Source organism: Neobacillus citreus, assembly GCF_018343545.2.
GTDB classification, from domain to species: Bacteria; Bacillota; Bacilli; order Bacillales; family Cytobacillaceae; genus Neobacillus; species Neobacillus citreus.
Genome location: NZ_JAGYPE020000022.1, coordinates 1 through 44,843, shown reverse-complemented (window position 1 = coordinate 44,843; position 44,843 = coordinate 1). Strand labels below are relative to the sequence as shown.

Genomic DNA, 44,843 nt, shown 5'->3' with positions numbered 1-44,843 from the left:
AGAGGATGAAGAAGAACGGGAATTCTATGAAGTGGTTCATGCCATCTGGTTTTCCCTTTTTGAAGAATTGGATGACGGAAAAAAGGTTATTGAGAAATTTATTGCGGCCGAGGCTGGAAAAATTAAGCGGCCGAAGCTGAAGCAAATTTTTCAAACATGGACGAATGGTCGAACGATTGCCGGGAAAGTCTTAAAAGTTGAAAACAACAAGCTGACAGTGGAGGATGGCTTTACGGGGGAACTGCTTGAGACAATTATTACTGGTACGCCGGCTGACTTTGAGGAAGGCACTCTATTTTTGGGTATGTTGGTACCATTTGGCCAAAACTTTGCGTTTTTCCCAGCGCCATTTGATTTGCCGGATTTAAAACCTGAGGTTGCTTTTTCTTATATCGAGGATAGCAGTATCGCCGCCGACTACCCGTCCCCACAACAGTATTTGGATGATTTTTTTATTGAAGTTTTGAGTGAACTGCCGATGGTTGGCGGCCTAATCGAAACGGATGACATCGAATGGCCCGCCCCGGTTTACAAGGAAGTTGCCGACCTTTTTAAAGCACAAGCAGAAGCTTTCGACACGCCTGCGCCAGTTGTGGACGCAGGGATTGTGCTTTGGTTTAGTTATTGCCAGAAGCGAAAAAAGCGGATTCAGAACCCGAATCTATATGCCGCCGGGCTGCATTATTTAATGCAAAAAATGATGCCGATGCTGGAAAAAGTATTTACACAAAAGGAGCTTGGGCAGATATACAGCGTGTCCGCTAGGTCCATTTCCACCATCTCATCGGACATGGAAAATGTCCTAAGCCAAGAAATAAGCGAAATGATGAATATTGTGTACGGGGGTGACGAGGAACCAAAGTTTGAAGAGGCGGAGGTCATTGAGTTTCCGAAAGGAAAAGATGAAAAGGTGCGTAGAGGAAACCCAAGTAAAGCTTCCACCTTTACGATAAATATTCCTGACAAATTGCCCAAGAAGGTTTCAAGACGAAATGAAGACCGTGCTCAGGAATTAGTTTTTGAGGCCTTACGTGCAGATGGGGTTAAAGTTCTCCACCTCATTCAAGAAGCAATCAATATCAATCCTTATTGTGTTGATGCGTTTGTTTTACTTGGTGATATCGCACAAAAACCGGAAGAATCCGCAGGATTGTATTGGCATGGCATACAGGTTGGCGAAAAACATCTCGGCAAAGAGTTTTTTAAAGAAAACGAAGGTTACTTTTGGGGGCTGATTGAAACAAGACCGTACATGCGGGCAAAGTTCAATTATGCCGAGACAATCTTTCTGCTAGGAAAAACTGATGAGGCGATAGAGCATTATGAGGAACTCCTCAAGTTGAACCCTATGGATAATCAGGGTGTTCGTACTTCCTTGTTTATGGCTTACATGGAAAAAGAAGAATTTGAAAAGGCCGAGGAACTGTTGGGAAAATTTGATGAGGAAACAACAGAAACTATCTACAATAGGCTTTTGCTAGAGCTGCTTGTAAACGGCTATACCGTAAAAGCAAAAACATTAGTGAAACAGGCCAAAAAAAGTAATAGATTTGTGTTATATTACCTAACCGGCAAAAAGAAGCTGCCAAATCAAACGCCTGAATATTACGGTTTCGGGGATGAGAACGAAGCAATTGTGTATGCCGCGATGCATTTGCATTTGTGGGGGAAGGTTGACGGGCTGAAGGAATGGTTAAAGGGTAAATAGAGTTTAAATTTTTAAAGCCCTTCGCAGGCTCAAATTATTGAGTTGGCGAAGGGCTTTCTGTTTGCGTTAAGCTATGAGTTTTGGTTGGGTCTATTTGGGGCGCATGTGCTGCTTCCAAAAAGGAATTACTTTCTCCACCATGACAATCTGAGCATTTTTCCATCAGTGAATGTCCAGGTGATTGAAGAGGGTCCAGTGCTTTTACTCCATAAATTGAGGTTTTGCCGTTGTGACATTTCATACAAAATACTCGTTCATTATTTTCGTCCCAATTACCAGTTGTAAATGAAAATGCTTCACTATCCTGATTCTCATGACCTAGTGTAGATTTCAAAAGCTTTAGATTGGTAGATGCATGTGTTTCGTGACACACAGAACATGGAATGTTTCCACGTAACTTGCTACCATTGATCGCGATAATACTATGTCCGGATTCAATTACACCATTTTGATCTTCATAGTATTGTTTTATATCCGATGCCTTAACACCATTATGACAACGCAGACATAATGAGTAATTGCCACTTTGACCATCAGCCGTTGTGTCTTTTTTGTACGAAAGAACCTCTCTAACTGAATTGTCATGATAATCGGGAACTTCACTTACAGCATTGTCTTTATGACAGGTATCACAGTTAACTTCTAGGCTATCTATTTTAGAGCCATTATCCTTTGTATAAACAAAATGGTCCTTTAAAAGAGTCGGATTATCCTCACTCCAGGTTATATGCGGGTTATGGCATGTTATACATGAACCTGCACTTGATGAATGTTCCGGGGTATCTATAGCATCATGTTTAGATTTAATGTCGCCATTATTCGTATCAAGATTTTCCGGCATTGGAGCTGCAAGCGTTCCATCATGACAAGCCATACAATAACTATTTTCTTTTGCTTTATCCATATAGTCAGATTTCGGTGTATCCAAACTTGGACTATCTCCATTATGCGTACTATGACAGTTTGAACAAGTACTAACATTATTCGAATAAAAGCCATGAGGCTGATTTGGTATTTCCGCCATCGTTTCATCAATGGCAGTAGATTTTACAGTTTCACTTACTGTTGTAAATTTTTTAATCACCGGAAAAAAAGCATTGCCATTATCATCAACAAATATCCCCGAATTATCTTTGTATTTTTCTGAAATTAAACTTGGATTGAACATTAAGTAATATGTTGTACTTGGTTTAAGGTTATGGAAATTTAGCATTAATTGATTATTCGATTTTGTTGGAGTTACACTATCTACCATTCCACTTTTATCAAATAAATAAATTAGGTTATTTATATTTGCTGGTACTCCATCGCTAAAATCAATTGCTATTGTTGGATCTAGCACTACTCTAGTCATTTCATTCTTATAAATGAGATCCATTTCCATAGTTTCATCTCTATCTTTGCTTATGCCATTCTCAATTATTTTATGTCTATAATTTAATACCGTTACCTTTATAGAAGTAACATATGGACGTTGAACAAATATTGTTGTGTTATTTGGCTCTTCATTTTCAATACTAGATTTATCTGTTGCCACTAGAAAATATCTGTTAAGTTTATCTGGAAAGGTTCTAGTAATCGACCATGAACCATTAGAATCTGGAGTTATTTGTCCTAAATCATTTTCGTGACGATCTGCATCGAGATACACTAATTTCATTTCTATATTCTCAGCAGTTGTCAGGTTATCCGATACTTCCCCATTTATAGTGGTAGTACCATCAGCATTTTTTTTAATATCCTTTACAATGATAGTTGGAGGAGTAGGAACGGGTATTTTTTCTTCATTAGAATCTCCATCTGTTGCTATTATAAAATATTTATTAAAGTTTTCAGTAAAGGTTGTATTTATCGACCATAAACCAGTGGAGTCTGGAGTAATTGACCCTAAATCATTCTCGAGTTGATTTGCATCCAGATACACTAATTTCATTTTAATACTTTCGGGAATTGTCAGGTTATCCGATACTAATCCTTTGATAGTTACTGTTCCATCAGCATTTACATTAATATTTTTCACAATAATGTTTGGGGGAATTGTACTTGGGTCCGGTTCAGCGGCTACGACATTAAGGGAAGTTAGGGTTGTAAGATTAAAAAGCAGCAATATAAAAAAAATTAAATATTTATGCTTACTTATTTTTAATGAGTTCATAATCAGCCATTCCTTTTTATGTAAGCTTTATAAATAAATTAAACAATGGTTGTTAAGTTTTTAAATATAGCAATAATTAAATCTTAATATCTACATTCTTATTATACTTTTAAAAGGAATGTTAATTGAATAGCGAAACTGTGAATAAAGCTTGACAAATTGGTGAAATGTATTGTTGACAAGTTTGTGAACATTTGTTTAAATAAAAATAAGATAACAGCCTACCGTAGTAAACTGTTATCCTTCAGTTTAAATATTCCATTCCGAGCTAACAAATAGTGGGGCTATTTGTTGGCTTTTTATTTTGCAGGTTTACCGTTAAAGTCTCCGCCAGTTACTGGAGCAGTAACTACATCTTTAGCGTGACAAGCTACACATACAGCATTATTGGTGTATTTCTTAAGTGCTGAGTCAGCCACGGTTCCACCATTAATACGAGTTACGTTTTCCATATATGCTTCAGCTTTTGCTTGATCCCAGCCTTTTCCACCTTGGTCTACTGGCTTCATATAATCAGCAATTGTATAACCAGCAGAGTCTTTCATTGTAGTAATATCCGTACCATGTGAGTAGTGACAAGATGCACAGTTTCTACCAGCAGAGCCGCTGTTGGTAGTATGTGAGTATCCATGGCCGTCAAGTTTTGCAGTAGCTCTACTAGTTAAATAAGCATCGTGGCAAGTAGCACAGAAATTAGAAAAGTTTGTAATTTCCGTACTTGTAGTAGCACCTTTTGCTTTTGTGATTTTAATTCCATTTGTTCCGGTGGTGGCGTTGAAAGCAGTATAAGCAGGGTCTTCAACTAAGTTAAGACCAATTTGTTTACCGCCCCCAAGATCTGTCAATGTTACATTTGTTGATCCAGTTGGAATTGCAACAGTTAATAAACGGTCGTTTGCGGAACCGTGCGGGTTATGACAGCTGGAACATTCTAATTCACTGGTCGAAACATTTTTAAAAGCACCAGGTGCTGCACTGACTGCAACACTATCGTCTACATTATGCAAAGAAGAACTTTTGTGCGATCCATCGAAGTCGAAAATACCTGCTGAGCTTGCTACTTCAACGTTATAAAAGCCCATTGTTCCGTCATGACAAGACATACACATGCTTAATTCTGTGTTTTTGTATTTTAATAAGTAAGTGTCTTCGCCGTTGTGTGCACTATGGCAGTTTGCACAAGAGGCAGTGTTGTTTTGGAAATTTCCGTGTGTGCGATGTGTCATTGCAGTACCATCGTTACCAATAGTAGCAGTTTCTGGTCGGACCATTGTAGCGGAAATGTCACTGACCACTTCTACAGTGCCTCTATAATGTTGTGAATCACCATAAGTATTTGTTGCCCAGATTTCATAGTAGTGTTTCCCAAGTGCTGGTTTTACCACTGTGTATGAAAGTATAGTAGGGTCTAATGTTTCTACATTTCCATTATCCCATTTAATAAAGTAATTTGTAACAGCGTTGCTTCCTCCTTTAGTCCATGTAAGTGTATAATCTTGACCATCTAAAACGGAATTACTAGAAGTAACAACTGGAATACCAGCGTTTGGTGATGGTGCTGCAGATGCTACGATGCTAAATAGACCAACTAAAACTAGCATCATGATGGTAGATAAACCAACCCGTAGCTTTCTCATTTCTAAAAACCTCCCATTTTTACCTCTCTCTTTTTTTATACAGCTTTTAAGTAAAACGATACAATTAACCTTTCTTTGATGCACCACCTCCTTAAAGGTAAAGAGATTATTAATTAAACTCTGAAATCCGTTGATTTACTGTATCAGTAACAAATAAAGTACCTCTATTGTCAATAAATAGCCCATTTGGGAGATAAAGCTTATCTTTATCTGATCCCATTCCACCTAGTTCAAATTCTTGCTTCCCATTTTTGTCAAATGCGTAGATATTATGAGATAGACTATTTACAATATAAATAGTTCCTTGTGAATCGACAGCAACTCCCCTCGGATTCAATAAGATAGTATCTCCTTTTCCGTCTTTTGAACCATTTATTATCCGTATAAATTTCCCCTTTTTATCAAATACTTGCAACCTATTGTTCCCAGAATCTGTAACATAAATATGATTGTCCTTATCAATCGTCACAGCATTTGGAGCGATGAACTGGCCTTCTTTACTTCCTGGTCCACCAATTTCCATTAATTTTTCACCTTTTAAATTAAAGATGTACACTTTATTTTGTTTGATATCGGTTACGTATAACTTGTCTTTAAAAATACGTAATCCACCAGGCGATGTGATGACTTTATGTTCTTCATCCTTTTCCTTGAAGTAACTAATGAACTTTCCTTTTGTATCAAATATGGAGATGTTGCCATTATAAAGATCGGCTACATAAATATTCCCCTTACTATCGCCAGCTATCCCGTATGGAAAGTTAAACTGTCCTTCTTTGTTTCCTGCGTTCCCAAACTTAAAGACAGGTGTACCGCCTTGGTCAAACACTTGGATTTTTTTCCCGGTTGAATCACTAACATATATATAGTCATTAACTTTTGCTACATCCATAGGTTTAATAAGAGGTGCATCAAAATCACCATAAAAAGATTGAGTAAATTCTGGAGGTCCACCCGTGTCCACTGATGCAACGTATGGTTTTAGTTTGTTTTGTAAATTTAAAAAATAGATGGCTCCAAAAAAGGCAACAGAAAGCAGGACAATAGTGCACATAGATAGAATTAAAGTCTTCGTTTTCAAGTTAAAGTCACCCCCTTCTATTTGTTGTCCTTTGTTTTATTTTTTGCAGCGAGCTTCTTTAAACCTTCCGATGCCGGTTTATAAAGTGGATCATAACTTAGCGCCTCTTTATAAAGTTTTTCTGCTTCATCGTATTTACCCTGATCTTCTGATAACTTTGCAATTTCATTAATGATATCTGTGTTGGTTGGGCTCAGTGTAAGAGCCTGTTGCAGGGATTTGAGAGACTCATCATACATTTTTAGTTTACGAAATACCATTCCTTCTAATAAATTGCTTTTATAATTTTTGGGAGCTAGTTCAACTGTCTTTTGAGCCTGTATTAGAGCATCGTTATTACGGTTTTCATCAAGATACACAAGACCAAGGTTAAAGTAAGCCCCAAAATAGTTCTTATCAAGGTCGATTGCTGTTTTTAATTGTTTAATAGCTTCTTTATTGTCACCTGTTAGATAATACGTATAGCCCAAGTTAACCCGATTTTCTGGATCATTAGGTTTGGTATCTACTGATTTTTTGTAATAATTCAATTGATCAATTAACCGCTGCTCATCGGCATTTGGCCATAAATACTTATCGCTAATATAATAGCCCCCAACTAAGCAAGCAATTAAGGTTGCAAATAATATTAGAAAAACTTGAAGTTTAGTGAAGCGTCCCGTTTTTTTATTAGATTTTTCAGTGCGTGATTGGTGTTCATTGGTGATTGGTAGCTCCTGTGCTTCCATAAAAATATCCTCCTAATTCTTTTGAAATCCTTGAAAGATACCAAAGATTCCTATTTTGCAGAATGATAAGCATTTAAATGAATTCTTAATTCTTATGACAGCTTGTACATCTATCTTTTACGTGACAAGTGTAGCAATAATCAGAAGGCTTTTGATCTGGAGCAATAGGAATTTTATGATTTCCCCGCCATCTTGGATTATTTTTACTATGTGAACTTTGATGACATGAAGAACAATTCACTTTATTTTTATTTGGTGTAGAAGTTTGCTGAATGTTGTGACATGCCTTACATATATTTTGGTTTTTATTCGCCAATTCCCCGTGCTGGCTAATAAATCCACTTTCATGGCTTGCTGGACGTTTGCTGTGACAGTCGGAACAAAATGTATTTTCTTTCGCATAGTCATATTGGTTCTTTTGGGTTGATTGACTATTTGTTGAAAGATATTTATTGAGTACCGAGACTTCTTCAAAACCTTCTAATTTGTCTTTTGACATATACTTGTGGCACTGATTACATTTATTTAATTCCTTACTTGCAAGGACCCCGTGTGTTTTTATTGCAAATTCATCATTTTTATGACTTTTAGGTACCATTCCAGTTGAATGGCATGTTTTACATTCAGTTGATATTTTCCTTGCTTTATGGCATTCCATACAGGTATCCATATCAGGGCGAATAAATTTCATTTCTGACATGGCCACTTTTCCGGTTTCTTGAGCCCATTTTTCCAAATCTGTCTGGTAGGTCATTTTTCGATCAGCAATTTTCCCATGGGCAATTCCGCTATGACACTGAGTACATTCAATTTCCTTTTCCATATGCTTATCATGAGGAATGATTATATCCCCTGAAGCAGTTACTTGACGTTTGCTCATATCATGGCATGCTTTACAAGCACTATCTGGAACTTCTTTTGGCATTCTAATTGGCGTTGCAGATGTTCCAGAGGAATGATTTTTTAGCTGCTCGACCAAATCTTTAGACTTATCCTTCGCCAGTTTCTTAAACACAGGATCAGTATGGCAGTTAGTGCAATCCACCTCACTGTGCGTGGAGGCTTGCCACGTATAAACCTCAGGCTTCATCTCATGGCAGGAAGCACAAAACTTTGAAGACGATGTTGCCTTCAGCCCCGTAAAGCCGAGTCCAAGGAAGACGGCCAGAAACAACACCGTTAACGTTGCATATTTGAATAGCTTATAGCGAAACTTGGGAGGGGCCGGCAGCTCATTACGCTCCTCTTCCATAATCAAGTCCCTCCTATTTTAGGGTTTTCTAGTTTTTCACATCGTCTTTAAAGCCGGTTCTGTGGCAGTATTGGCAATAGACATCTGTTGGCGCTTTTACTGTTGTTGAACCTTCTACTGGCTTTTCACGGTCGTGGCAGACAAAGCATTCGGCTTTTTGGTCTGCTGTTTTGGCTTTGCTTGCGTGTGCTGTTAACCATTGATCGCTTTCTATGTGTCCTGCAGGACGCTTGCCGTGACAAGCACTGCAGAAATTATTAACCCGAGACTGGTCTTTTACGACAGTTAGGTTTGCCGTATATTTATGGCTGCTATTTTCAGCACTTTTCATTTTTAGCAAGGAAATGATGTCTTCTTTAGGAATTTCTCTAATCCATTTGGAATCCTGGTGACAGTTCACGCATTTGTCGAGTTCTTGAATAGCAGTACCTCCGTGTGCCTGATTCCATCCTTCCTCTTTGTGGCTCTTAGGAACCTTAACTTTTCTATGACACGTTTCACATGCCATGGAAATCTTAACGTCCTTTTGCTGCTTTCCAATGGCTTGTAAAATGAGATCCTGAGTCTTTTCTTCATGTACCTTAGCTAAGTCTTCAGCTGTGCCACTTCCGGCTGTTCCTTCTACAGCTGATTCCGTTTTTGTTTCGGTTGCTACAGGCTCGCTGACTCCTTCTTTTTTGCTTTCATCAATCTTTTTCTCCACTTCCTCCGGGTTTGGCGGAACTAGATAAGCGACGTCCTTCCAAGGCTTTTCGCCATTGTTCACTTTGTCATGGCAATCGATACAGGTACCCATGTTCGGGCGCAAGTATTTCTTTTCCATGATTTTTTCAGCTGTTTCTTTCGTATACTCACCGCGAACTTCTTCAGTATTAATACCGCGGGCTGCCATCTTGGCGTGAACGACACCGGCATGGCAGGAGATACATGGAATACCTTCTTCAATATGCCCTTTGTGATTAACCTTTAGGTCACCAGATGCGGTGACAAGGCGGTTTTTGGAGTGACACTGCATACAGTTCTCGTTCGAAACAACCTCATCTTCTGTTTGGACAATCTGTTCCGGCACCCCGGTAACGTGATAGTAAACTTCTTTCAACGACTTAACTTTGTGAGTCAGCATGTTGATGGTGCCCGGCTTGATATGGCACTGGACACACGTGATGTTATTGTGAGCACTGGCCGTAAAGGTTGAGTATTCTGGTGCCATTTCGTGACAGCTCGAGCAGAACGCCGGCGAGTTGGTGATGGCCAGTGCACCATAGCTGCCGCCTCCAATTACAATCAAGCCTATTAGTGAAATGAACATGACTTTCCATCTTGTGACCGGATCCTTCCAATCTATGTTTCTGACTTTTTGCCAAAGTCTGCGAAATAGGCCCACCTTTTTTCTATCTTCTCTTGCATCGGGATCGGTTTCTTTTTTCTTTTTCCCCCAAAAGGCCATTTTCCTCACCCTTCCCATATTTGATTGGTTCTCTATTTATTTTCCATTGCTACCTCTCTAAAGGTAGTATCTTACATTAAAAAGGAGAATCCAATGTACAATTTGTGAATATTTTTACATTCACAGAATTGATACATTTCGCTAAATAAACAACATACAAACGTTGTAATTTAGGCGTTTTATTTACAATACAAGCAGAGTGAAAAACTGTATTAAAACTAATTTTTATACAAAAATATTTAAAAATATGCAAATAGCCATAAACTCTTAAAGGCAACTCATAAGTTCTATACATTTTTCACAGATTTGCCATAATTGAAGTGGATAATAGGACGTATGTCTGGGAATTTTAGCTGAGTTTCTCCCAATGTTGTCACCTGCATAGTGGAAATGGTAAGATTAAATAGGAAAATTAGAGATTTTTATTGGATTCATTTTTTCAAAAAATGCTTTTGAGTCTCAGATAAAAGGAGCGTTTCATCAAATATGGGGATTTTAAATAAAGTGTTTGACCTAAATAAACGTGAGCTGAAACGGCTGGACAAGCTGGCTGCAAAAATTGATGCGATTGCCTCAGAAACAGAACGTTTAACAGACGAGCAGCTGCGTGAAAAAACGGAAGAGTTCAAGGCCCGCTACCAAAAGGGCGAAACGCTGGATGACCTATTGGTTGAGGCGTTTGCGGTTGTCCGTGAGGGTGCCCGCCGCGTGCTTGGCCTTTATCCATACCATGTTCAGCTGATGGGGGGTATTTCTCTCCACGAGGGTAATATTTCCGAGATGAAGACCGGTGAAGGTAAAACATTAACGGCGACAATGCCCGTTTACTTGAATGCTTTGTCCGGAAAAGGCGTTCATGTTGTCACGGTCAACGAATACCTGGCAAGCCGTGACGCAACCGAGATGGGTCAGTTATATGAATTTTTAGGACTGACAGTCGGATTGAACTTAAACAGCATGGATAAGGATGAAAAACAAGCTGCTTACGCCTGCGATATTACGTATGGTACGAACAACGAGTTCGGCTTCGATTACCTGCGTGATAACATGGTCCTTTACAAAGAGCAAAAGGTTCAGCGCCCGCTTTATTTTGCCGTCATCGACGAGGTTGACTCGATCTTGATTGACGAAGCAAGAACACCGCTGATTATCTCAGGCTCTGCCCAGAAGTCGACGGTACTTTATATGCAGGCGAATGCGTTTGTACGGACTTTGACGAAGGACGTTGATTATACGTACGATGAAAAAACAAAAGCTGTCATGCTCACCGAAGAGGGTATCAGCAAATCAGAGAAGGCATTTGGCATTGAAAACTTGTTTGATATTTCTCATGTGACCTTGAACCATCACATTAACCAAGCGCTAAAGGCGATTGTAACGATGCACCTTGATGTCGATTACGTCGTCCAAGACGGTGAGATTGTGATTGTCGACCAGTTCACCGGCCGTTTGATGAAGGGCCGCCGTTATAGCGAAGGCTTGCACCAGGCGATTGAAGCCAAGGAAGGCGTCGAGATCCAAAACGAAAGCATGACGATGGCAACCATTACGTTCCAGAACTATTTCCGGATGTATGAAAAACTATCCGGTATGACTGGTACAGCGAAAACAGAAGAAGAAGAATTCCGCAACATTTATAATATGAACGTTATCGTCATTCCGACAAACCGTCCGATTACCCGTGATGACCGTGCGGATTTAATTTATGCTTCAATGGAAGGCAAGTTCCGTGCCGTTGTCGAAGATATTGCCGAGCGCCATCAAAAAGGACAGCCTGTCCTTGTGGGTACAGTCGCAATTGAGACGTCTGAACTGATTTCCCGGCTGCTTTTGAAAAAGGGTGTTCGCCACAATGTCTTGAACGCGAAAAACCATGCACGTGAAGCGGAAATTATCTTGGAAGCAGGTCAGGCTGGAGCAGTCACGATTGCGACAAACATGGCCGGCCGTGGTACTGATATTAAACTCGGAGAAGGCGTTAAAGAGCTGGGCGGACTTGCGGTTATTGGTACTGAGCGTCATGAGAGCCGACGTATTGATAACCAGCTGCGCGGACGTTCCGGACGTCAAGGGGACCCTGGTATTACTCAGTTCTACTTGTCCATGGAAGATGAATTGATGCGCCGATTCGGTTCTGACAATATGAAAGCAATGATGCAAAAGCTTGGAATGGATGATACCCAGCCAATTCAAAGTAAAATGGTATCCCGTGCTGTGGAAAGTGCGCAGAAACGCGTGGAGGGCAACAACTTTGACGCCCGTAAACAGCTATTGCAATATGACGATGTGCTTCGTCAGCAGCGCGAGATTATTTATACGCAGCGTGATGAGGTACTCGAATCCGAGAATTTACGTGAAATTGTCCAGAATATGATTTTGCGCTCCATTCAGCGCCATGTAGATGTCAATGCGCCTGGACAAGCAGATGAGGAAGAATGGAATCTTAAAGGAATTGTGGACTTTGCCCATGCAAACCTGCTTGGGGAAGGCGACGTGACGGTTGATGACCTTCGAGGCAAGGATCAGGAAGAGATAGTCGAGTTCATTTTTGCTAAATGTAAAGAGCATTATGAGGAAAAGGAACAGATTCTGTCCTCTGAGCAAATGCGTGAGTTCGAAAAGGTTGTAACGTTGCGTGCAGTCGATTCAAAATGGATTGACCACATCGATGCGATGGATCAGCTTCGCCAAGGGATTCATTTGCGCGCTTACGGACAAACGGATCCTTTACGTGAGTACCAGCATGAAGGTCTTGCAATGTTCGAGGCAATGGTTGAGTCGATTGAGGATGAAGCGGCCATGTACATCATGAAGGCGGAAATTCGCAATAACCTTGAGCGCCAAGAGGTCGCCCAGGGCCATGCCGTAAACCCGAAGGAAGACGGCGAGGCTGTTAAGAAGAAGCCGAAGGTCAATAAGGAGAATGTTGGGCGAAATGACCCATGCCCTTGTGGAAGCGGGAAAAAGTATAAGAATTGCCATGGGGCAGGGAAATAATATTTGTATTTAAGATGGAGTCGGCAATTGGATTGCCGGCTCTTTTTTTTGTTTTGTAGCAGTCGAATTAGTCCTCACTACATAAATTAAGACTTTTACGACATCGTTTCGGAAGCTCACGACATCATTTTAGACCTTCACGACAAAAACACGTGGTCTCACGACGTAAAATTACATAATTTGGATTATATTGCATTTTCCTATCTTTACTAAACAAAATCTTCTGGTCTAACAACATAATTTAATGACAAAAAGAGCCAGGGCTCCCCCTGGCTCAGTGTTTATGACCCCGGTTTAACCGAAATCATGCTTATAATCAAGATTTATTAGGTTTAATTCTTTCCGTTCCCATGTGCTTGTTCAGCTTTATTAGCGGCCGCACCATGCTTTTGGGCTGCTTGGGCTTGTTTTTCTTGAGCTCTTTGTGCTGCTGCAGCTTGTTTTTCGGCAGCTTTTGCAGCGGCTTGAGCTTGCTTTTCAGCGGCTTTTGCTTGAGCTGCAGCTTGTTGCTCTGTCCCTTTATTAGCGGATTCAGTTTGAACTGCAGTATCCTCGCCTTGGCTGCTTTCTTCTGTTACAGTTGCTGCTTCGTCTGTAGTTTGAGTAGTTTCTTCAACTGCTGTTTCGGTCTCTTGTTTCTTTTGCTTTCCTAGCGCTTTACCATGTTTTTTCACGGTTGCTGTTTGATCGTCGGAAACTTTTTCTTCAATCTGCTGCACTTGTTCAGCAAAATCAGCATCTTTCTCTTCAAGCTTGGCAAACTTCTTGTCAAGTTTTGCAAATGATTTTTGAATATTTTTCATTAAAGCTTGTTGGGCAGTAGGATTTTCCACATGGCTAAGGGCACCCAGCAGCGCATCGATGTTGTTGGCTAACTTGCCTTCAACAGTGCCTTCAGCAGTGGTTTGTGTATCGTCAGTTTTTTCAACATCAGCAGTTTGAGTGTCGTCTGCTTTTTCCATATCAGTGGCTTCTGTGTCAGTGACTTCTTCAGAAGCTGTAAGCTGCTCTGCTGCCTTCTCTTGTGTTGCCAGAGCGTCCTTCAGCAGCTGCTCTGCTTCGTCAGTTTTACCATCTGCAATCAAAGCGTTTGCTTCAGCAATACGTTCTGCAGCAAATTGAGCTAATAGCTGTGCTTCTTTATAATCGTCAAAAGTAAATGCAAGACGGATTTTTTCAGTGATGGTTTTTACAAAATAAAAGAAATCACCAGGAACCAATGATGGCGCTTCTGCTTTTTCAACATCTTCTGTTTGTGCTTGTTCCTCTGTAGTTGCTTCATCATCGGCCGCCACAGTTTCATCAGCATCAGTGTCTTCTACTGTTGCTTCGTCTGATGGAGTTTCAGCTTCTTCGGAAGTTGTTGTTTCTGCTGCATTACTTTCTTGTTCAGTAGTGGTTTCATCAGTTGCGTTTTCAGTAGTTGTTGCTGTTTGATCTGTAACCTGTTCTGTAGTCGTACCTGTTACTGCAGAATCCTCCGCTGTGTCATTACCAGTAGCAAAGGCCGCCCCTGCTCCTACTGAAAAAATAAGTGATGATGCCAACACACCGCTTGTAACCAGATTTGTCAGTTTCTTGTTTTTCATGTCTTGTTTTGCCTCCTTGTGAAGTTCTACTAAACTTTACGTCGGGCTTTTTTCTTTTTTGTAGGTGTTTTTTTTAAAATTGTTAAAAGGTTACATTTACCTACGTCAACACGAAAAAACGACTATCAAATAAATGATAGCCGTCTAAGAAAGTCCTATTAAACTGAAAATTTATTACCAGATTGCACGTTTGTACTTTTTCCTACATGTTTGAAAAGGTTAATTGTGAAACAAATAACACATACAACCACAACAATGGAGCCAATCACCGCAACCGGCAGAGCCGCCATACTTCCAGTTAAAACCTGTGTTGCAATTCCGACCATCATCACCGGCAAACCGATATTATGGAACCAAAAATGTGTTTTTACCAGCTTCGTGTTGGCTGCTTGCGGAAAAAATGATAAATAAGTCCGAATATCGCCATCGACACCCATCCAAGCATGTTAATGTGAGCATGTACTGATGCCAGACGGAAGTCATGGATAATTGCCATCGTGATTCCCGCCAAAACCCCAATTGTAAAATAAATAGATGCAACCTTTAAAAACGCTTTGCCCATCCTCTTTGTTCCTCCAAAAGACCTAATATTGTATACTTTTCCAATTTAATAGATTTTGAGAAAAAACACTGTGATGATAGTGAAAATTAACTAGATGGTCTGTGTAAACGAAAAACGGTCCCAATAAAAGAACCCTCCAGTTGAGTGGAGGGCTGTTTATTTCTTATTCTTCATAAATTCAAGAACTTCTACGTCAATCCAGCCTGTCTTCTGTTCCCGCATTTCGAAGTTTTCCGTATGAATAAAAGTGGTGAGGGCCTGATAGATATCATCGTCGCTGGTGTCAGCGCCCTGAAGGTACCCTAAACGTTTTAAATGTTGCGTTACATTTGTTTTAATTCCCCCTTCAACTGCTGCTATTTTTTCTGGCTTCGAAAACGAAAAATAGAGCTGCTGAAGCTGGTAGATTCTGATTAACTCCTTGATTGGATCAGGATGGTCGTCCACGCGAAGGTCGATGTACCGGTCGTTATAGCCGCCGTAGCCGCCTTTTTCTTTCACGACATAAAGGGCGGCAGACTGTTTTCCGCGGCTGTCACCGCCCGCTTCCTGCCCGGCATCTAAGGAAGCAAGAAGCCTTTCAGCCAATGTTCCCTCCGCTTTTTGAAAAATATCAGCCATTGCTTGGACCGTTTTTTCATCAACTAAAATGTTTCCCTGTGCAGCAAAGTGTGGTCCTGTGACGCCACCGGCCCAGTTATAGCAGGCGCTCCCGGTAAATGTTGCGGCGTTGCCACTTGCATCAATAATTCCAACCTGGCGCATTTCTTTATCAGGATCATCAGCAAGGATGGCTTCAAGTGTTTCTTGTGCTGACTTTCCTTGAGCCATCAGTTCAAGAGCCCTTGGACCGTAAGCCGTATTGGCATAGGATTGGGTTGCAACCGCCCCGATTCCCGCTTTGGCCCATGGAACTACCGCTCCTACGCCTAAAAATTTAGATTGAACGGCAATGCCCCATTCTTTTTCCACTGGGTCATAACCGACGATTGAAAATGTCATTTGATTTGCCTCTCCTTTTGAAGTAATCCGCTGATTTAGAGCGGATATCCGCCGAGTATGCTGTTTTATCCGCCGAACCTCGGAAATATCCGCCAAATTTGAATTGTTATCCGCCGAATTTTAAGGTTTATCCGCCGAAAGGAGTTTTTTAAATCCGCCGTCCTTGAATCACCAAGCCGCAACGGCCCCGTCTGTCCGTGGTTCAGTGCCGCCCATCAAAACGCCAGTATCCGGGTCACGCCAGATGATCTGTCCACGACCAAACGAGCCTGTGTCAAGGGCAACCTCAATTTGATGTCCTTTCCGGGCCAAGGCCTGAGCAATGTGGTTCGGGAAATGCGGCTCGACTTGAATTTTCTTACCCTCAATCCATTGCCACCTAGGAGCGTCCAGCGCAGCCTGAGGGTTCAAACCAAAATCAATCGTATTCATGATGACCTGCATATGGCCCTGTGGCTGCATATAGCCGCCCATGACGCCAAACGGCCCAACTGGCTGATCTCCTTTAGTCAAGAAACCTGGGATTATGGTGTGGTACGTTTTGGAGCCCGGTCTTAGTGCATTGGCATGCGAAGGGTCCAGTGAAAAATCATGACCGCGGTTCTGCAGCGATACCCCGGTGCCTGGCACAACGATGCCTGAGCCGAAGCCCATATAGTTGCTCTGAATGTATGACACCATGTTCCCTTCACCATCGGCGGCGGCGAGGTAGACTGTTCCTCCACGCGGCAGCTCATACGGAAGCGGCTGAAGCGCTTCGTCAGTGATTTCCCGACTTCTCGTATCACCATACTCGTCGCAAAGAACATCAGCTATCTTCATTTTCATAAAAGAAGGGTCAGTGATATAAGCCTTACCATCGGTGTAGGCGAGCTTCATAGCCTCGATTTGCTTGTGATATGTATCGATGGTTTCCTTTTCAGTAAGTTCAAAGCCCTTGACGATATTCAATGCGAGCAGCGCCACTAGCCCCTGTCCGTTCGGAGGAATCTCCCACACGTCGTAGCCGCGGTAGTTCAGCTTAATCGGCTCAACCCACTCGGCCCTGTACGCTTCCAAGTCCTTTTTTGAAATAAATCCATTGTAGCGCTCGGAAAAGGCTGCTATTTGGTCGGCGATTTCCCCACGATAAAAGCTTTCAGCATTCGTATTCGCGATGGAGCGCAACGTTTCTGCGTGGTCCGGAGAACGCCAGATTTCGCCTGCTTTTGGTGCGTACCCATTAGGGGCAAATGTTTCAAACCAAGGGTGGAATTCTTCGCTGGTGAGCGTTTGTTTGTAATGCTGGTAGGCGCGTCCCCAGTTTTTCGCAAGAACAGGCGTCAATGGATAGCCGTTTTCGGCATAGTCAATGGCAGGCTGGAGTACCTCTTTTAGCGGGAGGCGGCCAAATTTTTGGGAGAGCTCTGCCCATGCTGAAGGTGCGCCTGGAACTGTTACAGGGATAAGACCATGTGCCGGCATTTTATCATAGCCGCGCGCCTTAACTGCATCAATAGTCAGCGATTTTGGGGCCGGGCCGCTGGCATTCAGTCCGTGAAGCTTGCCCTTCGTCCAAACGAGTGCAAAGGCGTCACTGCCGATGCCGTTAGAGGTTGGTTCCAGAACCGTTAATGCCGCTGCCGTTGCAATCGCGGCGTCGATGGCGTTACCGCCTTTTTTGAGGATTTCAAGACCTACTTGAGTAGCAAGCGGCTGGGAAGTGGCAACCATTCCCCGCCGTGCAAACACGGTCGTTCGGTGGGATGGATACGGATTGTACTGATAATCAAAATTCATTTGAGAACCCCTCTTTCATTTGTATATTACTTCCATTATAAAGAAGATTCTGAATTTAGGGTACCGTAATATTTTCATAGTGATGCAAAAGAACCGTCCCCGTGCATCACCCATTAAAAAACGCTGCCAGGGGATAGGCGCCCCAGCAGCGTTTTGATAGTTTATTAATGTGCTTCGATTAAACCGTAACGGCCGTCTTTACGCTTGTATACAACGTTTGTACGATTAGTTTCGGAATTTGTGAACACGTAGAAGTTATGGCCTAACATATTCATCTGCAGGATTGCTTCTTCGCTGTCCATTGGCTTAAGGTCGAAGCGTTTTGTACGAACTAATTCCAACTCCTCATCGTCATGGACATCTGCAGTATTCGTAGTTGTGAATTGGAAATCAACATTTCCTTTTTCACGGAACTTGCGGTTCACCTTTGTTTTGTGCTTTCTGATTTGACGCTCTAGCTTGTCAGTGATCAGGTCAATCCCAGCATACATATCCTGGTTTGTTTCTTCGGCACGCAGTACTAAATTTGGAAGTGGAATTGTTACCTCGACCTTGGAAGTTTTATCTGGATTGAATCTAAGATTCACGTTAACTTTTGCATCAGGTGCTTCTGTAAAATAACGCTCCAATTTTGAGATTTTCTTTTCTACATACTCTCTGATTGCTGGAGTTACCTCAATGTTTTCACCACGTACGTTATAGTTCATGTGTGGAGTCCTCCTTTATTTTAAGGCTATGTATTACATTTCTATTTTACCCTATGATTATCCTGCTGAATCAATATAAATTGTTTGTCGATTTATTGACAAAAACAATGGGAAAATAGTGACAATGTATTAAACAGCCTTTGACTTATGTGGGGAAATTTACTATTATGAATGGTTGTTCATCTTTATTTTAATATTTATTGGGACAATTTGCCACTAATAAGTTTAGGGAATATGGGAAATTGATTTGAAACGATCGAGGATTGCCCCTAATTCTTCGCCCGAGATGGACAGTGCCACGTGCGGTGCCTGACACCATTACTCCTATCTTGCAATTGTTATGGACCAAACGGTCGCCGCGCCTGCTTGTTTGAGGAGTTTTGCAGCGTGCCTTAGGGTAGAGCCGGTGGTGTAGATGTCGTCGATAAGGATGACCTTTTTTCCATAGAGGTTAGTTTGGGCATCGATTTGAAATACTTGGGGGAGATGGATTCGCTCCGACCTGGATTTTTTGGACTGCTTTTCGGTGTGGACCCGCGAAAGTATATCAGTTGGCATTATTCCCGATTCTGTCAAAATTGCCGCTGCCTGATTGAAGCCCCGCTCGTAAAGCCGTTCATCGCTTAACGGGATCGGCACAAATAAATCGGCTTCCCAGCCTTTCGTAACCTCCTTGAAGTAATCCGCAAACACCTTGGCTAGTGCATAATCCCCGCGAAATTTATATTTGGCCATTACCTCTTTTAAAAAATCATTATAAAGGAAAATTGAAGTATTCTTTTGAAGGAACCCTTGCCAGTCTGGATCCTCTTCCCAGCGCGTACAATCATGGCATAATTCGCCGTCGCGAAATTGCTCGTCCAACAGCCGGAACGGTCTGCTGCACATCCGGCAGATATCTCCTTCTATTTTTTCAAACTTCGCATCACACTCCGCGCATACACGGTGCTCTTTTTCTTTTGAAAAAATTGCTGTCCACCCTATATCCGGATATATTATTTCCTGGCAGATAAGACATCGATTTTGACTGAGAAAATTCATTGTTTTTATCCCTTTCTTTGAAAATTCGATTACACGTCAATCAATCCCCGCTTCACCCCCTCCCGGTTCATCGTGACAATCTGCTTTCTAGCCTTCAGCATCTCCTCTGTTTTTCCATAATGAAAAAAAGTCACCACTCCATCTGGGTAATCCTTGCTTCGGCCAGCTCTGCCGGCGATTTGCACAAGGGCACTTTCGGTAAAAATCAAATCCTCGGCACCCACAACGGCAACATCAATATTGGGAAAAGTAACGCCCCGCTCAAGGATGGTGGTCGTTAGCAGCAGTGGGATTTCTTTGGCCCGCATCCTTTGCACCTTTTCCTTACGTTCAGGGTCTTCCGCGTGAACGGCCTCGATTCTGGAATCGAGCTTGCGCAGTAATGGGAGTGCTTTTTCCATTAATTTTATATGTGGGAAGAAAACAAGTGCCTGTTTGCCGCTCTCGAGCCTGTCTTTAATCCACCGAAGGACATTGGTGGGAAGCCTGCCTTTTTGGAGCTGCTTTTGCCAGTTGCCGCACCATGCAAATTCAGGAACAGGCAGAGGCTTACGATGGAACCGGGCCGGAATGGTAATAAACGACCGTTTGCCAGTGCGGCATTCTCTTTGCCATTTTTGATTGGGGGTAGCAGTTAGGTAAATCATCGCGGAAGACGGCTTCCGTACCTGAATTGCCGCATGCTGGAGCGATTCCTCAACAGTGTAAGGGAAGGCGTCAACCTCGTCCAATATCAGTGCATCAAACGCTTGATAAAAGCGGAGAAGCTGGTGTGTAGTGGCGATGGTTAAAGGGGCATAAAGATGGCGGTCCTTGCTGCCGCCGTACAGTGAAGCAACTGTAATTTCGGGAAACGCCGCCTTTAGCCGGGGTGTCAGTTCAAGAACTACGTCTGTTCTCGGCGTGGCGATGCAGATTCTTTTATTGTCGGCCAGTGCGGCTTCGATCCCGGCAAACAGCACCTCTGTTTTCCCGGCCCCGCAAACGGCCCAAACAAGCCACTCCTTTTTTTGCCGGATAGCCTCAACTACCTTGTCAGAAGCCACCCGCTGCCCTTCAGAAAGAATACCATTCCAGGCCATAATTTTTTGCGGAATGGCGGTGTCAGGCGCAGGACCATTCCAGCCTATTAATGGGGTGCATTCACTTATTCTTCCCATCATGATACAGTGGCGGCAATAAAGGCAGTTTTCACCGCACCGAGAGCAAGAGAAGCTGGCGAACATCCGTTGATCCTTGTTACCGCATCGCATACACACGGGCTTTTTACCGATATAGTCAATGCCTTTACGATATGTAACATAGCCATTCTCATAGTGCGATTGAATTTCATTTATCGGGTGCGGGATATCGTCAAGGAGGAGCTGCTTGCCGGTGAGGAGCTGTTGAAGTTCGCGGCTGTATGGAAAGTCAGGGGTTAACGGCGGCTGCGGGATTTTCGAGAGTTGTGTGATTCGATAGGAGTCTTCTGTTAAAAATTTTTGTGGGATGAGTTTGTCATCCTTTATTTGAAAACGCATGGGGACACCTTCTTTTTTTTTATTAAAGTTTTGACGGGAAGTAAAGACGGGCTCTGTTGTTTCCTTCATAAGGCAAATGTAAACGGAAAAGAATTTTTTGAGCAGTATCATTTGTTGGAAGGTGGAGGAAGCTTCGCAACTCGGCATTGGTAATCGATTGTTTTATCAAAAGAAAGTGGTCCTTAATTGCCTCAATATAAGCATCTTTAGAAGTTGTTTGACAAATGGAGCAATGCCATTTTCCCCTACTGTAATTCATCGGAATGTTGAGGCAATGAGGACATCGGACACCAGAAATGATGTCTCTTGCCGTTAGTCCGTATTTGTCCAAGATGTTTATTTTCTTTGGAGTGTGCTTGCTTAAAAGGAAGTTTGATATTTTAAGGAGGGTATTGTCATCAATCCTTGGTTGTGGGAAAGTTTTTTCAAGTGCTTCAATTTTATTAAAAAGATCTCTCCCCTTACATACTTTTTTTAAAGCATTAGTATCATTGGAGTTGGTTTTTAAATTGGTTTTAATACTGCTGAAAAAAACAAGCTGGTCGATTGGTAAAATGTTCATTCCATATTTCGCAAGGAATCTTCCAAGAAGCGTCCGCAGCGTTGAGGCTTGAACGCGGGGGTCCTCAAAAACGTATTCTGAACCGTCTTGATTAATACGTATTAATTGGTTAAAAACATTATCGAATATCAAGGTTCCTTTTATATTTTTCGCTTCGATAACAAGAATGTAATTATGGGAGATGGAGAGTGTGTCAATTTGGAAGTGAAACCCGTTGAGTTCTAGTTGGAGGTCGTGGAAGATGTAATATTTCTCATGCGGAAGTTGTTTTACATAATATCTTAAAGTAAGTTCACCTTTATAACCTGCTTTAATTTTTGCGAGGTCTTTTTCAACTTCGGGATGTTTGGGATGGCCAGGAATAAGGCGATAGTGTAGAGCCTCAGTCAAGATAAGCCATATTGGGACAGGCAAGTCTCTCATTAACAATTGAATCATCGCTCCTTCACATATTTTCGATGAAATTCTACCTATATTTTATATTTTCAGGGAAATATTGTCGAATTTTAACCAGTGTGAATTTTATAGATTTTGATGATGCTGAGGAGGAGGCTGGTTAGGATATCCGCCGAAACAAGCCTGATATCCGCTAACTTACGGAGGTTATCCGCCAAACCTGGCGATATATCCGCTGAATCTGTACGTATATCCGCCTAAATTGGAAACTTATCCGCCAAACCAATCTTATATTACCCTTTTAATGTTCGTCCGGCCAAGCTTAACGCCATGAACTTAATTTATTTACCTCGCCTTGTTATCCGCCAATTATAAATAGATATCCGCCGAATTTCTGGAGTTATCCGCCACATCTAGTCCAATATCCGCCCAATCTCAAAGAATATCCGCCAAACCACTTTTTAATTACCTTTTTGATACCTCTAAACATATAGATGCCGCAAAAAAAACCATTCCAGCAACCCGGAATGGACAGTAACTTCAAAAACCTATTTCTTCATCCACCCCATGCCCATAGCGCCTTCCCCAAGATGGGTTCCAATAACGGCTCCGAAGTAGCCTATTGAGAAGTCGACGTTAGGATAGAGGGCTTCGAGTTCGGCCTTCCATTCCTTTGCTTCCTCCTCGCGATTAGCGTGGATCACTACAGCCTGGTAGCGGCCGCCGCCCATTGCATCCTCTCCAAGTAAATCTGCAATTCGTTTCATTGCCTTTTTGCGGGTGCGAATTTTTTCAAAAGGCACGATTACCTTATCCACAAAATGTAATAATGGTTTAACCTGCAACAGGCTACCGATTAAAGCGGCTGCTCCTGATAACCGGCCGCCACGCTGGAGGTGCGACAAGTCGTCAACCATGAAATAAGCGCGAGCTGTGCTCTTCAGTTCTTCCAAGCGAGCCATAATCCGCTCGGGATCCATTCCCCTAGATGCCCATTCCGCAGCTTCTAATGCATAAAACCCTTGAACCATGCAGCTAATTTCCGAATCAAAGGAAAATACTTTGATACCCTCGACCATCGTTCCAGCCGTTACCGAACCCTGATATGTGCCGCTGATGCCGCTCGATAGATGGATACTGATAACCGCATCGTAACCCTCCGCCGCAAACCGTTCGAACAACTCCACAAATTGGCCTATCGGCGGCTGGGATGTCGTCGGTAGGTCCTTTGTCTTTACCTCTTCGAAAAACTGCTGCCAGTGAATATCGACTTCTTCCCGGTAGACTTCATTGCCGAAAATGACATTCAACGGGATCATATGTATATTCCATTTATCTAGTAATTCCTTTGGAATGTATGCGGTACTGTCTGTGACAATTGCCGTTTTCATATGTATGTTTACCATCCTTATTTTTTTACAATAATACTGCTCATTATTTTATCAAAAAAGCTTTCTCCAAAAAAGAAAAAGAACACGCATTGCGCGTGCTCTCCAATCATAACATAAAATTAGTTTTTCAGAAAAATAACTACCTTACTTCCACCCAGCCATTCTTAATCGCTACAACAACAGCCTGAGTACGGTCATTAACATTCATTTTTTGCAAGATATTAGATACATGATTTTTAACGGTCTTTTCACTGATGTAAAGTGCTTCACCGATACCGCGGTTGCTTTTTCCATCGGCCAGCATTTGCAGAACCTCACACTCACGGCGTGTCAATAAATGAAGCGGGCGGCGGATTTCAATCGTCTGCACGTAAGAACCTCCGCGCGTCACACCTGCTGCTAGTTTGCGATATTCATTGACTAAATTATGAGTCACCTTCGGATGCAGATAGGAACCTCCGTCTGCCACGACACGGACCGCTTCAATCAACGCATCTGCATCCATTTCTTTTAACAGGTAGCCACAGGCACCTGTCTGCAGTGCGTGAGTGACATAATTCTCATCATCATGAATGGAAAGGATGATAATCTTAGTATCCGGATATTTAGCGACTAGCTCACGGGTTGCCTCGACACCATTCATTTGTGGCATATTGATGTCCATGATAACAACATCAGGACGGTGCTCTTCAACAAGCGTTAATGCCTCGGTGCCGTCATCGCCTTCTGCCACAACCTGGAACGATTTCTCAAATTCTAGTATTCTTTTAACACCTTCTCTAAAAAGCTGGTGATCGTCAATAATAATAATTTTTGTAGTCATGTGTAACGCCTCCTAGTTTTCAAAAATTCCCCATCAGAGAATGTTACTTTCTTTTATTATCAAAGCTTAATTCATTAACGGCACATGGATGGAAACAGCGGTGCCCTTGCCGATTTTTGAATCAACCGTCAAATCGCCTTCAAGCAGGTCGACCCTCTCTCTCATGCCCATCATGCCGAAGGAACCCGGCTTCTTTTGGTTCGTATCGAAACCGACGCCGTTGTCCTTTATTAACACTTTCACACTGGTGTCCGTCATTTCCAATTGAACTTTTATGGAGCAGGCATTGGCATGCTTGAGCGCGTTTTGCACCGATTCCTGTATAAGCCGGAAGAGGGCAACCTCATATTTCGTCGGAAGTCTCTTCTCATTTCCTATTTTCACAAATTCAATTTTTGAATGATTGTGATATTCTTCAATGGTCTGTAAATACTTTCTGAGGGTCGGAACGAGTCCCAAATCATCCAATGCCATTGGACGCAGGTCGTAAATAATCCGGCGGACCTCATAAAGTGCTGAGCGAACCATTTTCTTAAAGCTCTGAATCTCTGTGAATGCATCATCAGGACCTTTCTCACGAAAAACACGATCGACAATATCAGAACGCATGATGACATTTGCTAGCATTTGCGCCGGACCGTCGTGAATTTCTCTCGAGAGACGCTTGCGCTCCTCCTCCTGGGCCTCAATAATTTTCAAGCCCAAATCCTGCTTCGCTTTGGCATTTTCAAACGCTTCGCCAAACTGTTTTAAGTCGCTCTGCAGGTAATTCATGACCACGCAGATTTGCGAAATCAGCTGCTCTGCACGTTCAATCGTATCATTTATACCAACAAGCCTGTGCTCAAGTTCTTCTCTTTTTTCAAGAAGCTGCTTGCGGTATTGCCAATTGATGGAGAGATCCATTTGCAGCTGATGCGCCTTTTCGTAGGCGTCACGTACCTCCTCCTCCGAGAAGGTTTTCATGTTCATGCTTACTTCTGAAAGTCTGTGCCTCGCGGCAGTAACCTGCGCCTCCAGCTGATTTCCCTCCTCAACAAGCTTAGCCATCACTTCCTTAATGTTCGCCAGCTCATTGGTGATGCTGTCAAAATCAGTACGGCATTGCTCGCTGATGCGGAAGATATCACTTTTGCTGCAGGTAACAGCTTCAATCATCGCTTCACGAATGTCATCAATCGATTTCAAATCTAATTGCTTTAAATTCATTTCTGATTCCTCCGGGGCTTTTTTTCCCTTAGGCTTTTAACATACTTTACCATTTTTTGAAATACTTTGCTAAGCTATAATTATTGCTTACGTGACTTTTGTAAAAAAGTAGTATAATTACTATATCAGTCTACTACCTTTAGCCTATTACAAGGTACTATAAAGCTGTATTTATTATATCATTCGAACTTTACACCCATATTATAGGTATATTACATTAATTTTTTTAAAAAATATTATATTACATTAGTGTTACGTTTTTGCTAAAGAAAGGAGTTTAACATGCTGCCTCGTTACTTAACTGTAAAAGAGTATGGAGAACATGAAATAAATATCCAAAAGTCCCGTTTTATTGCCCAACTGAAAAGAGTGGAATCCGAACAAGATGCCCATGACTTTATACAGGGGATCAAGAAAAAACATTGGAACGCTACTCATAACTGCTCAGCCTACCTAATCGGCGAGCATGACCAAATCCAAAAAGCGAATGATGACGGCGAACCAAGCGGCACGGCCGGTGTCCCCATCCTTGAAGTTTTGAAAAAGAGACAGCTGAAGGACACGGTTGTTGTGGTCACCCGCTATTTTGGCGGGATCAAGCTCGGTGCAGGCGGCCTGATTCGCGCATACGGAAAAGCTACTTCTGAAGGTCTAGATGCAGTCGGTGTTGTCGAAAGACGGCTAGTTCAAATCATGCAGGTGAAAATCGACTACACCTGGCTTGGGAAAATTGAAAGAGAACTGCGTTCTTCCGAGTACAAAATTAAAGATATTCTCTATTTAGATAACGTCCAAATTGATGTCTATGTCGAGGAAGATAAGGTTCAAATCTTTATGGACTGGATGGTGGAACTGACCAATGGGCAATGTACGATGGGCAAGGGCGAAACGGTCTATTTGGAACAAGATTTTATTAGGTAATTCAGGATGTTCTTTCTTTGAATTATAGTAGGACATTTGGCGGGAGGCAATTGGGAAAAAAATATTAGGTTTGGACTATTTTTGATGGGAAAGTATTTTTGGTTGATTAAATTTTGAAAGGGCTCTCGAATTTCGAGGCCCTTTTATTTTTTGGCTGTGCTTGTCCTTATTGTTTGTAAGATGTTTAGGATGGGGCGGTAGTTTCTTCCAACTAGGCCGATTTTTTCAGCGATGATTTCGATAAACAGGACAATCAAAGTGATTAAGACTAGCGCACCGCCAATACGTGCCTGCGAATAAATCACTGCAACCAAGGCAAAGAAGGCAGACATGGCGTATATGAGCAGAACCGTTTGCTGGTGGGTATAGCCCATACGTAACATGCAATGGTGCAAATGTTGTTTATCCGGTGCACCTAAGGGCTTCTTTTGAATAATTCTTCTGAGAATGGCAAAAAAAGTGTCGGAAATAGGTACAGCAAGAATAATTACTGGAATTACAAATGAAATGAAGGTAACATTTTTAAAACCGAGAAGAGATAAAACAGAAATGATGAACCCTAAAAAGAGAGCTCCTGTGTCCCCCATGAAAATTTTCGCTGGATGAAAGTTGTAAATTAAAAATCCAAGTGTACTTGCCAGTAAGATCAAACCCACTGTCAAGACATATAGATTCCCCTGTAAAATCGCCATTCCAGAAATAGTAATTAATGCAATCGAGGAAACTCCTGCTGCCAAACCGTCAAGGCCGTCGATTAAGTTAATGGCGTTAGTGATTCCTACAATCCAAAGTATTGTAATTGGAATACTTAATAAACCAAATTGAAGTTTACCACCAAACGGAAGGTTAATGAACTCCACTTGTAAATCCCCCAGAAAAACCACTGTGCAAGCAGCAGCAAGTTGACCAATTAATTTATGTCGTGCAGACAATTCAAATATGTCATCTAAAAAGCCGGTAATTACAATTATGAGCGAACTTATTATAATTGCGAATGATGATTGATTTTCCGGCTTCATAATGATAATTCCAGTTGTAAAACTAATATAAATAGCAAGTCCTCCCAGCCTCGACATAACCGATTGATGATTTTTTCGTTTATTAGGATAATCTATTGCCCCAATAATAAAAGAAAACCTTTTTACCAATGGGGTAATAAAAATAGTAACTAAAAAACATACTACCAAGGTAAGATACAGCATACCAATCCTCCTTAATAGTAAGTGTGTCCTGATCACAAAAAACAAAACCACTCCGTTATAATATTTAATAGTTCAAATCAAGGAAATAAATAGCAACCAAAAAGTTCTAATTATTTTATTTGATTGAAATGTCAAAAATATTACAAATAAGAATGGGATTTGTATACTTTCTCTCTTATCTTCGATAAAGAGTACTTACCATTATTATGCATCTATGATTTCAATACTAAGGCATTAATGAAAAAAAAACTCTAAAACTATTAATCAATTAATTATCGACAAAAATTTTCAATTTACGCAGAGAGTAAAAAAGTGTAAAATGAAAATTGGTTTATAACATTTCCTAAATGTTTTATGAAATAAATAAGGAGAAATGCTATGTCCCTTTATACACGTTCAAATCTAAAAGACGCTAAGAAAAAACGGCGAAAACGAATTTTTATGTGGATTTTCCTTCCTATATTAGTTCTAGCATTATCGGGTGCAGGATATGCCACCTTTTTAATAAAAAAAGCGGAGTCAGTCGTTAATAAATCTTATCAACCCGTAAAGGCTGCATCAAAAAGGGAGGTCAAAATTGACCCTGAGAAGGATAATATCTCCATTCTCCTGATTGGCGTAGACGAGAGTAAAGTTCGAGCCAAACAATACGGTTCCGCAGTACGAACGGATGCTCTTATGGTTGCTACGTTAAATAAAAAAGAAAAGTCAGTGACGCTGTTGAGTATACCTCGGGATTCATACGTTCATATACCAGAAAAAAATAAATACGATAAAATAAATCATGCACACGCATTTGGCGGACCAGCCTTAACAATTGAAACTGTTCAAGAACTTCTGGATATTCCCATCGATTATTATGTAAAAGTAAACTTTTATGCATTCATTGATACAGTCAATGCCCTTGATGGAATCGAAGTGGACGTTCCTTATGAAATTTCAGAGCAAGACTCACAGGATCGTCCAAATGCCATCCGTTTAAAGCCAGGTCTACAAACTTTAAACGGAGAACAAGCCCTTGCCTTGGCAAGAACAAGACATAAAGATTCCGATATCATGAGAGGACAAAGGCAACAGCAGATTCTTAAAGCCATCTTTAAAAAGGCTATTTCTGTTAAGTCCTTAACGAAGCATGGAAAATTAATTGAAGCAGTCGGTGAAAATATGACTACAGATATGTCATTCAGTAATATGAAAGCTTTAATGGATTATGGAATGGCGGGTAGTGGACTTACAATTGAGACGTTAGCTTTAAAAGGTGAAGATAGTTATATAAACAAAATTTACTATTATAAGCTGGATAAAGAATCTCTTAAGGAAACACAAAATAAACTAAAAGAACAATTAGGTTTGGAACCAAAAGTAGATAATGAAATTAAAGATGCAGACCAAGAAAAATCAGACGCTCAGGATAACTAAAATAACAAGCCGTATCACAATATGTGATACGGCTTGTTTTAACACAATTACTTTTTAAAACTTTATACTTGTATCCTAACAACTTGGTTTTTAAATTAATTAATGTTAGAGGGATTACAATAGGTAAAATCGAAAGGAAGTATCGTACTTCAAAAGGCTTCATTTATATTTAATACTCCTTTATAAATCGGAAAGGGAACTATAAACCATTGTCCCATTCTATATACCCTCAAATCAATATATTTTTTCAGTTAAAAAAAAGATGAGCTGCCATCTGCAACTCACCTTTAAAAGAATTTTATCTTACCGTTTCTGTGCTGGTCCACCAACCGTAAGAATTTTGAACCATTTTTGCCTTTTCCTCTGCGGCTTCGCGGCCAGCAAAACCACCAGTTACGATTCGGTAATACCTTTCAATTCTCCCGGATGGTTCGTATGTTGCCCACCAGCCTTTATTGGTAAAATAGGCCAATGCTTGTTTGGCCGAACTTTCTTCGATGAACTCTCCTGTTCGAATGCGATAATAGTAAACATATTCTCCATTTTCCTCATATGTTGCCCACCAGCCTCTTTCCTTAACACGATTAAGGGCTTCAATGACGTTCGATTCTCCCCCAATGCCACCGGTTACGATTCGATAAACATCTGGCTCACCGGTAGGTTCAAAGGTAGCCCACCAACCTGTGTCGCGCTTTAATCCTTCAAGTGCTTGCTGAACATTGTCTTCCCCTTTAAATCCGCCTGTTACGATGCGATAAATTGAATAGGCTGGTCTAGTCTTTTCATACGTCATCCACAATCCCGTTTCAGACTGTACGGCGTTCATTGCTTCCGCGGCTGCTTCTTCGCCTGTATACTCACCTGTTACAATCCGGTAATAAGGAGCTGTCTGTTGCAGTGGTTCATACGATGCCCACCAGCCCGTTTGAGCCTGAAGCATACCCAACTTTTGCTTTACATTTTCCTCACCAAGAAAACCGCCTGTTACTACCCGGTATACAGTAGGCACATGGTAGGTATTATACACCTGCTGAAGAGAGGTTATAAAGTTTGACCAACCATTGCTTAATATTACCCTCGGACAGTTCTTCCCTGACCAGTCCCGATGAGGTTTTACATTTTCCATAGGAATATTCAGCTGATCTATTAGATAGGCAATTAGTTTTTTGGCATTTTCTTCAGCTTTTGCATAGTTTCCATCTGCATTTTCAGTTATTTCAATACCAATTGAACTACGGTTTCCGGGCCCATCACCATCTCCTGCATGAAAGGCTGATTCACTTAATGGTAAATGCTGAACTATTTGTTTGTCATCCACAGTAAAATGCCAAGATACCCATGAATCTGGGTTCGTTGCCGCTTGATTAAGAAGATACCTACCGTGCATTTCTGCATCTGCACCACTTGCGGTATTAGCTGTATTATGGACAGTGATGTAGTCTGGTTTTAGCGTGGTACCGGGACGTACACTTATATTTCCTGTAGGTATAATCATTTTTTTATAGGGGATACCATAAATACTGGTAGTATCGAAGGTATCAACTGTCCCCTTATACTTCGCATTTTCAGTCGTAATCCATACCTGACGGGAGTTATAATCAATGAGGAACCAGCTTCCTGCTTGTTTTATAACATGTACAGTTGTGGGAGCAATGGTCTCTTCTGTCCTATAAACAGAAAAAGGTTCACTATAGATATAAACTGTTTCACCAAGAGTAAGTTCTGCATTTTTGGCGGCAACGTCTCTTAAGTTCACAATATTTTCATCATTGTAAACCCATCTCTCTCCCTGGTAACTATTGATGAGGAACCATTGTCCGTTCCTTTTGGTAGAGTGAAGCACTTGAGGTCCTAATCCCCCATCAACAGAGCCGTTTGGCTTTGTATACATGGAAATATTGCCGTTATTATAAAGGATGAATTCCCCGTCTCTCACAAAGTTTGATAAAACCCTTAAAGAAACTTCCCCTGGTGGCGTTGAAACAATCTCGTCCTTTCCGTTCTCAGCAGAAATAATGTTTGTGAAATCCGTGGCTTCTGTTTGCTGTGAAATGTTTGCCGGATCGTAACTGTTGGCGTACACATTTTGCATATTGACTACACCGCTGCTTCCTGCTATAAACATCCCAACAATTAGCACTCTTATTAATTTTTTCATAGTCATTCTTTACAGTCTAAAACTGCTTCTTCTCTCTCCCTTCCATAATTCTCTCATTCTTCTAAAATAATAAAAAACAACATCATCATTATACCAAAGGAAAATTTTTTCATCTCGTAAAATTAATAAAAAGAAAATTTTTTTTGGTTACTAATAACTTTGCTGTACCCATTTGTCACCAAAATATGATTATTTTCAATAACCGTTTTATAATAAAGGAAAATTTTATTCTACTTTTTTCAAAAAAATGTAAAATAAAATTAATTAGTAATTAATAAAAGGAGGATATTTGTGAAGAAGTGGTTTTCATTATTCATTTTCGGGATTATTTTGCTAGTTTCACAACCTGCCAATGCGCAATACTATGAAGTTCAAAAAGAATTGAGAGTCTATAAGGACCAAAGTTTTAATTCGCCAGTAGTCGGAACCATACAGCCAGGAGAAGTTTGGGTTGAGCGTACTTTCCCGTCTGGTTGGATGTTGCTATCTTATGAAAGATGGATTGCACCCGATGGCGCCAAAGTAGATATTAATAGGCCTTTTGAAGCTTTCGATACCCCATCATTAGATAGCCAAAAATTCACCTTCAGCCCCCAAACCGTTATTGCACACGATGGTGGAGTAAACGGGATTCTATTCATTGATACATGGGCAGGTCCAAAATGGACTGGTGTGAATGGTATGCCAAATAAAATGAATGACAGTTTCGCTGCGTACGATTATTCAGGTTCGACTACTCCTGTCGCATGGTTTGGTCCTCAAACAGTATACGTTTTACAAACAACTGATACTGCATGGTCGCTAATTAGTACTTACTTGGGACCAAAATGGATAATTCGTTACCCTCATATTAAAACAATAAATAGGTATTTCTGTGCGTATGTAAACCCTAATTATTCAAATTCTTGTAATACATTTGACCCTCAATCTGTAAGAGTGTTGAAAGATAATGGGAATGGATGGATTCAAATTTACACATACGCTGGGAATGAGTGGGTTGCCCCTCATGGTTCTTATTTAAATATTCCAACTAAATTTACAGCATTCGATAGTCCACAGGGAATGTCTATCGGGAGCTTTGATCCACAAACAGTTTTTGTTAAAGAAGAATCCATCAATCCATTCGGATGGTTAAAAATCCAAACCACTTTGGGGGATAAGTGGATCCGGGTTCCAAAATAATTTAGCGAGAACACGACGTAATAGTAAATAATCCACCTTGCAATAGTAAGCTTAATCGAGATATAATATTTGAAAATTTAATACCTTTTTATCCAAAGACCCCTGCTTCATAGTTGGGGTTTTTCAATTTCGAGCCCTGCTAAGGGGCTCCATTGCGGTGGCCGTAAATAGGCTCTACTTTTTAATTGAAAATTTCATTAAAATACGGATTTTAGGAGCTATTTGATTATGCTTTATGGAGTCATTGGTGTTTTATTATTATGGTATATGTTTTTTATCCTGCCAACTCAATGGCTAAAAATTGAGAGGGTTCATATACCCTTAGGGTTAAATAAGAAAGTATTACATCTTTCTGATTTACATGTGGAAAGATTGAGAATTTCACCCAAAAAAATAAACCGTATTATCAAAAGAGAAAAACCAGACATAATCCTTTTTACGGGAGATTTCATGGAAAGGGCAAGTAGTAAATCATTACTTGAACCATATTCAAAAATACTAAAACAATCAGCTGTCCCCTGTTATGCCGTTTTGGGGAACAAGGATTATTCCGTACAGCCTGTGGAGATTTGCATTAATTCTTTAGCAGAAAACAAGATACAAGTTTTAAGGAATGAATGGATTGATTTAGAAGATTTTGTCCTTGTCGGAATAGATGATTATTGTACGAATCACCATAATGTAAATTTATCATTTCATCATATCCCAAAGGAGAAGCCATCAATTGTAATGTGCCATGACCCAAATCTCATAGAATATATGGATCAGCCATTTACTCTTATGGTTTCGGGACATTTACATGGAAAACAAATAAACATCCCTTTTTTATTTGGCGCAAAATTTCAAGGTCCATTAATGAACCAAGGCATTTATAAGGCATTGCATATCCATAAAGGTCGTTATCTTTATATCTCTAAGGGCTTAGGACAATCAAGATATAATATCCGTTTTGGTGTTAGAAGTGAAGTTTCCGTACTAAATCTTTAAGTAAAATAAATCATGCATGAAGCCGTTAATATAAAACAGTGCTTGCGGGGGCTGGTGACAAAATAGGAATGGGGATACAACTTTATTCCTATTTTGTTTTTTATTGTTATTGTTTTTCAGGCTTTTTCCAAACCTATATCCTCTATCATTATCATTGAAGGTAATCCATTCGCAAAAGGTATCAAATCCAAGGAGAACAGATAAATTTCCTTTTTATCAATACTTCCAGCATTCTGATATGGAAAAAAAGCTCAATTACTATTACAATAGTATAGTGTTTTGCATTTTATCATCTATGAAAATATAACTATTGAATAATAAATAAGAGACCAGAAGGAAAAAAAGGTTTCTATTTTATTCCATAAATATTTTATTATTGTTTGTAAGGGAGGTACATTGGGTGAAATTTTCAAAAGTTTTTGGGTATATGATTCTTTCTGTTATATATGCTTGGGTTTCCAGTGCTATTTTGGTCTTCCACGGACCATTCGACTCACTTAAAAGTTATGTGATTGGAATCTTTACCACCTCCATGCATCCACAGTATTTAGCACCGTTATCCATGTGGACGGTATCTGCTGAGGAAAACAAACCCAGTATGGTGGTAGAAGTCGAAAAAGATAATATTAAAGATAAAGAGATCTATAAAAATATCAAAGCCCATTTAAAAAACAACACGGATGAATCTATTACAATCGAAGACTATAAAGACAAAACATATTCCGCCAAAATCATGTTGGTTCCAGACCCAACTCGTATTCGTGTTGCTGTAACGAAATATAAAGGTGATGTCGGTCAAACAGTAGGCGAAATGGTTGAGGACAATAAAGCGGTCGCGGGAATCAACGGCGGAGCATTCCAGGACGTTGGGTATCGTGGAACCGGTGGAGTTCCGTTAGGTACCACCATTCAAAAAGGGGAATTTGTAACAAAAGGCGGAACCCAGCCGATTGTTGGATTTACTCGTGACGGCGTATTGATGGTAGGTTCCTATTCAGAAAAAGAATTAATGGATAGAGACGTTACAGAAGCTTTAACATTCGGACCTGTTCTTGTAAAAGACGGAAAAGGGGTCGTCAAAGGTGATGGCGGTTGGGGAGCAGCTCCCAGAACGGCCATTGGTCAAAGAGAAGATGGTACCGTCATTATGATTGTGACCGATGGACGGATGATCCACGGAGCGAATAACTTGGGTGCCACCATGAATGACTTAATGCATTTAATGTTGAAATATGGTGCGGTAAGCGCAGCAAACTTAGATGGGGGTTCATCTGCAACGATGGTAAAAGATGGCGTGTTAATCAACGAACCATCTGATGTTCTCGGCGAACGAAAAATAGCAACTAGTTTTATCGTAATGCCTCAAAAATAGGGAGGAAGAACAGACTGTGAGAATATTTTTGCTTGCTTTAGTGTTCATTACTGCCTTGGAAACAGGCGTCTTTTGGCACTATGACAATATATTGAAAGGGCAGCAGTCCATTACTGCATCTACATCCGAAACAGGCACAAAGAAAAAAATCGAAACGCCTATTTTGAACAAGAAACTTTTAGCAGAGGAAAAAGTGAAATTAGTTTCGATTTCTGAAAATCAACGATATGTGGCTTATGTAAGCAATAACAATCGACTTCACATTATTGATATAGAAAATAATACTGAGCTGTATTCTGCAAATGAAGAAGACCAAATGAACTATATTAAATGGATCCGAAGTGACAATCTCTTTATTGGTTTAAAATCCGAACAAAACCATTTGGTTCTAAAAACTTTCCAAGTAGGGACACATAAAGAGCGGATCATTACAACATTTACAGGTGTTACTTCAACTTCTACGTTTAAATCAATCAGCTACAGTCCGTATACCAACGATGTGTATACACTCATTGGAAATGATACCATTACGAAATTGTATCACTTTAATACAAACGGAAAAATGACAAATGTGCCATTACGCAATAGTTACATTGAGAAACCTACTTTGTTATCAACAAAAAACGAATTGTTCTATGAAGACAAGTTTCACACCATTTGGTTGAAGCAAAATTCTTCCGTAAAGAACATTGAATCTAATGCAACGATTCTTTCCGTATACGATGATACAATTTATTACGGAAAGCTGGATCAAGATGGATACGTAACGAAAATTTACTCTTATCAAGATGGCCAAAAACACCTGATTGATGAACTTCCGACTCCTGTTTCAGGTGACCATATCCTAATTACAGAAGATGAAAATACTCTTTATATCGAAGATAACGTTTATTACGATATGAAACAAAATAAACATTTTACCTTGCCAAAAGATTCAGAAGTTACCGTTGAGAACCACAAATTTTTCCTTCTTACCCAGAATGACACGAATTTAATCAAAGAATAAAGGTTTAAAAGCGGCAATCGATGCCGCTTTTTTATTCTGCCAATAACCCCAGACCTTTCAAGCCACCAAAAAGCACACAGCTAAAGGGAAATGTTCCGTCATTATTATTTAACTACCTCAAATAATGTTCTTCAGTGCATAACTCCGAAAATAAAGTGACGGAATTTCAGGATGCTCTAACCCCCAAATTCCCCATACGTACAATGCAAATGCCAATCCATCAGAAGTACCATGCCGAAAGGCAGTCTATTGGAGTGGGGGCCAAGCGCATCAAAGAAGCCAAACTGAAATGAGCCATCGCTTTTATATATAAATTTGATACTCTATCAACTTAATATTCTTCTTTTTTTATAAAAAAAGATGAGCTGCATAACTAACAGCCCACCTTTTCTTAATTATTGAACGTATTGTGTGCTAACCCACCAACCATACGTATCGGAAAGCCATTGTGCTTTTTGCTCGGCAACGTCTAATCCGGCAAAGCCACCTGTGACAATACAGTAATATCTCTCTACTCTTCCGGATGGAGTGTAAGTGGCCCACCAACCTCTTTTGGTGAAAAAGGTTAACGATTGCTTGGCTGCATTTTCATCGAGAAACTCACCGGTTCGAATCCGATAGTAATAAACCGGTTCCCCGTATTCTTCAAAAGTAGCCCACCAGCCTCTTGCCGAAACACGGGCAAGGGCTTCTTTTGCTTGCGCTTCTCCTCCGAGTCCGCCCGTGACAATACGGTAAGTGTCAAGCTGACCTGTTGGTTCGTACGTCGCCCACCATCCAGTGTCGCGTTGTAATCCTGCGAGTGCCAGTTCTACGTTCTCTTTCCCTTTAAATCCCCCTGTCACAATGCGATAAGTGGGATATGCTGGTCTTGTTCTTTCATAGGTCATCCACATTTCGGATTCCAACTGAACGTCGTTCATGGCTTTTGCAACTGCGTCTTCTCCGATAAACTCTCCTGTAAAAATCCGGTAATATGGAGCAGTTTGTTCCAGCGGTTCGTAGGTAGCCCACCATCCAGTTTGCGTACGAAGTGTCTCCAATTTTTGCTTCACATTTGCCTCACCAAGAAATCCACCTGTTATGACACGATAAATGGACGACGTAGTAGGGGGTGAGGGTGTTTGAGTAACTATAGGAGCTTGTACCAAACCATAGCCAAACCAAAGGTCTTTTCCTTGTGCCCCTAAATCAAGGGTATTCACATCTAACAGATTTCTTAATTCACCGGTGGTCATGGATGGATGGGCCTGTTTTAATAAAGCGAGGTCTCCGGACACAAAAGGTGCGGCCATAGAGGTGCCGCTTAGATAAGCATATCCATTGTTTAGATAAGTACTTTTTACACTAACACCAGGTGCACTTACTTCAACCTCAGGACCGGTGGAAGAAAAGTCCGCCCTATTTTTATTGGCATCAATAGCTGAAACGGCAATAACAGAAGGATATCTTGCTGGATATTCCACATTATCCCCTGTACCATCACTTGTTCCGGCATTACCTGCTGCAGCTACAATTAGGACTCCATTAGCATATGCGTTATCAATAACGTTACGCAAGGCGTCTGAAGGCTCGTTTGATCCCATGCTCAAATTGATAATATCCATTTTATGTTCGATGGACCATTCAATTCCGGCAATGACATCGGATAAATAGCCTTCACCCTTAGAATCCAAAACCTTTACGGCATACAAAGAGCTTTCTGGTGCAATCCCCACTACTCCTAGGGCATTCTTTTTTGCACCAATTATCCCTGCTATATGTGTGCCATGGCCATTATTATCAAAATAACTGGAAGAACCATTTACAATTGATACGCCTCCAGAAATGGTCAAGTCTTCATGCTGGGCAATGCCCGTATCAATCACGGCAATTTTCACACCTTTGCCTGTATATCCACTAGACCATGATTGGGGCGCGTTTGTTGCTTGGACTCCCCATTCTTGTGATTCACTGTTAATCTTAACAAGGGTATCTTTTTCAACAGATTTTACATTTGGGTTGTTTTCCAGTAGATCAATCGCTCCTATTGGTACAGTGGCGCTAACGGCTTTTGCCTTATCGAGTTCTTGGTCTACAACTCCGTACTGATCTACTAAACTACTGTCTGCTTTATTGTTAAAAACAACAATTACTTTTTCGGATACCTCTGCAGCCTTCGCTGGCACCATCCCAGCAAAAAAGATCAATACGGAAAGAACGGCTGAACTTGCAATTTTGTAATATTTCCCCATTCGGTACGTTCCCCCCATGCTCTAAAAGAAATAAAATAACCTGAATCGCTATCAATTCAGGACTCAGGCTAGATAATCGTGCTTTTCTATTCCTATCTACTTAACTGGTTGCACTTCAGTTAATATGCACACTTAAACATTTAATGTATTTATCCCTTAGATTTAAGGTTTAACGGTTTTATTCCCTTAATCAGATTTAACAGTGGTTTATAGTCTTCCCTTACTAGGCCTACTTGTTCAACAAACAGCTCGATGACCAGTAATAGAACAGCGATAACGATTAATGAACCCCAAACTGTTGCTTGCGAGAAGATAAAGGCAGCAAGCCCAAAAATTATACTCATGCCATATATTAAGAGCACTGCTTGACGATGAGTGAAACCGGAACGTAATAAACAATGGTGAAGATGCGACTTATCTGGAGCAGAAATTGGCTGCTTATTAATCAACCGACGTATAATCGCAAAAAAAGTATCTGAAATCGGTACACCCAGAATAATAATTGGAATAATTAATGAGATAAAAGTAATATTTTTAAAACCTAAAAGAGATAATACCCCTATAATATATCCAAGAAATTGAGATCCAACATCACCCATAAAGATTTTTGCTGGATAAAAATTATAAAATAAAAATCCTAATGAGGAAACTGCTACTATTAACGCTATCAGCACAACATAAGTATTACCCATTACAACAGCCATGCCGGCAATAGTTAATAAAGCAATAGAAGATACCCCTGCTGCCAAGCCGTCCAAGCCATCAATTAAATTAATAGCATTTGTAACCCCAATAATCCAAAGCATCGTTAGAGGGATACTAAGTGGCCCAAAATCCAGATCGCCACCAAAAGGCAAATTAATAAACTCAACCTTCATATCTCCCCAAATGACGACGATAAATGCCGCAATAATTTGCCCAGCTAATTTATATTTAGCTGAAATATCTTTAATATCATCAATCATTCCAGTAATAATAATGACGAAGCTGCCTATCAATATTGGTATATGAAACGATTCTGAGGGATGAATAATCATAACACCAATAATAAAGCTCAAATAAATAGAAAGACCGCCTAATCTAGGCATGATACCTTGATGAACTTTACGCTGCTCAGGTTTGTCTGTGGCACCAATTTTGAATGCTATTTTTTTTACAATTGGAGTAAGGAGAATTGCCGCTACAAAACAAATCATCAATGTAAAATAAAACATACAGTCCTCCAAAAAATCCGCTTAATATATTACTAGACTTAGATAATCACTTTTTAAATTGAAGTACACAAATAATTTACCTTAATGGAGTATATCACAAATTACAACATAAAGATACATTTTTCACAAAATGGAAAGAGTTATAGCCTAGTATGAAAAAGGGTTTACAAATTATTTGACGAAAATTAGTTGTCCTTAGTTTCATGAAAAATACTTATTTTTTATAACTTTTAATACAAAGGCAGGTAACACAAGCATCCGTCTCCAGCGGCTTGGCTGTTTAATCAAACGATAGAACCATTCTAAATTCAAATTCCTCCAAAATGCGGGTGCCCTTTTGACAACCCCAGCCATGACATCGAAACTGCCGCCGACACCAATAAACAATCCTTTTTCCATTTCGGAGTAATTTTCAACAATCCATTCCTCTTGTTTTGGAAAACCTAAAGCAACAAATACCAAATCTGGTTTATTTGTGTGTATTTCGTTACGAATGTCAGTGGAATCCGTAAAATAGCCGTCCCGAAAACCGGAAATTTTTAAATTTGGATATCTTTCCTTAATATTAAATATCGCCTTTTCCAGAACTTCCTTTTTCGCACCAAGAAAATAGGCACTCCATCCATGTGAATTGCCCAAAGAAAGCAAATCGCACATTACCTCGAATCCCGGGATACGTTCAGGAAGCTTCCTTCCAATAATTTTTGAGGCAAGAATTACACCATACCCATCAGAAATCACATAATCAGCTTGATTTACCTTCTGTTGATAGAACGGATCTTTATCCGCATAATAAACAATTTCTGGATTGGCAGTAACTAAAAATGTTTTTTTCAAGTTGTTGACCCTGTTGAAAAGTTCCTTCATCAATTCGTTTCTTGTTTTGTAATCAAAGGATGTATGTAAAATTTTAATTTTTGGCTTCCCATTCATTGCTCTCACTCTTCCTCATTTATATTGCTGTTTTAATTAAATTACGACAAGTATTTTATAAAAAATATACTCGCTACGGTTAATTCTAAATATGAGTATAGAGGATAATGAATTAGGGAGCAAATCATACCGAAACGACACTTCGACTTATTTTCTGGAAAGAAAAAGGGACTGAACTCAATTTTACGAGTCAGTCCCTACTAAGCTATCACTTGTAAACTGGTATATCCACATAAAGTGTATAGTTATCTAATAGCTTATAAAGATTATATATATTATTAACCTGTTTTGAAGCCCAAGCAATATCAGTAGCATATTGGTGGTAAGGTAATACTGGATTCCATCTCATTTTATAGATGGTATCTTGTTGGAAGGTATCATTATAGATATAACCTTTTCCAATTAGCTCTGCCCCACCTATAATTGCTAACTCTGGTGTAAACCAACCTTTTTCGTAGGCTGTCTGTGCACCGCAAGTTTCTGGGCAGCTATCATACGCACCATAGCCATACATGTTATAAACTACTTTCCCATTATAATTTATTCCTTTGGCAAGAGCAGATTGACCATTTCCTGTTTCTAGCAAAGCATGGGAAATAAGATAAAGTTCATTAATATTATATAGCTGTGCGGCTTGAGCAAAAATACCTGCTGTACTTTGTAAGATACCTGCATTTGAATTTAAAATTTTCTCATTCACTTCACTGACATTAATACCCGCTGGCTTTGAAAGCTTTAAATACTGAAAGTATTGATTACTGTCTGAAGGGAAATTATTTGGGTTTAAATAATATTCAACATCTTCCGGTTTAGCATTTCTCCATGTTAGGGAAATTCTATACCAATCACCTACAGTTTCAAGGACCTTAAATCCGGTGAATCCCGCATTTAACTTAGCTACTGAAGCATAAGAGGTACCAGGACCACTACGTACATTTAACCCATCCACTGTAATTTTATTATTTGCCAAATCCACATAGGAGGAGTGAATATAAGCCGGATCATTACGGTACTTATCAGTTTGTGGTGATTGGTTCATTTGCAAGTTTAACATTTCATAAAGCGAAAGGTTATAATTTGTATATGTCACCTGCGGTCCATTTTGGACTTTTACGGGTGTTGACCACCAACCATAATGGTCAGCAAGCAACTTAACATTTGCGAGTGCTGTCTCATAACCTTGGAAACCGCCGGTTACAATTTTAAACACTCCCTCTGTTTTACCTGTAGATGTAGATACCGCATACCATCCGTTTTCTTTAAAGAAATTTAAGGCAGAATTTGAGTTATCCAATCCCAAAATAGGTTCTGACGTTATCCCGAAGACTGTATATCCATATTTGCCCGTTTCTTGTGGTGCTGCCCACCAGCCTCTTTTTTGAAAGAAACTAAGTGCATTAGTGACCTTTTCGTTTTCTAAAAGGGGTTCCGAAACGATATTAAAGTAAGGATAGGCCAACTCTTTCGACAACTCAGAGGTCGCCCATAACCCTCTATTTGAAAAAAAGGCAAGAGCATTATTGATCATTGAATCATCTACAGTGGGGCTTGTAACAATCTGAAAGACATTGTATAGTTTTTGACCAGTTGGATTAACTGATGCCCACCAATTCCGTGATTGGAAGAATTTTAATGCTGCATCAAGTTTCGATTTATCCAAACTTGGCTCAGAAACAATATTATAATTCAAAGGCACTTTATTGCCTGTTGCGGTTTTCGAATACCACCAATGCTTATTATCTAAGTAGGCTGTTACCTTAGATAAAGAATCTCCGTATAACGAATCAAATACGATATTAAATACATCTGGATTTGAAGTGCCTACATATTTAGCAGTCAGACCTAAGTCATTATTTATTTGATTCACAATGGCCTGAACAGTTGTTTCACCAACAAAACCACCGGAAATGACTGAGTAGGTGTCAGCATAATAACTTGGCACATAAGAAGCGTTTATTCCGGTCTGTGCCGTAAAATCTGCTAAAATGGATTTAACATTTTCTTCTCCATAATAACCACCGGAAATAAGATGGTAATAATCTGAGTACTGACCATTGGATTCATAAGAAGCTGTTATACCGGTAGCTTCCTGAAACTGACGAAGAACTTCTTTCACAGAATCTTCTCCAACATAGCCTCCTGATAGCACTCTCTTCTTAGGTATACCATTTCCAGTTGGAACGTAGGTTCCTGAAATACCAGTGCTTTCCTGGAATGATTGTAAAATCTGCTTTACATTTTCTTCTCCATAATAGCTACCAGAAATAATTTGTTTGTAAGGAACTGGGTTGCCCACAGGTTGATAAGCAGCTTTAAATCCTGTAGTAGTTTGAAACTGATTTAATACATTTTTTACGTTTTCCTCTCCGTAATAACTGCCTGAATAAAGCTGATAATATGGAGAAACAGCTCCTGTCGGTTCATAAGTTGCCCACCAATTAGTTTCTGCTTTCAGCCTATCTAGCGAAGTTTTTACAGATTCCTCCCCTATAAGCCCTCCAGTTTCAATTTTCCAAACTGAATAATCTGTATAAGCCTCGGATTGGCTGGGGAATAATAAAACACTGGATATAAGGATTGTTGGGAGAATTGCTTTAAAGAACCTTTTGAATGGCTCTAAATTCCCCTTCTTAATTCTACTATGTTCCATTTCTACTAAAAACCACCTCCGGAAAATCGACAACCTTATCGAAATTTAAAATTTCATGACTATATTTATCATATTTTGCATCTATTAAACTGTCAATGGATTTAGCTGGTTTTCAACTGGAAAAGACATAGAAAATTCACTTTTTTTATTTTTCGACAAAGTTTTTACACTTTTCCCATGATCACTTCACCAGAAGAAATTTTCATTTTACTAATAATTAAACAAAATAGTGTGCTAATTATAGAGCATAAGATAAACGAAACAGCAGTTTGAAAAAACACACCAGAATTACTAAAGAAGTTAATTGCCAACTGATTGGTAAAGCGTAAAACAAATGCATGAATCAGATATGCCCCAAAAGAATATTTACCAAACGCATTTAACATTTTAGTGATAAATGATTTTTTTTGAACTAATTTTTCTGTTATAAAAAAAATAAAAACGATTAAAAATAAGATAGCTACCATCATAAACGGCCTAAGCGGCCCTGTTACCCAAGAACTTTGAATATAATTGTTCCCTGTCAGATTTTGATTGATTATAGCAATATCAGAATAGATGAGATATACACAAATTCCAATTCCTGCCATAATGAAAAATCGGGATCTTCGTACAAATATTTTCCATTGCTCGTAATACAAACCAACGAAACCGCCTAAAATAAAATAAAATATCCAAAAAATAAAATTTCGATCTAAATAATTAAAAATAAATCCCAAATTTGGATTAGCAGAATGAATAAAACCTCTATTTAAGGCCCATACGATGGATAAATTAATAGCAAAGAAGACTGTTAATACCATCAGATTGGTTGACATTCTCCTATATTTCGACAAGAAGGTCCTGAAAAAAGGAAATAAAAAGTAAAATGGAATAATCATTACCATAAACCATAAATGATAATAACCTTCACCTGTAAACGTTAACTGAGTAATATCCTGTATCTGACCAAATGTACTAGTTGATGCCACTCCACCTAACATACTTGCCCATACATAATAAAATATTGTCCAAAAAAAGTATGGAATAAATATTTGTGTAAATCTCTTTCGTAAAAAACTTCTATAGTCTAACTTATTATTATAGTTGTAAAACAAAACAACGCCAGAAATAAAGACGAATAAGGGAACTGCGAATCTGGTTAATCCTAGTAAAGTTGTAGCAATTGTTATTTTTGAAAGATTAATATCAGGCTGAATAAATATTGCAGCCAATGCATGCTGCAAAACAACTGCCAAAAATGCTATTCCTCTTAAAACCTCAATCTCTTCTAATTTTACTTTTTTCAACAAATGTCCCCCCATTTATAATCAATATAACCAAAGTAATAAATTTTCTATTATAAGTCAATGTGAGAAATGTGGGAACTTTTTAGAAGGTAATACCATATTGACAAATAGTTGGCCCTAAAGCAAAGGTAGAGTGATTTCTCCATTCTTTGGATCAATATTTTCAGTCGTTACGGACAATTACCAACGTTAATTTCTTGTCGTTAAAGGATATTAGTAACAAGAATGGCATAAAAGCAAAAAAAATGGATAAAAATAGATTAGGCGAAAAATTTAGAAAGGTAGTGAATAATGCTTTATTTAGTTCTTGCACTCATAATATTGCTCACTTTTATTTTTGGTATGATTCGTGTTGAAAAAGAGAAAAGGCTGGAAAAGGCCGACAAAATGTACCATAGAAATAAGTTTTCATATCGAAAAAAATCGAGTCCATCATTAATAATAATCATTGAAAATATCATTTTTTGGACATGCACCCTTCTTATCGTCTATATTATTATTAATTAGGCTATTTTAAATTCATTAAGATTTTACACAGCTATTAATGAAAGGACCTGATTGGTCCTTTTTTTGTAAATTTGCACGAGAAAAGGCTAAGTAAGTTTACTTAGCCTTCAGATTGTAGACAAAAGGCATTCGAATGAGCCCATTCGGATGCCTTTTTGTTGGATTATTACTCGTAAGAGCAAA

The 44,843-nt window shown here is 39.9% G+C and carries 33 protein-coding genes; 8 read left to right on the top strand and 25 right to left on the bottom strand.

What is annotated here, in order from left to right; translation table 11 throughout:
* Positions 1-1,708: tetratricopeptide repeat protein (locus KHB02_RS13630; RefSeq protein ID WP_241113851.1), on the top strand; the 1,708-nt coding region annotated here is incomplete at its 5' end.
* Positions 1,709-1,742: 34 nt separating this feature from the next.
* Here KHB02_RS13630 and KHB02_RS13625 read toward each other — a convergent pair.
* From KHB02_RS13625 to KHB02_RS13600, 6 genes are all read right to left on the bottom strand, one after another.
* Positions 1,743-3,863, bottom strand: coding sequence for an Ig-like domain-containing domain (locus KHB02_RS13625; protein ID WP_213144108.1), 2,121 nt, complete (start codon positions 3,861-3,863; stop codon positions 1,743-1,745).
* Positions 3,864-4,162: 299 nt separating this feature from the next.
* Positions 4,163-5,584, bottom strand: a complete 1,422-nt coding sequence (locus tag KHB02_RS13620; RefSeq protein WP_213144107.1) for a cytochrome c3 family protein — start codon at positions 5,582-5,584, stop codon at positions 4,163-4,165.
* Positions 5,585-5,609: 25 nt separating this feature from the next.
* A complete protein-coding gene (locus tag KHB02_RS13615) occupies positions 5,610-6,581 on the bottom strand; it encodes a 6-bladed beta-propeller (RefSeq protein WP_213144106.1) in 972 nt (323 codons plus the stop codon).
* A gap of 17 nt (positions 6,582-6,598) precedes the next feature.
* A complete protein-coding gene (locus KHB02_RS13610) occupies positions 6,599-7,309 on the bottom strand; it encodes a tetratricopeptide repeat protein (RefSeq protein ID WP_213144105.1) in 711 nt (236 codons plus the stop codon).
* Positions 7,310-7,394: 85 nt separating this feature from the next.
* Positions 7,395-8,561: a cytochrome c3 family protein gene (locus KHB02_RS13605; RefSeq protein ID WP_213144104.1), complete on the bottom strand. Its 1,167-nt coding sequence runs from the start codon at positions 8,559-8,561 to the stop codon at positions 7,395-7,397.
* A gap of 28 nt (positions 8,562-8,589) precedes the next feature.
* Positions 8,590-10,008 carry a NapC/NirT family cytochrome c gene (locus KHB02_RS13600; RefSeq protein ID WP_213144103.1) on the bottom strand — a complete coding sequence of 473 codons (1,419 nt, stop codon included), beginning with the start codon at positions 10,006-10,008 and terminating at the stop codon, positions 8,590-8,592.
* Positions 10,009-10,494: 486 nt separating this feature from the next.
* Here KHB02_RS13600 and secA point away from each other — a divergent pair, with 486 nt between their 5' ends.
* The gene (secA, locus tag KHB02_RS13595; RefSeq protein ID WP_213144102.1) at positions 10,495-13,005 is read left to right on the top strand and encodes a preprotein translocase subunit SecA; all 2,511 of its coding nucleotides are present in this window, start codon (positions 10,495-10,497) and stop codon (positions 13,003-13,005) included.
* A 332-nt stretch (positions 13,006-13,337) separates the two neighbouring features.
* On the opposite strand, the gene KHB02_RS13590 is transcribed toward secA, so the two are convergent.
* The 12 genes from KHB02_RS13590 to KHB02_RS13535 all read right to left on the bottom strand — a co-directional run bounded on the left by KHB02_RS13590 (position 13,338) and on the right by KHB02_RS13535 (position 25,586).
* A complete protein-coding gene (locus tag KHB02_RS13590) occupies positions 13,338-14,594 on the bottom strand; it encodes a DUF5667 domain-containing protein (protein WP_213144101.1) in 1,257 nt (418 codons plus the stop codon).
* 158 nt (positions 14,595-14,752) lie between these two features.
* Positions 14,753-14,923, bottom strand: coding sequence for a hypothetical protein (locus KHB02_RS13585; protein WP_241113850.1), 171 nt, complete (start codon positions 14,921-14,923; stop codon positions 14,753-14,755).
* Positions 14,924-14,961: 38 nt separating this feature from the next.
* Positions 14,962-15,156 (bottom strand): hypothetical protein, encoded by a 195-nt coding sequence (locus tag KHB02_RS13580; protein ID WP_241113849.1) that lies wholly within the window; start codon positions 15,154-15,156, stop codon positions 14,962-14,964.
* Positions 15,157-15,312: 156 nt separating this feature from the next.
* Positions 15,313-16,158: a DUF1028 domain-containing protein gene (locus KHB02_RS13575; protein ID WP_213144100.1), complete on the bottom strand. Its 846-nt coding sequence runs from the start codon at positions 16,156-16,158 to the stop codon at positions 15,313-15,315.
* 168 nt (positions 16,159-16,326) lie between these two features.
* Positions 16,327-17,937: a gamma-glutamyltransferase family protein gene (locus KHB02_RS13570; RefSeq protein ID WP_213144099.1), complete on the bottom strand. Its 1,611-nt coding sequence runs from the start codon at positions 17,935-17,937 to the stop codon at positions 16,327-16,329.
* A 164-nt stretch (positions 17,938-18,101) separates the two neighbouring features.
* On the bottom strand, positions 18,102-18,644 hold the full coding sequence (gene hpf, locus KHB02_RS13565) for a ribosome hibernation-promoting factor, HPF/YfiA family (RefSeq protein ID WP_213144098.1): 543 nt from the start codon (positions 18,642-18,644) through the stop codon (positions 18,102-18,104).
* A 324-nt stretch (positions 18,645-18,968) separates the two neighbouring features.
* The gene (locus KHB02_RS13560; protein WP_213144097.1) at positions 18,969-19,685 is read right to left on the bottom strand and encodes a ComF family protein; all 717 of its coding nucleotides are present in this window, start codon (positions 19,683-19,685) and stop codon (positions 18,969-18,971) included.
* A gap of 29 nt (positions 19,686-19,714) precedes the next feature.
* The gene (locus KHB02_RS13555) at positions 19,715-21,205 is read right to left on the bottom strand and encodes an ATP-dependent helicase ComFA (RefSeq protein WP_213144096.1); all 1,491 of its coding nucleotides are present in this window, start codon (positions 21,203-21,205) and stop codon (positions 19,715-19,717) included.
* A gap of 22 nt (positions 21,206-21,227) precedes the next feature.
* Positions 21,228-22,205, bottom strand: a complete 978-nt coding sequence (locus tag KHB02_RS13550) for a nuclease-related domain-containing protein (RefSeq protein WP_213144095.1) — start codon at positions 22,203-22,205, stop codon at positions 21,228-21,230.
* 506 nt (positions 22,206-22,711) lie between these two features.
* Positions 22,712-23,554 (bottom strand): DegV family protein, encoded by an 843-nt coding sequence (locus tag KHB02_RS13545; protein WP_213144094.1) that lies wholly within the window; start codon positions 23,552-23,554, stop codon positions 22,712-22,714.
* Between the two features lie 139 nt (positions 23,555-23,693).
* On the bottom strand, positions 23,694-24,377 hold the full coding sequence (locus KHB02_RS13540; protein ID WP_213144093.1) for a response regulator: 684 nt from the start codon (positions 24,375-24,377) through the stop codon (positions 23,694-23,696).
* Positions 24,378-24,443: 66 nt separating this feature from the next.
* The gene (locus tag KHB02_RS13535; RefSeq protein ID WP_213144092.1) at positions 24,444-25,586 is read right to left on the bottom strand and encodes a sensor histidine kinase; all 1,143 of its coding nucleotides are present in this window, start codon (positions 25,584-25,586) and stop codon (positions 24,444-24,446) included.
* A gap of 282 nt (positions 25,587-25,868) precedes the next feature.
* Here KHB02_RS13535 and KHB02_RS13530 point away from each other — a divergent pair, with 282 nt between their 5' ends.
* A complete protein-coding gene (locus KHB02_RS13530) occupies positions 25,869-26,507 on the top strand; it encodes a YigZ family protein (RefSeq protein ID WP_213144091.1) in 639 nt (212 codons plus the stop codon).
* A 143-nt stretch (positions 26,508-26,650) separates the two neighbouring features.
* On the opposite strand, the gene KHB02_RS13525 is transcribed toward KHB02_RS13530, so the two are convergent.
* A complete protein-coding gene (locus KHB02_RS13525; protein ID WP_213144090.1) occupies positions 26,651-27,709 on the bottom strand; it encodes a glycosyltransferase family 4 protein in 1,059 nt (352 codons plus the stop codon).
* A 378-nt stretch (positions 27,710-28,087) separates the two neighbouring features.
* On the opposite strand from KHB02_RS13525, the gene KHB02_RS13520 reads away from it, so the two are divergent.
* Complete coding sequence (locus tag KHB02_RS13520; RefSeq protein ID WP_213144089.1) at positions 28,088-29,128, top strand: LCP family protein; 1,041 nt, start codon at positions 28,088-28,090, stop codon at positions 29,126-29,128.
* 298 nt (positions 29,129-29,426) lie between these two features.
* On the opposite strand, the gene KHB02_RS13515 is transcribed toward KHB02_RS13520, so the two are convergent.
* Complete coding sequence (locus tag KHB02_RS13515; RefSeq protein WP_213144088.1) at positions 29,427-31,286, bottom strand: peptidoglycan recognition protein family protein; 1,860 nt, start codon at positions 31,284-31,286, stop codon at positions 29,427-29,429.
* 291 nt (positions 31,287-31,577) lie between these two features.
* Between KHB02_RS13515 and KHB02_RS13510 the strand changes: the two genes are divergently transcribed.
* The 4 genes from KHB02_RS13510 to KHB02_RS13495 all read left to right on the top strand — a co-directional run bounded on the left by KHB02_RS13510 (position 31,578) and on the right by KHB02_RS13495 (position 35,833).
* Positions 31,578-32,468, top strand: coding sequence for an S-layer protein (locus tag KHB02_RS13510; RefSeq protein ID WP_213144087.1), 891 nt, complete (start codon positions 31,578-31,580; stop codon positions 32,466-32,468).
* Between the two features lie 228 nt (positions 32,469-32,696).
* The gene (locus tag KHB02_RS13505) at positions 32,697-33,455 is read left to right on the top strand and encodes a metallophosphoesterase (protein WP_213144086.1); all 759 of its coding nucleotides are present in this window, start codon (positions 32,697-32,699) and stop codon (positions 33,453-33,455) included.
* A 400-nt stretch (positions 33,456-33,855) separates the two neighbouring features.
* Positions 33,856-34,827 (top strand): phosphodiester glycosidase family protein, encoded by a 972-nt coding sequence (locus tag KHB02_RS29915; protein WP_213144085.1) that lies wholly within the window; start codon positions 33,856-33,858, stop codon positions 34,825-34,827.
* Between the two features lie 16 nt (positions 34,828-34,843).
* A complete protein-coding gene (locus KHB02_RS13495; RefSeq protein WP_213144084.1) occupies positions 34,844-35,833 on the top strand; it encodes a hypothetical protein in 990 nt (329 codons plus the stop codon).
* A 395-nt stretch (positions 35,834-36,228) separates the two neighbouring features.
* On the opposite strand, the gene KHB02_RS13490 is transcribed toward KHB02_RS13495, so the two are convergent.
* The 5 genes from KHB02_RS13490 to KHB02_RS13470 all read right to left on the bottom strand — a co-directional run bounded on the left by KHB02_RS13490 (position 36,229) and on the right by KHB02_RS13470 (position 44,153).
* A complete protein-coding gene (locus KHB02_RS13490) occupies positions 36,229-38,067 on the bottom strand; it encodes a S8 family serine peptidase (RefSeq protein WP_213144083.1) in 1,839 nt (612 codons plus the stop codon).
* 149 nt (positions 38,068-38,216) lie between these two features.
* A complete protein-coding gene (locus KHB02_RS13485) occupies positions 38,217-39,281 on the bottom strand; it encodes a glycosyltransferase family 4 protein (RefSeq protein WP_213144082.1) in 1,065 nt (354 codons plus the stop codon).
* Positions 39,282-39,482: 201 nt separating this feature from the next.
* Positions 39,483-40,214, bottom strand: a complete 732-nt coding sequence (locus tag KHB02_RS13480; protein ID WP_213144487.1) for a WecB/TagA/CpsF family glycosyltransferase — start codon at positions 40,212-40,214, stop codon at positions 39,483-39,485.
* Between the two features lie 208 nt (positions 40,215-40,422).
* Positions 40,423-42,864 carry an N-acetylglucosaminidase gene (locus KHB02_RS13475; protein WP_213144081.1) on the bottom strand — a complete coding sequence of 814 codons (2,442 nt, stop codon included), beginning with the start codon at positions 42,862-42,864 and terminating at the stop codon, positions 40,423-40,425.
* A gap of 164 nt (positions 42,865-43,028) precedes the next feature.
* The gene (locus KHB02_RS13470) at positions 43,029-44,153 is read right to left on the bottom strand and encodes an acyltransferase (protein ID WP_213144080.1); all 1,125 of its coding nucleotides are present in this window, start codon (positions 44,151-44,153) and stop codon (positions 43,029-43,031) included.
* Positions 44,154-44,843: the final 690 nt, after the last annotated feature.

What these genes read in the sequence shown, in the direction of transcription:
- KHB02_RS13575 (WP_213144100.1), bottom strand. Translation starts at nt 16,158, where the DNA reads ATGACATTTTCAATCGTCGGTTATGACCCAGTGGAAAAAGAATGGGGC.
- KHB02_RS13530 (WP_213144091.1), top strand. Translation starts at nt 25,869, where the DNA reads ATGCTGCCTCGTTACTTAACTGTAAAAGAGTATGGAGAACATGAAATA.
- KHB02_RS13610 (WP_213144105.1), bottom strand. Translation starts at nt 7,309, where the DNA reads ATGGAAGCACAGGAGCTACCAATCACCAATGAACACCAATCACGCACT.
- KHB02_RS13505 (WP_213144086.1), top strand. Translation starts at nt 32,697, where the DNA reads ATGCTTTATGGAGTCATTGGTGTTTTATTATTATGGTATATGTTTTTT.
- KHB02_RS13475 (WP_213144081.1), bottom strand. Translation starts at nt 42,864, where the DNA reads ATGGAACATAGTAGAATTAAGAAGGGGAATTTAGAGCCATTCAAAAGG.
- KHB02_RS13525 (WP_213144090.1), bottom strand. Translation starts at nt 27,709, where the DNA reads ATGCTGTATCTTACCTTGGTAGTATGTTTTTTAGTTACTATTTTTATT.
- KHB02_RS13605 (WP_213144104.1), bottom strand. Translation starts at nt 8,561, where the DNA reads ATGGAAGAGGAGCGTAATGAGCTGCCGGCCCCTCCCAAGTTTCGCTAT.
- KHB02_RS13570 (WP_213144099.1), bottom strand. Translation starts at nt 17,937, where the DNA reads ATGAATTTTGATTATCAGTACAATCCGTATCCATCCCACCGAACGACC.
- KHB02_RS13590 (WP_213144101.1), bottom strand. Translation starts at nt 14,594, where the DNA reads ATGAAAAACAAGAAACTGACAAATCTGGTTACAAGCGGTGTGTTGGCA.
- KHB02_RS13485 (WP_213144082.1), bottom strand. Translation starts at nt 39,281, where the DNA reads ATGTTTTATTTTACATTGATGATTTGTTTTGTAGCGGCAATTCTCCTT.
- hpf (WP_213144098.1), bottom strand. Translation starts at nt 18,644, where the DNA reads ATGAACTATAACGTACGTGGTGAAAACATTGAGGTAACTCCAGCAATC.
- KHB02_RS13625 (WP_213144108.1), bottom strand. Translation starts at nt 3,863, where the DNA reads ATGAACTCATTAAAAATAAGTAAGCATAAATATTTAATTTTTTTTATA.
- KHB02_RS13540 (WP_213144093.1), bottom strand. Translation starts at nt 24,377, where the DNA reads ATGACTACAAAAATTATTATTATTGACGATCACCAGCTTTTTAGAGAA.
- KHB02_RS13490 (WP_213144083.1), bottom strand. Translation starts at nt 38,067, where the DNA reads ATGGGGAAATATTACAAAATTGCAAGTTCAGCCGTTCTTTCCGTATTG.
- KHB02_RS13545 (WP_213144094.1), bottom strand. Translation starts at nt 23,554, where the DNA reads ATGAAAACGGCAATTGTCACAGACAGTACCGCATACATTCCAAAGGAA.
- KHB02_RS13580 (WP_241113849.1), bottom strand. Translation starts at nt 15,156, where the DNA reads ATGGGCAAAGCGTTTTTAAAGGTTGCATCTATTTATTTTACAATTGGG.
- KHB02_RS13515 (WP_213144088.1), bottom strand. Translation starts at nt 31,286, where the DNA reads ATGAAAAAATTAATAAGAGTGCTAATTGTTGGGATGTTTATAGCAGGA.
- KHB02_RS13550 (WP_213144095.1), bottom strand. Translation starts at nt 22,205, where the DNA reads ATGATTCAATTGTTAATGAGAGACTTGCCTGTCCCAATATGGCTTATC.
- KHB02_RS13585 (WP_241113850.1), bottom strand. Translation starts at nt 14,923, where the DNA reads ATGATGGTCGGAATTGCAACACAGGTTTTAACTGGAAGTATGGCGGCT.
- KHB02_RS13560 (WP_213144097.1), bottom strand. Translation starts at nt 19,685, where the DNA reads ATGAATTTTCTCAGTCAAAATCGATGTCTTATCTGCCAGGAAATAATA.
- KHB02_RS13555 (WP_213144096.1), bottom strand. Translation starts at nt 21,205, where the DNA reads ATGCGTTTTCAAATAAAGGATGACAAACTCATCCCACAAAAATTTTTA.
- KHB02_RS13520 (WP_213144089.1), top strand. Translation starts at nt 28,088, where the DNA reads ATGTCCCTTTATACACGTTCAAATCTAAAAGACGCTAAGAAAAAACGG.
- KHB02_RS13535 (WP_213144092.1), bottom strand. Translation starts at nt 25,586, where the DNA reads ATGAATTTAAAGCAATTAGATTTGAAATCGATTGATGACATTCGTGAA.
- KHB02_RS13600 (WP_213144103.1), bottom strand. Translation starts at nt 10,008, where the DNA reads ATGGCCTTTTGGGGGAAAAAGAAAAAAGAAACCGATCCCGATGCAAGA.
- KHB02_RS13480 (WP_213144487.1), bottom strand. Translation starts at nt 40,214, where the DNA reads ATGAATGGGAAGCCAAAAATTAAAATTTTACATACATCCTTTGATTAC.
- secA (WP_213144102.1), top strand. Translation starts at nt 10,495, where the DNA reads ATGGGGATTTTAAATAAAGTGTTTGACCTAAATAAACGTGAGCTGAAA.